This is a genomic window from Jiangella asiatica (assembly GCF_004349065.1).
Taxonomy (GTDB): Bacteria; Actinomycetota; Actinomycetes; order Jiangellales; family Jiangellaceae; genus Jiangella; species Jiangella asiatica.
The window spans coordinates 1-56,585 of record NZ_SMKZ01000022.1; the positions used below are offsets into that span (position 1 = coordinate 1).

Here is a 56,585-nt window from a genome sequence, read left to right on the forward strand (position 1 = left end):
GGCTATGGGCGGGCTGGGTTTGATGGGCGGCCCGCCCGGTCGTGAGACCGAGCGTAGGCGACAACACGTTGCAGCAGCGTTGCGAGCCGCGGCGCCGCTCACCCGGTGGTCGACGCGGTCCCGGTGGATGGTGGCCGCGACGGCGAGGGGTGGCGTCAGACGGTGGCGTCAGCCGACGTGGCCGAGGTTGTCGTCGAGGTCGGCGAGGACGGCGGCCGCCTCCGCCCGGTGCGGCGACGCGGGGGAGAGCCGGTCCAGGACGGCCCGCCAGATCTGCACGTCCTCGCGCCCGGACGCGGTCCGGGCGTAGCGCCGCAGCGCCTCGGCGTCGCCGCTCTGCAGCAGCACATTGCGCAGCCAGCCGTGCAGCCGGTAGCGCATGGTGACCACGCCGGGGGCGATGGATCGCGGCAGCAGGTCGCCCGGGTACAGCTGGACGGCGCCGCAGTGGTCGCCGTCGGCCAGCCGGTCGGTGACGTCGTCGGCGTCGGTGCGCAGCTGCATGCGCAGCCGGTACCGGCCGGCCGGCGACACCAGGTCGGGGACGGCCTTGCGCAGCCGCGACATCTCCGCGCGGACGGTGACCTCGGCCGCGTCGTGCTCGTACAGCTGCCAGGCCAGCTCGCTGGCGGACAGGCCGTCGGGGTTGGCTGACAGCAGGAGCAGCAGCTCGGTGTGGCGCAGGCTCAGCTCGACCGGCTTGCCGCCGAGGACGAGCAGGCCGCGGTCGCGGCCCAGCACCTCCAGCCGGCCGGTCGCCGCCGGCACGGCGCCGGCGGCGGGGCGCACCAGCCGCAGCTCGGACTCCATGACCGCGACCACCGAGCGGACCAGGATGGCCGATTGCGGCTCGACCACCGACGCGCCGCCGGTGATGTCGAGCACGCCGATCAGCGCGCCCGTGTGCGGGTCGCGGATGGGTGAGGCGGTGCAGCTCCACGGCTGGACGGTTCGCGCATAGTGCTCGCTGCCGAACACCTGGACCGTCTCGCCGAGCGTGAGGGCGGTGCCTATGGCGTTGGTGCCGATGTCGTCCTCACGCCAGGCCGAGCCCGCCATCAGGTGCATGCGTTCGGCACGGCGGCGCAGGTCGTCGTCGCCCTCGGCCCACAGGAGGCGCCCTTCGGCGTCGCCGACGATGACCAGCACTCCGGTGTCGGCGGCGTCCTCGACCAGGAGCTTGCGCACCACCGGCATGACGTGGCGCAGCGGGTGTGCGGCGCGGGCCTCGGCGAGCGCGTCGTCGACCAGCGGAACCGGCGATGCGGCCCTGTCGGGGTCGACGTGCAGGGCCGCCGAGCGCCGCCATGACTCGAGGACCAGCGGCCGGACGTCGGTGCCGGCACCGGGTTCGGCGCTGAGGAAGGACTCGTGTGCCCGCGCCGTGACGCGCCAACGGGTGACCGGATCGACGCCGTGCGGGAGTGCAAGCGAGAGTCTGGGCACGTCACTCCTCCGGGGGAAGTGGTCCGCTGACACGCATAGAGTAGGCGCTTCGCACCGCCGGCGAGCGCGAAGGCGGTGATCCCAGCTGTCACCGAATTGTCGTCGCGTGGTCATCGGGGAGTCATTTGAGAGTCATCGGGCGGTCATCACACCGTGAGTTGCGGAGGCTGTCGGAGGGCTTCATTAGGCTGGCGACATGCCTGTTGAGCTCCCTGACCGCCGGCTCGTGCTGGTGCACGCCCATCCCGACGACGAGTCCATCGGGACCGGCGCCATCATGGCCCGGTATGCCGCCGAGGGCGCGCACGTCACGTTGGTCACCTGTACCCAGGGCGAGCAGGGCGAGATCCTGGTCCCTGAGCTGGCGCACCTCGCGCCCGACCGCGACGACACCCTGGGTCTGCACCGCGCCGGCGAGCTGGCCGACGCGATGGCACAGCTCAAGGTGGCCGATCACCGCTTTCTCGGCGGCCCCGGCCGCTACCGCGACTCCGGCATGGTCTGGGGCGACGAGGGGCGGCGGGCGGTGGCCCCGCCGCAGGTCGACCCACGTAGCTTCTGGGCGGCCGACCTGCGCGAAGCCGCCGACCACCTCGTCGAGGTGTTGCGCGAGGTCCGGCCGCAGGTGCTGGTCACCTACGACGACAACGGTGGTTACGGTCATCCGGATCACATCCAGGCGCACCGGGTCGCCACCTACGCCTGGGCGCTGGCGGCAGTGCCGACGTACCGCCGCGACCTCGGGCCGGCCTGGCAGGTGGCGAAGGTCTACTGGATCGCCACGCCGCGCGGCGCGCTGCAACGGGCCATCGACGCCGCCCGGGAGCGCGGCGAAGACCTCTTCGATGGCGTCGCCTCCGCCGACGATCTCGGCTTCGTCGTCGACGACGCCGACATCTCCGCCGTCGTCGACGGGTCGGCGCACCTCGACGCGAAGATGGCGGCTATGCGCGCACACGCCACCCAGATCGACGTGCGGTGGCCGTACTTCGCGCTGTCCGACAACGTCGGCCAGCCGCTGTGGGCGCACGAGCAGTTCCGGCTCGCTTACGGCGAGCAGGGGCCGGTCAACTCGCAGACGGGCTACGAGACCGACCTCTTCGCTGGGCTCGACACCTGAGATGACCGATCGGGGGAGAGTCGGCCGCTCGCGCTGGTGGTCGGTCGCGGGCCTGGCCGGGCTGGCGCCGGTCGCGGTGGCGGTGGCGGTGGGCGGCGCGTTCGTCCATCGCTGGGCCAGTCCGGTGGGGCTGCTGCTCGCGGTGGGCGGCGCCATCGGGCTCGCGGTGCTGGCGAGGGCATGCGCCCGCAGCCGGCTCGGGCTCGCCGTGGTGGCGCTGCTGTGGCTGGCGCCCGTGCTGGTGTTGTCTCAAACACCGCCGGGTGAAGACCGCGTCATCACCGGTGACGAAGCCGGCCTTGTATTCCTCTTCGCCGGGACGACGAGCCTGGCCATCGCCCTGGGGCGGGGCGTCGAGGCCAGATCGACTCGACGAGTCACGTAGGATGCGCTGGGCAAGACCTGACTGTTCACGAATTGCGCATATTCAACCGATAGGTGTCCCAGCGTGACCGACCAGCCATCCAGCCGAGGCCGCGCCCCGGCGGGCTCCGCCGAACCGGGCTCGGGTGTCGGCGTCAGCGGGGAAGACGCTGCGCTCGCCGCAGACTCTACCTCCGCCGCCGACGCGGCCGACGCCGGCCCGACCACTGAGACGAACGACACAGCCACTGCCAAGGACGTGGGCGGCGGTTCCACCAGCGGCGCAGCCCGGGGTTCCGGCACCCGGGATGCCGCCGCCGGAACTGCTGCCTCTGGCGGCGCTGGCGCCGCGAGTGCTGACGGCCGGGGCTCGGGAGCCGGGACTGCTGGCACCGCTGCCGGACAGAACGATGGATCGCCGGAAGACACCGCCACGTTCGTGGCAGCCGTCACGGCCGCCCTCTCCCGGGCCGGCAACGTCGCGGAAGCCGAGTCCGGCTCGGCGTCATCCGCTGGCCGGCCCGCCCGGGCTTCCGGGAGCGACGACGCCAGCGCACCGCCCAGCCGCCAGGACACAGGCTCCGCTCGCGGCCAGGCCGCCACAAGTGGTCAGGCCGCTGCTCGCACTCAGGATGGCGTGGGCAGCCGAGGTGCCACTGGCGGTCAGGCGGCCGCTGCCGGGCAAGCTGCCACAGCCGCGCAGCTGGCCGCTCGCCGTCAGAACGGCCCGGGCGGTCAGGGTGCCGCTGGCGGTACCGGCGAACCGGCTTCCGACGCGCTCAGCGGTGCGGACGCGGGTACCGGCGACTCCACAGCGGCAGCGGACGGTTCGGCCGCGGGCGCGCCGGCCAGGCGCCAGGGCGCGGCCGACCGCCGGCCCGTCAACGGCCGTGGGACGTCCGGTGCCGCCGGGCCGGCGGATGCTGCTGCCGACAACGGAGCACCCGACCCCGATGCTGCCGCTACGACCGCCACAGCCAGTACTGGTGGGTCGACACCTGCCGGTGAGGACGGCGCCAAGGGCGCCCAGCCTGCATCGCCGGCGGACACCGCCGGCGGCGATGCTGCCAGCAGCGCGTCCACTGTCGCACCCGCTGGACGCACCCCGACGAGGAGCACCGCGGCCGGGAGCGCGCCGGCCAGGCGCCAGGGCGCTGCCGACCGCCGGCCAGTCCCTCAGCCCGCCACTGCAGCTGCGGCCAGCGGTGCTGCGGGCGCCGGTTCGGGCGCCGGTTCCAACAGCGCTGCTGCCGATAGCTCTGCCGCATCGGGTGCGGCAGCGGCCCAGACACCCGGCGCTGCGACCGCGCCGGCCACAGCCAAGCCGGCCACAGCCACGCCGGCTGCGGCCGCCAACCCGTACGCGCCTCCGGGCCACCCCACCGATCCGGCCACGGCCGGCGACGACACCGCTCCGATGGGTCGCACCGCGACGCTCGCCGCCGACGGCGCCGCGCCTCAGGTCGCCCAGGAGAGTAGCGACGCGGACGGCCCAGGCGACAGCACCGGCGGCCCTCACGACGACACCAGCGACACAGGCGACGGGAGCGGCGACGGGACGTCCCGCCGTGGCCGCGTCGTGCTCATCGCGCTCGCGGCGGTCGTGGTCGTGCTCGGCATCGCCTACGGCGTGGCGTTCGCCGTCGCCGGTGACTCCTTGGCCCGCGGCGCCACGGTCGCCGGCATCGAGGTGGGCGGCATGACGCCAGAGGAGGCCGAGGCGACGCTCACCGAGCAGCTGCCCGGCGTCGTCGACCAGCCGATCCACCTGACGGTCGGTGAGGGCGAGACCACGTACGAGATCGTTCCGTCCGCAGCCGGGCTGACCGTGGACGTGCCGGCCACCGTGGCCGAGATCCCGGGCGGCAGCGCCAACCCCCTGTCGCTGTTCCAGGCCCTGCTCGGCGCGGGCGAGACCGACCCGGTTGCCTCCGTCGACCGGACCGCGCTGGAAGCGGCACTGGCCGAGGTGGCCGCGCAGGCCGACACCGAACCGGTCAACGGTGCGGTCGCCTTCGACGGCGGTCAGGTGGTCACCAGCGAGCCGCAGGTGGGTCAGGGCGTCAACATCGAGGCCACCAGCGAGCAACTGGAGGCGGCGTTCTTCGGCGACCGGTCCACGCTCCCGATCGGCGACATCCCGCTGGTCATCGACGAGATCCAGCCGGCGATCAGCGCCGAGGAGGTCCAGCGCGCCGTCACCGAGTTCGCCGAGCCCGCCATGGCCGCGCCGGTCACCGTCGTCGCCGGTGAGCAGAGTGTGGAGCTGCCGCCGGAGCTGATCGGCCAGGCGCTCACGCTGACACCCGACGACGCCGGGACGCTGCAGCCCGCACTGGACGGTGCTGCACTCGCCGAGGTCGCCCGCGACCTGCTCGCCGAGGTCGGTCAGGAGGGCCGGGACGCCACTGTCACCATCGAGAACGGCGCACCGGTCGTGGTACCGGCCGAGATGGGCCAGGGCATCGCCCCGGACGCGCTGAGCGCCGCCGTGCTGCCGGTTCTCACCGAGCAGGGCGATGCCCGCCAAGCGGCGGTCGAGCTCGCCGAGGTCGACCCGGAGCTGACGACGGAGGCAGCCGAGCAGCTCGGCGTCACCGAGGTCGTGGCCGAGTTCACGACGCGGTTCCCGCACGCGGACTACCGCAACGTCAACATCGGCACGGCCGCCGAGCGCATCGACAACACACTGATCCTGCCGGGCGACGAGTTCAGCCTGAACGGCATCGTCGGCGAGCGCACCGAGGCCAACGGCTTCACCTCCGGCACCATCATCAACGGTGGCCGGTTGGAGGAGTCGCTGGGTGGCGGGGTCTCCCAGGTCGCGACGACGACGTTCCACGCCGCGTTCCTGGCCGGCCTCGACGACATCGAGCACTGGCCGCACTCGATCTACTTCGACCGCTACCCGATCGGGCAGGAGGCCACGGTCGCCTGGGGCTCGAAGGACATGCGGTTCGGTAACGACACCCCGTACGGCGTCGTCGTCGACACCAGCTTCACCGCGAGCACACCCGGCAACCAGGGGACGCTGACGGTGCGTATCTGGAGCACGGAGCATTACCGGGTCGAGACATCGGTGTCGGAGCGGTCCAACTACACCTCGCCGCAGACCATCTACGACACCTCGGACAACTGCCAGGCGCAGGGCGGCAGCCAGGGGTTCGACATCACGTCGTACCGCCAGGTCTGGGCACCCGACGGCACTCTGGTCAAGGACGAGGCCGACCCGTGGACCTACAACCCCAACCACCGGGTCATCTGCGGCTCCGACCCCGGCCAGGGCAACGGGAACGGCAACGACGACTGACCGCCGCGGCCGGCGCCGTCAGCGCAGTCGGCGGTAGTGGTAGGCGTGGTGTTCCACGAAGCCCAGCCGCCGGTAGGTCATCTGAGCGGCCGTGTTGGGTTCGGTGACCTGGAGGTACGCCTCCTGGGCGCCGAGCCCTGCCGCCCATGCGGCCAACCCGGAGACGATGTGGCTGCCAAGCCCACGCCGCCGTGCCGATGGCGCCACCTCGACGGCGGCTATGCCCAGCCAGCGCCGGCCGCTGGGGGCATCGGTCACCGCACCGCGCGCGATCGCGACCCGGACACCGTCGTCGTCGACCGACGCGAACCCGACCGTCGAGGCGTTGACCAGCACGTCGATCGCGTGGGCCGGCAGCTCGCCGCCGCGGTAGTGGTAGCCGGCGAGCCAGGCGTCGTCGGGGCGATCGTCGACGCGGACCGGCGGCAGCTCGGCGCGGGCCGCGGCCCGCGCGTCGTCGACGGGAGCCGTCATGACCAGTGTCCGGTCCTCCAGCGGCGGCCATCCCCGTGCGTCGAGCACCGGGCTGAGCGTGACGCCGAGCGGCTCGGGGACCTGGAAGGCCGGGACCAGTTCGCGTTCGCGGTACCACCGCTCCACCTGGGCGACGGCGTCCGTCACCGGTAGGCCGGGGTCGTCCAGCGGCATGCACGAGTTGGCGCGCCCGGTGAACCCGCCCGACGCGCGCAGCAGCCAGCCACCAAGCCACGCCGTCTCCAGCGCCCGCCAGCCGTGTACCGCGGCGGCCTCCAGGTCTCGGATGTCGCGCCGGGTCACCGTCCGAGCCGGGATGGCCTTGATGGCGACGACGTCCGACTCGGCGACGTCGACCCGGTCGCCGCCGCGGTCGGGCACGACCCGCAGCAGACCGCCGGACCACGACTCGAGCATCCCCAGCACGTCGGTGGCGCCGAAGTCGCCGTCGTGCAGGCGATACCGGACCACGACACGCCTTCCGACCAGGGCGGACGGGTCGAGTTTGGCGCTGGGCTGTCTCATAGGCTGACCTTGGTGCACGATGGGAGATGACCACCGCGATACTAGGTGGGTGGCCAGCGTGATTGTTCAGCCGGTTCACTAACCGGTTTTCGATAGGAGGACATCGCCGTGACGTACGTCATCGCGCAGCCTTGCGTCGACCTCAAGGACCTCGCGTGCGTCGAGGAGTGCCCGGTCGACTGCATCTACGAGGGCGAGCGGATGCTCTACATCCACCCGGATGAATGCGTCGACTGCGGTGCGTGCGAGCCGGTCTGCCCCGTCGAGGCGATCTTCTACGAAGACGACGTCCCCGGCGAGTGGAAGGACTACTACACCGCGAACGTAGAGTTCTTCGACGACCTCGGCTCGCCCGGCGGCGCAGCCAAACTCGGCCCCATCGCCAAGGACCACGCGCTCATCGCCGCTCTGCCGCCGCAGGAGACAGGGGAGCACTGAGCTCGTGCCGCGGTTGCCCGATTTCCCGTGGGACTCGCTGGTGCCCTTCGGGAATCGGGCCGGCCAGCACCCGGACGGCGTCGTCGACCTCTCCGTCGGCACGCCGGTCGACCCGACGCCGGACGTCGTGCGGCGCGCGCTCGCCGCGGCGTCGGACGCGCCCGGGTACCCGACCACCCTGGGTACGGCCGCGCTGCGGGAAGCCGCCGTGCGCTGGCTCGGCCGCCGGGCCGGCGCGCCGGGCCTCGACCCGGGCGCCGTCATCCCGACCGTCGGCTCGAAGGAGCTCGTGGCGTGGTTGCCGACGCTGCTGGGTCTGGGAGCCGGCGACGTCGTCGTCTTGCCCGAGCTGGCGTACCCGACGTACGACATCGGTGCCCGGCTGGCCGGCGCCGACCCCGTCGCCAGCGACTCCGTCACCGCACTCGGCCCGCGCCGGGTCGGCTTGATCTGGGTCAACTCGCCGGCCAACCCGCACGGCAAGGTGCTGCCGGCCGCGCACTTGGCGAAGGTCGTCGAATGGGCCCGCGAGCGCGGCGCCGTCGTCGCCTCGGACGAGTGCTACCTCGAGCTGGGCTGGGACGCCGCGCCCGTGTCGGTTCTCGACCCCGCGGTCAACGGCGGGTCGCTGGACGGCGTGCTGGCCGTGCACTCGCTGTCCAAACGGTCCAACCTGGCCGGCTACCGCGCCGGCTTCGTCGCCGGCGACCCGGCCCTGGTGTCGCGGGTGCTAGAGGTGCGCAAGCACGCCGGGCTCATGGTGCCCACACCCGTGCAGGCCGCCATGACCGCCGCCCTCGACGACGACACCCACGTCGACGAGCAGCGGGCGCGGTACCGCCGTCGGCGCGAGGTCCTGCGTGCCGCGCTGGTCGAGGCCGGGTTGCGCATCGAGCACTCCCAGGGCGGCCTCTACCTATGGGCGACCCGCGACGAGCCTTGCTGGGACACCGTCGGCTGGCTGGCCGATCGCGGCATCCTGGTCGCGCCCGGTGCCTTCTACGGCGCGGCCGGCGGTTCGCACGTGCGCGTCGCCCTCACCGCTTCGGACGAGCGCATCGACGCCGCCGCCAAGCGCCTCACCGCCGCCTGATGAGCGCCTCCGATGTGACGCGCCGGGCACGAAATGATCACGTTCAGCAGGATCACCCGAGCCTCACCATGCTTGTAGGCGTGGTGCGACACGAGATTACGTGCTGAACGTGATCATTCCGGGCGGCGGCGAAGGTCAGGAGATGGCGGCCGCGGCGGTCTCGGCGTCGGGGCCGATGCCGAGCGCGACTTCGGAGTCCGTGCAGCTCACGACCGCTGACTGTTCGGAGCCGGCGAACACGGCGCTGCCGCCGTCGTCGGTGCGGGTGGCGTCGGGGAAGGCGGCCGCGTAGAAATCCGTCACGGTCTCGCACAGCGGCGTGGCGTCGCCGCGGTCGGCCAGCACCAGGCCCAGCGCTGTCTGCTCGCCCTGGCCCCAGACGGTGACCTCGCCGCCCGCCCAGGCCCCCACCCGCTCGGATGGGTCTGACAAGGCCGCGGCCTCGTCGTCGCCGGGGGCCTCGAGCAGGAACAGCAGGTCCGCGGCGCCGAAGGTGTCGGTGCGGAGCTCGTCCCAGCCGGTGGGGCCGGCGGGGTCGCGGACGTCGACGGCCGCCTCGCTGGCGCGGTAGCGGTCGGGGAACAGGATCTGCGCCGTCGTGGTCGGCAGCGTGGAGTACGTCTCGTCGATGGCGTCCCAGCCGCCCTCGAGGAACACATCGCAGCTGAACGTCATGCCCTCGACGTACGGGAACTCCAGCTGACGGGCGATGAAGTGCGGCAGCTGGTCGAGATCGGCGGTGGTCTGCCCGGACTGCGCCTGAAGCGACATCAGCTCGTCCAGCGGCAGGTGCGACCCGATGAACTGTTGGCTGTACAGCGACGCGTCGCCCTCGATGACGTTCAGCGCGGCATAGGCGGCGTCGGAGCCGGAGTCGGCGGCGATGGCTTCCTGGTCCGGCAGCCCGAGCTCGGCGTCGGCTTGGGCGTGGACCAGCTCGTGCGCGGTGACGAACGTGCCGAGCGCGTCCATCTCCTCCGATCCGATGACCAGCTCCTGTGTCTCGGGGTCGTAGAAGCCGCCGACGCCGGCATCCAGCGCGTCGAGCTGGGACTGCAGCAGGTCGGTGCCGGGCTCGACGGCGCCCAGCGCGGCGAGCAGCCGCGAGTCGACCGCCGCCCGCTCGGGATCGAGCTCCTCCGACGTCAGCTCCACGGCACGACGCTGGACCTCGTCGATGCTCACGAACTCGATGTCCAGAGCCTCGGTGGCCGGCAGCCCGCGCTCCTCGGCGACGATGTCCTGGATCGCGGCCACCTGCGTCTCGACGTCGCCGTCGGGGATGGAGCCCTCGCCGCCGATGCCGAGCCCGCTGCCGCCGAGGCACTGGAAGAGGATCGGGTCGATGTCGCCCATGCCGCCCAGGTCGCCGAGCAGGCCCTCCAGACCGGAGCCGTCGCCGCCGAGGAGATCCTCGAGCCCGCCGAGGTCGCCGCCGAGGAGGTCCTCCAGCGAGCCGTCGGAGCCCGACTCCTCGGCCACGGCCAGCTCCTCGCGGGCGGCGTCGCGCTCGGCGCGCAGGTCGTCGACCCGGTCGTCCATGACCAGGTAGACCACGCCGGCCAGGATGAGGCCCACCGCCAGGGCCAACGCCGTGGCCAGCTTCCACACCACGGTGCCCGTCCCGTCCGCCGAGCCCGACGGCGACGGGGGCGGGGGCGGCGACGACGGGCTGCTCATGATGCCTCTACCGTAGCCGTCCGGTGCGACAGCCGGCAGCAGCCGCAACCGTCACGCGGACGTCACCGCCGTCGTCTCCACCCTGGCGTCGCGTGCCGACAGCCGAGCGCCGTCGTCGTCGACCTTGATGAGAGAGACCGGACCCCACCCGGACTGCGGCCCGTCGACCGGGGTCACCTCGTGACCGAGCCGCCGCAACCCGTCCACGACGCGCGGTGCGACGTCGGGTTCCATGTAGACGTGAGACCCCGCGGGCTGCTCCGACGGCAGGGACACCGTCCACCGGGCCCGCTCCTGTGCGACGTCGGGATCCTGGCCCGCGCCCAGCACCCACGCCGCCATCTGCTCCACCAGCTGCGGCTGGACGTGCCCGCCGCGGGTGCCCAGCAGCAGCGCCAGGTCGCCGTCGCGGGTCCACAGCGTCGGCGACAGCGTGTGCAGCGGCCGCCGTCCCGGCGCCAGCTCGCCAGGGTGGCCCTCGACGAGTGTGAAGCCGCGGCCGCGGTCGTGCAGGAGGAACCCGGCAGACCCGGCACCGACACCGGAGCCGAGGCCAGAGAAGTTGGACTGGATGAGCGAGACGCCCATGCCGCCCGCGTCGAGGACGCACAGGTACGCGGTGCCGCCGGCGGCGAGCGCGGCCGGGTGCCGCTTCCGGGCCGCGGACGGGTCGACGCTCGCCGCGACGGCATCCAGCCGGGCTGGGTCGAGCAGCAGGTCCAGCCCCACCGGCACGTGCGCCGGGTCGACGACGACGACGTCGCGCTCGGCGGCCAGCGCACGATACGCCTCGATCATCAGGTGCCAGTCACCCGGATCGGCCGGGTCAGCGCCCCAGCCCAGCCGCTCCAGCACCGCGCATGCCCCGATGCCCAGGTAGCCCTGCGAGTTCGGCGGGACCGTCCACCCGATGGCGCCCCAGACGTCGACCGACAGCGGTTCGACCCAGTCGGCCTGTTCGCGCCGTAGGTCGTCGGCGGTGATGACGCCGTCGAGAGCGGCGCTGATGGCGGCCCCCGGTGCACCCTCGTAGAACGCCGCGCGGCCGCCGTCGGCGACGGCATGCAGTGTCTCGGCGAGCTGGGGCCGCACCACCGTCGCACCCACTCGGGTGGCGGCGAGCATCGGCGCGGCGGACTCCTGCCCGGCCAGGAGGTCTCGCCCGAGGCGGAAGGACCGCACCAGCTCTTCGCTGGCCGGGAACCCGTCGCCGGCCAGCCGGATGGCCGGGGCGAGCACCGAGGCCAGCGGCAGCCGGCCGAGCCGGGACAGCGCGACGAACCCGTCGACGCAGCCCGGCACCGGGATGGCGCCGGGATGGTTGCGCGGGATCTCCTGGTGGCCGGCGGCCCGCAGCGCGGCCGCGTCGACCCCGGAGCCCGCGCGTCCGGACGCGTTGAGCGCCAGCGGTGCGGCCTCGCCCGGGCGGTGGACCAGCGCGAACAGGTCGCCGCCGACGCCGCAGGTCTCCGGCGCCACCACGCCCTGGACCGCGATGGCCGCAATGGCCGCATCGACGGCGTTGCCACCGGCCTGGAGGATCTCCACGCCGGCGCGCGTGCTCATGGTGTGCGGGGTGGCGACCACCCCGCCGTGACTGCTCGGCATCCCGTCAGGACCCTTCGGCGACGTCGATGTGGACGTGGTCCAGGTGGCGCAACGTCGCGTCCTCGGTGTTGCCGGAGGGGTGCGTGTAGTCGCGCCATCCTTCGTCGGACCGGCGCGCCGACCATATCTTGTCGTCGTAGATGACGGTGGCCACGCCCAGCTCGTCGGCGTACGCCGTCACCCAGTGCGCGAGCACCCAGCCACGCCGGTTGACCTCAGTGTCGTCGTACGGGCGCAACATGACGTCGAGCGCGCGGCCGTCGTAGTGCGCCGAGCCCTCGACGTGGCCGGAGTCGATGCCGCCGGGCTGGAACCCGCCGATGTCGAGCTCGCCGAACGTGGTGACCAGGTGGTCGCGGACGGCGCGGGCGCGGTCAGTCAGCCCGTCATCGCCCTCGGACTGCGCGGCGTGGTCGCCGGGGGAGAACTGGCAGGCGAACGCGGCCTCGGAGTGGCCGGTCAGGGCCGAGGCGAGCACCCGGGCGTCGTCCTCGTGGTCGGCGTAGGCGTCCGGGAAGGCGCTGCGCTGGACCTCCTGTGCCGCGACGGTGATCTCGAGGTCGCGGTAGTCGGGGATCTGCTCCAGCGCGTCGTAGAAGGCGCCGGCGGCATAGACGGGGTCGCGGATCTGCTCCGCCGTGCCCCAGCCCTGCGACGGACGCTGCTGGAACAGTCCCAGCGAGTCGCGGTCGCCGTAGCTGAGGTTGTAGATGTCGGACTCCTGGTACGCGGTGGCCAGGGCGATGGTGACGGCGCGCGCCGGCAGGCCGCGCTTCTCGGCGACGGCGGCGATGGTGGCCGCCTGCCGGGCCTGCTCGGGCGTGAGCGTGACGGTGCGCCCGTCGACGGTGGCCCGGCACTCGGCTCGGGTGCCCAGCGGCCCGTCGCCGCTACTCGCCCACCAGATGAGCAGCGCGGCGATGCATCCGCCGAGGGCGAGGAGGGTCCCGATGGTGGCCATCAGGCGGGCAGCACGGCTCATGAGGTAGTGAGAACGTCTTCGAGTCGGCCGGCGGTTCCGGGGCGGTCCGGATGTCCTGGTGTCAGTTGGCGTGCAGCGCCGCGTTGAGGCCGCCCCAGTCGCCGGATCGGGCCAACGCCTCCACCGCACCGGTGAGACTGTTGCGGCGGAACAGCAGGCCGTCGCGGCCGGACAGCTCCAGGGCCTTGACGACGCGGCCGTCGGGCAGACTGACCTTGGTGCCGGCGGTGATGTAGCAGCCGGCCTCCACGATGCAGCCGTCGCCCAGCGAGATGCCGATGCCGGCGTTCGCGCCGACCAGGCAGTTGCTGCCGATGGTGATGGTCTCCTTGCCGCCGCCGGACAGCGTCCCCATGATCGAGGCGCCGCCGCCCACGTCGGACCCGTCGCCGACGACGACACCGGCGGAGATGCGCCCCTCGACCATGGAGGAACCGAGCGTGCCGGCGTTGTAGTTGACGAAGCCTTCGTGCATGACCGTGGTACCGGGGGCCAGGTGCGCGCCGAGCCGCACCCGGTCGGCGTCGGCGATGCGCACACCGGACGGCACGACGTAGTCGACCATGCGCGGGAACTTGTCGATGCCATGGACCGTCACCGGGCCGCGGCGCATCAGCCGCAGCCGGGTGCGCTCGAACCCGTCGACCAGGCACGGACCGTGGTTGGTCCACACGACGTTGGTGAGCACCCCGAAGACGCCGTCGAGGTTCTGCTCGCGCGGCGCCACCAGCCGGTACGACAGCAGATGCAGGCGAAGATAGGCGTCGAAGGCGTCCTCGGGTGCGGTGTCGAGCTCGATCTCGGTCTCGACGATGGCACGCCGGACCGCGCGGTCGCGGTCCTCGCCCTCGAGCTCGCGCAGCTCCAGCAGAGCGTCGTCAGTGGAGGTCGGCGGTTTGCCGAGGGCCGGAGATGGGTACCAAACGTCCAAGATCGTTCCATCTGCGGCTATTGTTGCCAGCCCGAAGCCCCAGGCCGATCGCACGTCGGTCATGGGCATCAGCCTACGGAACGACGAAGCGGAGAGCGTGACCAGGCACGGCGAATCGCTGCGGAGCGGAGGGAGAGGCTGGATGGCTCGACGGCGGACGATGGCGGCCCTGGTGGGAATGGTGGTCGCATTGGCCGCCACCTCCACCGGAGCCCGAGCTGTTGAATCCGATGCTACGGACCTGACGGTGAGCGCCAGCGGGCCACTGGCGGCGGAGCTGACCGAGGCACTCGAGCAGCTGCCCGGCGGCGTGCAGGTGTCGGACAACGCGATCGCCTGGGACGGCGGCGAGATCATCGCGGTCTGGCCGGATCCGGGCGAGGAAGCCGCACCGGCCGGCCTCGGCGACGGCGTTCGCGAGGACGTGGTGGCTCAGCTCGGCCTGACCGACCTCGCCGACCTGAGCGACCCGGAGGCCGGCGCTGTGCAGCCGCGCGGCAGTGCGAGCTCCTGCCCGTCCGGGTACTACTGCTTCTACACGTCCACGAACTTCGACGGGGCCCGGTACCAGTTCTCCAGCACCTGCTCGGGCTATGCGAGCTCCTACGGCTTCGACAACGCCACGTCCTCGTGGGTCAACCGCACTTCGTCGAGGACGCTCGGCGCGTACGACTCCCAGGGCGGCACCCGGCTCTGGACCATGAGCCCGAACGCCAGCAGCTCCTATGTCGGTTCCGCCGACGACAACCGGATGAGCTACTGGACTTGCTCCTGAACCTGCTCCTGATCGCTCGCGCGGCCGCCGCCGCCCGTTGATCATGGAGTAGGTCTCCTTCCCGCGGTCTCGGAAGCTGCTCTACTCCGTGATCAACCCAGGGGGTGGTTCCGGGAGGGGGTCGGTTGCCTCGCTGGTGATTGTCCGGGCGCGTCGAGGGCGCCTTGAGGGGGCGCTTCGCCGCCTGGGCGAGGTCCCCTGGACTCGCCGGTCGCGGGACTGGCTTGCTGGGTGCGGGCCCGGCGTCGGGCTGGCTGGTGGTCGCGTGCTGGCCTGGCGTCACGCTTGGCGGCCCGATTCGCTCGGTGGTCGAGCGTGACCGGGGGGCCAGATTGTCACCGCTTGATCATCAACGATCCGTGACATCACGAGGCGTTCTCGCGCTCCACCAGGGTTGCAAGCATGGTGGAGCACACACCATCCTCGTGATGTCGGCGTTCGTTGATGATCACGAGGCACCGCGCATCCGACCCCGTGCCCACACTCTCGCCGTCCCTCTGATAGCTGCCCCACAAGGTCGCGTCCGGTGGCGGCTGGACAAAGGGGACGGCGAACCCCAGGATCCGCGACACAACCGCGTTGATCATGGGCGAAGGCACCTTCCGAGCGTGTGGAAGGAGCACTTAGCCCATGATCAACGGGAGGATGGGGGGGTGTCAGTTGACGGGGCCGCCAACGCCGAGGTTCTCCGGGTCTCCCAGGTCGCCCGGCGGGCGGTGCAGGCGGCGGTTGACCAGCCAGGTGATGAACCACAGGACGACGCCGATGGCGAGCAGGACGCCGGCGATGCGGTACTGCTCGTTGTCGCGGCCGGTGAGCGGCGTCGCGAGGTATGCACAGGTGATGGCGCCGATGATCGGGATGATCGTGGGCGCGCGGAAGTGCTTGTGTTCGACAGGGCTGCGCCGAAGGACCAGCACCGCCACGTTGACCACCGAGAACACCGCGAGCAGGAGGAGTGCGGTGGTGCCGCCCAGTGCCGGGACCTCACCGACGAAGGTGATGAGCGCGACCGCGAGCGCCGTGGTGAAGATGATGGCGACCCACGGGGTGCGCCGGCTGGGGTGCACGCGGCCGAGAGGGCCGGGCAGCACGCGCTCGCGACTCATGCCGTAGACCAGCCGGCTGGCCATGAGCATGTTGATGAGCGCGGAGTTGGCGACGGCGAAGATCGTGATGAAGGCGAAGACGCGCAGCGGGAAGCCGGGCGCCCCTGCCTCGACCACTTGGAGCAGTGGCGTATCGCCCTCGCCGAGCTGCGCGACCGGGACGAGCGCGACCGACGAGATGGCCACCAGCACGTAGATGGTGCCGGTGATGATCAGGCCGGCGAGCATGACCTTCGGGAAGATGCGCACCGGCTCCTTGCACTCCTCGGCCATGTTGACCGAGTCCTCGAAGCCGACCATCGCGAAGAACGCCAGTGCTGTCGCGGCCGTGACGGCGCCGAACACGCCCTGGCCCTGGGTGTCGAACTCGGTGACCCGGGACATGTCGGCGTCGCCGCCGCCGATGGCCCACAGGCCGATCATGATGATGATCAGCAGACCGCTCAGCTCGACGCACGTGAGCACGACGTTGGCCTTGACGCTCTCGCCGACGCCGCGGAAGTTCACGATGGCGACCAGCAGGATGAACCCGAGCGCCACCAGCGTGATGCCGACACCGGTGCCGAGGTCGAGCTCGAACGCCGCACCGAGGTTGGAGGCGAACGCCCGCGACGCCGTGGACGCCGACGTGATGCCCGAGCACATGACGGTGAACGCGACGATGAACGTGACGAAGTGGACGCCGAAGGCCTTGTGCGTGTACAGCGCGGCACCCGCGGCCTGCGGATATTTCGTCACCAGCTCCAGGTAGCTGAAGGCGGTCAGGATGGCGACGATGAAGGCGACCAGGAACGGCAGCCACGCCGCGCCGCCGACCTCCGCCGCGACCTGACCGGTCAACGCGTAGACGCCGGTGCCGAGAATGTCGCCGACGACGAACAACAACAGCAGACTCGGGCCCATCACCCTTTTCAGGCTGGGCTGTTGCTCGGGCTCGGGTGGGCGTTCTCCGGTGGCCTGTGCGGGTGCATCGGACATGTACCGCCTCCAATCAGTGGCCTTGGTCTACCGCTTGGAGGGTGTGACGCGCAAGCATGTGCGCAGTCACGAATGTCGGAATCGCTCCCGCACGCGCCTTACTCGCGACCCGTGGAGCGACCAGCCGAGCGGCGCGCCTTTTCGGCCCTGGCCAGCACGTCGAGTACGCCGTCGAGGTCGTCGGTGACGGTGAGCAGGTCGACGTCGAGCGGTGAGATCTTCTTCTCCGCGACCACCGTGTCACGCAGCCAGTCGACGAGACCTTTCCAGTACTCGACACCTATCAGAATGATGGGAAAGGCCGTCACCTTGTGCGTCTGGACCAAAGTCATGGCCTCGAACAGCTCGTCGAGTGTGCCGTACCCGCCGGGAAACACCACGAATCCCTGCGCGTACTTGACGAACATGGTCTTCCGGGCGAAGAAATAGCGGAAGTTCACGCCGAGGTCGACATAGGCGTTGATGCCCTGCTCGAACGGCAGCTCGATGCCCAGGCCGACGGAGACCCCGCCGGCTTCGTGGGCACCCCTGTTGGCGGCCTCCATGATGCCGGGACCTCCGCCGGTGATGACGGCGTAGCCGGCCCTGGCCAGCCGGGCGCCGAGATCGACCGCACGCTCGTAGTGGGGGTCGTCGGAGAGCGTGCGGGCGGAGCCGAACACGCTGACGGCCGGGCCGAGCTCGGCGAGCGCGCCGAACCCCTCGACGAACTCGGACTGGATGCGCAGCACCCGCCACGGGTCGGTGTGTACCCAGTCCGACGGTCCCACCTCGTCGAGCAGCCGCTGGTCGGTGGTGGTCACGTCGTACTGAGCTCCTCGCTTGATGACAGGTCCGCTGTGCTGCTCGCCGGTGCGCACGGGCTGGGCTCGCCCGTCGTCCGGCCACCCCGGCCGTTCGAACTCCTCGTGTCGTGTCACGCGGCCAGGGTAGTTGCGGCCTGGTCAGCCGCGCAGCCAAGCTCGCATGCGCTGCTCGCACAGATCGATCTCGGCGACGTCGACTCGCTCGTCGTCGGCGTGGGCCAGCTGCGGGTCGCCGGGCCCGTAGTTGACCGCCGGCACGCCGAGGGCGTCGAACCGGGCGACGTCGGTCCAGCCGACCTTGGCCTGCGGCTGGCCGCCGACCGTCGTGACGAACGCCGCTGCGACCGGTCGGTCCAGCCCGGGCCGGGCACCGGGCGCGGAGTCGACCAGCCGCACGTCGTAGCCGTCGAACACCTTGGCGACGTGCTCGAACGCCTCCTGCTCGGTGGCGCTGGGCGCGAACCGGTAATTGACCGTGACCACGCAATGGTCCGGGATGATGTTGCCGGCGATGCCGCCGCTGATGGCTACCGCGTTGAGCCCTTCGCGGTAGGCCAGGCCGTCGACGACGACCGTGGCCGGCTCGTACTCCGCCAGCCGCCGCAGCACCGGAGCGGCGGCGTGGATGGCGTTGCTCCCCATCCACCAGCGGGCGCTGTGCGCGGCGGTGCCGGTGAGCTCGACCGCGACCCGCAGGGTGCCGTTGCAGCCGCCCTCGACCGCCGCGGCGGTGGGCTCCATCAGCACCGCGAAGTCGGCGCGCAGGAGCTCGGGGCGGTGCGAGGCGACCCGGCCGAGGCCGTTGCGCTCGGCCTCGACCTCCTCGTTGTCGTAGAAGACGTAGGTGACGTCGCTGGCTGGGTCGGGGACGTGCGCGGCGAGCCGCAGCGCGACCGCCACCCCGCCCTTCATGTCGACCGTGCCGCGGCCCCACAGGGTGCCGCCGTCGAGCCGGGTGGGCAGGTTGCCCGCCGGCGGCACGGTGTCGATGTGCCCGGCGACGACGACGCGTGAGTCGCGGCCCAGAGTGGTGCGGGCGACGACGGCGTCACCGTCACGGTCGACGGTGAGGTGCGGGTACGAGCGCAGCGCGGCCTCGACGGAGTCGGCAAGCGCCTTCTCCTGCCCGCTGGGTGAGGCGAGGTCGCACAGGACGGCGGTCAGCGCGGGCGCGGGCAGGTCGAGATCGAGGTGTGGTGCCACGCCGCAGAGCCTACGGTCCGGCGGTGAAGGCGCAGAACTCGTTGCCCTCGGGGTCGGCCATCACGTGCCAGGAGACGTCGCCGCCCGGCTCGCGCAGTACCCGGGCCCCTCGGGCCGTGAGCAGCGCGACGTCGGCAACGGTGACGTCCCAGTGCACGCGGTTCTTGGTGGTCTTGGGCTCGGGCACCGGGACGAAGCAGAGGTAGTCGAACGGCAGCACGCCGCCGCCCTCCAGCGCGGCGAAGTGCCCCTTGGGCTCCCGCTCGGCGACCAGGCCGAACAGCTGCGCCCACCAGTCGGCCTGGGCGTACGGGTCGGCGCAGTCGACCACCACCTCGTAGAGCCGGCCCGGCAGGGAGGCGCGCGCGGGGCGGACGAAGGCGCAGAACTCGCCGCCCTCGGGGTCGGCCATGACGTACCAGGAGATCTCCTCGTCCGGCTGTCGCAGCACGGTGGCGCCGATGGACAGCAGACCGTCGATGTCGCCGACGTCGACGTCGAGGTGCACGCGGTTCTTCGCCGACTTCGGCTCCGGCACCGCGTCGACCCAGACCTGCTCGGCTTCTGCTTCGCCCACCAGGTGCGTAGGATCGTCAGCGTCTGGCCGGCGGCCGAGAGCCGTCGACCAGAACTCGGCAAGTCGGGACTGGTCGCTCGCGTCAAGGCAGAGTGCGTGCCAGGTGGCGACGGGTGGCTGGCTCATTCCGGCAACGCTAGCCGAGGGCACCGACAAGCCATCCGGACCGCTGCGGCAGGTGGACACGAGACGACCATGAGCACCTTGGACGCACCGCCCGATGACCAATTGTGGTCCCGGGCCCGCCGGGGCGACCCGGCCGCGTTCGGTGAGCTGTTCACCCGTCACTCCACCGTGGTCTACAACTACTGCTTCCGCCTCACCGGAAGCTGGAAGACCGCGGAGGACCTCACGTCCGTGGTGTTCCTCGAGGCATGGCGCCGGCGCGAGGACGTCACCGTCGAGGCCGGCGCGTTCGTGCCGTGGCTGCTCGGCCTCGCCTCGAAGGTGGCCCGCAACAGCACCCGGGCGGTGCGGCGCCACCGACGGCTGCTGGCCAAGCTACCGCCGGCGGTCATCGAGGGCCGGGCCGGCGACGACGACCAGCCGTCCACCGCCCGCGACGGCGCCGGCCCGGACGCGCCGGACCCGGCCGATCCCGATCACCCCGACGGCGTCGACCACGCCCACGGTGTAGGCGAGGCGCCCGACACCGCCGACTCCGAGCGGCGCATGAAGCAGATCCTGCGCGTCTTCCGCCGCCTGCCCAAGCAGGAGCAGGAGGTCCTCGCTCTGTGCGTCTGGGGCGAGCGCACCTACGCCGAGGCCGCTGTCGCCCTGGGCATTCCTGTCGGCACCGTGCGGTCGCGGCTGGCCCGAGCCCGCGCGCACATGGAGCGGATGACCGAGGCCGCCGCCGCGAAGAGCCGCGGCACCCAGACACCACCGGGCACCAGAACCGAAGGGGCGCACCACCGATGAGTCCGATCAGCTCGAACCTCGCGTTCGACGTACCACCGCGGCGCGAGCTCCCACCGCAGCGCCGTGAGGCGATCCGGCGGCTGCTGGAGGAGACCGTCGCGCGCGGTGTGGTCCCGCCCCGCCCGCGCCGCACCCGCCAGCTGGTCTGGCCGGCCGCCGGCATCGCGGCGGCGTCGGCGGTGGCCGCGGCGGTGCTCGTCGTCGCCGACCCTGGCACTCCCGGCAGCGACGTCGTCCACGCCGCGACCCCGCCGGTGCTCGCCGCGGAGCTGAGCGTCGGGCAGCCGGCCGGGCCGCAGCTGCGCGAGCTGGCGGCCGCCGCCTCCGGAACGGAGTCCGATGACGTGGAGCCGGGCGGCGCGGAGCCGGGCGGCGCACCCGCCGACACGACGGTGCGGACGGAGAGCTGGCTGCTGGCCGTCACCGTCGACGGCGGCACGGAGGACGCCGCGGGCCCCGCCGAGGGCGCCGCACCGGACGTCGGCGAGGCCGCGGGCGTCCCGGCCGAGGGCGCGGCCACCCTCGGCTACGGCGCCGAGACAGGCACCGAGGTCGTCACGTCCGCCGTCGTGCCCGTCATCAGTGAGCGGACGTTTCGCGAGGACGGCTCGATCCACCTGCGCGAGGAACACGGCCAGCCCCGGTTCCCGAACGAGGAGTGGGACGAGTCGGACGTCCCTGCCGGTGCTGGCGAGGTGCTCGTCGACCAGACCTTCCCGGTCGGCGAGCTGCCGTCGGCCTATCCGGCGCAGCTGTCGGCCGACCCGGTCGTGCTGCGTGACCAGCTGTTGACGGTCTGGCCGGAGGCCGACGACCCCGCGGCCGCGCTGTTCCAGGCGGTCCGTGAGGTGTACGGCGAGCGAGCGCTCGGGCCCGCGGTGCAGGCGGCGACCCTGGCCATGCTCGCCAGCGAGCCCGGCGTGGTGGCGCTGGGCGAGATGACCGACCGCAGCGGCCGGGACGCGGTCGCGTTCGGCACCGACAGCGACGACTCCGGGCTCGACCGGCGCCACGTCCTGCTCGTCGATCCCGAGTCCGGCCGCATGCTCGGCTACGAAGAGGTGCTCACCGGCGACGTCGGTGCCCTCGACGTCGAGGCACCGGCGGTCGCCGCCTACGACACCTTCCACTGACCGATCACCACATGATCATCAACCGGTGGCGACCTTAAGTACGTCGCCAACCGTTGATGATCACGGGCGGCCGACCCAGGCTCGATGCGCGACGGCGGCCGCCTCGCCACGGCCGGACACGCCCAGCTTGGTCAGGATGTTCGACACGTGCACGCTGGCGGTCTTGGCGCTGATGAACAGCTCCTCGCCGATCTGGCGGTTGCTTCGGCCGGCGGCGACGAGCCGCAGCACCTCGTGTTCGCGTTGGGTCAGCGCCGCGAGCAAGCCGTCGCCGTCGCCGTCCGCCGCGCCGGCGGGTACCAGCCGGGCACGACGGCGAAGGTCGTCGATCCAGCCGCGCACGAGTGCGGCGCCGAGCTCGTCGGCGTCGCCGGCGGCCTGGGTCAGCGTCGTCGCGGCGGCGTCGCGCTCTCCCGTCGCGATCTGTGCCTCACCCAGCCGGTAGCCCGCGTACGGCCGCAGGTAGACCGGGCCGCCCGCGGTCGCGACGGCGTCGAGCACGCGCCGCCAGGCGTCCGGCGCGGGTCCGTGCAGGCCGGCCAGGTGGGCCTCGACGACGGAGCGCCACAGCGGCACCGGCCCCCAGCCCTCGAGCTCGTCCATCCGGCTGCGCAGCCAGGCGACCTCGGTGGCCACATCACCGTCAGAACCGGAGCCGGCGGCTGCGTCGACGTCCCCGGAGCTTCCGGCAGGTTGGCCGCCCCACAGACGCGTCTCCAGCGCCCACGCGGCCGTGGCCAGCAGCGGCTGGTCGTAGCCGGGCTGCGGCCGCGGTGACGCCTCGACGGCGGCCGTGACCTCCGCCCACGCCTGGCCGGGCTCGCCGCGGACGATGGCGACCTCGGCCCAGGTCTTGGCGAGCGCCAGCACGTACTGCGGACCGGGTTGCCGGCCGGCCTCGCGGGTGCGGATGTCGTCGGCCAGTCGCGTCGCGGTCTCGACGTCGCCCTGCCACAGCGAGAGCCAGGCCCTCAGCCGCAGCATCTGCCACGCGTGCCGGCCCGGCGGGTCGAGCTCGATGGCGCGGTCGATCAACTGCCCGGCCGTGCTCCAGTCGCCCAGCGCCAGCAGCGGTTCGGCCGCGTTGCCGGTGAGCATGGAGCCCAGGGTGCGGGCCAGGCCGACCTCGCGGGTGCGGTCGATGCCGTCGCGGGCTACCTCGGCGGCCTCGGCATACCGGCCGAGCAGGTGCAGCGAGTCGGACAGGTTGATGTGATAGCTCATGAGGCGCTCGGGGAGGCCGGCGGCGAGGTCGCGGCAGGCTCGCAGGATGGCGATGCCCTCGTCGGTCCGGCCCAGGCTCACCAGACAGGGGCCGAGCACCACCTCGGCCCGGAACTCCGCCTCGGCCTCGCCGGTGGCCCGGGCCATGGCCGCGGCCTCCTGGGACACCTCGGCGGCCTCGTCGGTGCGGCCCTCCATCATCAGCCGGGAGCCCAGCTTCTGCAGCAGCCGGGCTCGTTGCGGCGTGGGCGGCTGCGCCGGGACGAGGTCGAGTGCCCGCCGGATGAGCTCGATCCCGCCGGGGCGGCCGAGGTCGCCGAGCAGGGTGGCCCGGAACGCCAGCAGCCGGGCCAGCCGTGGTGCGTCCACGTCCGGCCGGGAGGACGCCTCTGACCGGGACTCCGCCTCGGACAGCGCGGCGTCGACGAGCGCCAGCGCGCGGTCGATCTCGCCGGCGTTGGTTGCGGCCGAGCCGGCGCGTGCCAGCAGCTCGACGTGGTCGATGCCAGCCTTCACCTCGGGGTCACGTACCTGGTCCCACAGCTCCAGCGCGCGTTCGAGGTTGCGCTGGGTCTCGGCGTACGCGACGGTGGCCCGTGACTCCGCGGCGGCTGCCAGCGAGGCGACGAACGCCCTCTCCTGTTCGTGCGCGCAAAACCAGTGATGGGCGACCTCGGCCATGACGGCACGGCCGGGCCGGGCGCTCTCGTCGGCCCACTGCTCCAGCGTCGCGGCGTAGCGCGAGTGCAGCCGGCCGTGCTCACCGGGCAGCAGGTCGCCGTGGACGACCTCACGGACCAGCGCGTGCCGGAACGCGTAGCCGTCGCCGTCGACCCGCAGCAGGTTCGCAGAGACGCCCTCGCGCAGGCTCGCGTCCAGCGCGTCGGGGTCGAGATCGCTGACGGCGGCGAGCAGCTCGTGGTCGACGCGGGTGCGGCCGACGGCGAGCAGCCGGATCAGCTGCTGGGCGTCGGGCGACAGCGCCTCGACCCGCACCAGCAGCAGGTCGCGCAGCGACTCCGGCAGTTCGGCGCCGGCCTCCAGCCCGGCGAGCTGCTCGACGAGGAACGGTACACCTTCGCTGCGTGCGTGGATGCGCCGGACGGTGCCGCGGTCCGGTGGCGCCCCGACGAGTGCGGTCAGCTGTTCGCCGACCTCGTTCGCGGTGAGCCGCGGCAGCTCGATGCGGTGCACGGTGCGGACCCGCTCCAGCTCGGCCAGCATCGTCCGCAGCGGATGCTTCCGCCCCATCTCGTCGCTGCGGTAGGTTCCGACCAGCAGCACCCGGGCGGTGGTGAGGGCGCGGACGACGAACTGCAGCAGCTGGCGGGTGGACTGGTCGGCCCAGTGGAGGTCCTCGACGACCAGCACCAGCGGTTGGTCGGCCGCGACCTGCTCCAGCAGGCCGGTGACCGCTTCGAACAGCCGGCCCTGGCTGCCGGGGGCGTCGCCGGCGTCGATGCCGAGTTCGGGCAGGAGGCCGGCCAGCGCGCCCCGTCCGGGCCCGGCGACCTCGAGCAGTCTCGCCGTGCCGACCTGCCCGGCCAGCTCGCGCAACGCGCCCGCCACCGGCGCGTAGGGGCTGGCCGCGCCGATGTCGACGCACTGCCCGACGATGACGCGCGCGCCCCGGCGAACCGCGTCGTCGGCGAACTCCGTGACCAGCCGGGTCTTGCCGACGCCCGCCTCGCCGCCGAGCACCACGGTGACCGTGGCGCCGCCGGCGGCGGAGGCGAGCGCGGCCCGCAGCTCGGCGAGCTGGGCCGCCCGGCCGACCATGACCGGGCTGTGGGCTGCCGATGTCACGGGTCCATCCTGCTACGTCTCGGTCCGTCAGCCCACGTCCGGCGCGCTCCGGTGTCGTCATGAGACGCGGCGAGGGCCCGGCGCCTGTCGGCTGCCGGGCCCTCGGGATGCGTGCTGTCACACCGCGTGGCGGCCTCGCTGGCGCCGCACGGAACCCCGCAGGAGCCCGGTGGAGCGCCGGGTGGCGTCCCGCTGGCCGTCGGCGGCTCGCTTCGTAGCGCGGAGCGCGGTCCGGGCCAGCCGGTCGGCGGCTGCCTCGGCCCGAAGCTGCGTCGCACGCTCGTCGTGGATGATCTGGGCGAGGTACTCGCTGGACATGGCCGGACCTCTTTCGTGGAACCTGCTTCATATGACATAGATGAGTGTGATCCGTAAGGGGTGGTCGCCACATTGGGCGAGTACCGCATCTTCGCTGCTGAGCGGCACCTTAGAAGCGCTGTGCGGGCTGCTCGGATCCGCATAAGGACCCCCTACGGGCACCTCAGGCCGGCACCGACGGCCTCAGAACCCGCGCGGTATGGGTGGTGAATGCAGGCCGCCTCGAGCCCGCTCAGGCCAGGCCGCGCAGCGGCGCGGCGGGCGGCCGGTCGCCGCGGATCGAGGCCACCATGTCCAGCACCTGCCGGGTGGCGGCGACGTCGTGGGCGCGGAACACCCGGGCGCCGTGCCAGGCGGAGACGGCGGTCGCGGCCAGCGTGCCGGCCAGGCGCTCGCTGACTGGCAGGTCCAGCGTCTCGCCGACGAAGTCCTTGCGCGACAGGCTGACGAGCACCGGCCAGCCGGTTGCCACCAGCTCGTCCAGACGCCGGGTCAGCTCCAGCGAGTGGTACGTGTTCTTGCCGAAGTCGTGCGTCGGGTCGATGACGATGCTCTGGCTCGGCACGCCCAGGCCGACCGCCCGCTCGGCCAGCGCGACCGTGGTGGCGAGCACATCGGCGACCACGTCGTCGTAGCTGACACGGTGTGGGAGGGTGCGCGGGCGCATGCCGCCGGTATGGCTGCAGACGAGACCGGCGCCGTGCTCGGCCGCCACCGCCGCGACCTCGGGGTCCGAGCCGGCCCAGGTGTCGTTGATTAGGTCGGCGCCGGCCCGGCACAGCGCGTCCGCGGTGCCGGCCCGGTAGGTGTCGACACTGACGACGACGTGCGGGTAGCGCTCCCGGATCGCGCTGACCAGCCCGGCCGTGCGGTCGATCTCCTCGGCTTGGCTCACCGGTTCGCCGGCGCCGGCCTTGACCCCGCCGACGTCGACGATGTCCGCGCCCTCCGCGACCACCTCCTCGACCCGCCGCCAGGCCCGCTCGAAGGCGAACGTCGCACCCTGGTCGTAGAAGGAGTCCGGCGTGCGGTTGACGATGGCCATGACGGCGAATCGGCCGGCCTCGAACGTCGACCGGCCCAAGTGTAGGGACCCCACGGGTCAAGCCTCGCACGCGCCGGCGTACGGGGTGAGGTGGAGGCGCGGCGCGGGCGTGGCACGATCGGGTGTCATGGTCGTCGTCTTCGTCGTCCTCGCCGCGGTCGTGCTGTTCGCCGCCGTCATGGTGGTGCTCGGGCGAGGCGACCTCCTGGAGCCTGACGTCCCGCTCGGCACCGAGCGGCTGCTGCCCGATGGTGCGGTCGGCGCCGACGACGTCAACGGCGTGCGGTTCGCGGTGGTCCAGCGCGGCTACCGCATGGACCAGGTCGACAGCGTCCTCGACCGGCTCGAGGGCGAGCTGGACTGGCGCGACCGGCGCATCGCGGAGCTGGAGTCGCGGCTGCCGGGCCTCCGGCCGGCGGGTGCCGCTCCGCCGCCGGGGCCGGCCGCCGGGATGCCACTGCCGCGGCGTCGCCCGGTCCCGCCCGGTGCACCTCCTGGTACGTCGCCCGGCGCGTCGTCGGGCGCACCCGGCGCCACCGCCGCGCCGGGCGAATGAGCGGCGGGTGCCGGTGAGCGCCGTCGTCCGGGTCACGCGGACCGTGCCGGCCGCCGCCGACCACGTCTGGCAGGTGCTGACCGACTGGTCGGCCCAAAGCGACTGGATACCGCTGACCCGGGTGCGAACGACAGGCGACGGGCTCGGGCACGAGGTCGGCGGCCGGATCGAGGCATGGACCGGCGTTGGCCGGGTCGGCTTCCTCGACACCATGGTCGTGACGGCATGGGAGCCGCCGCGGCGCTGCGAGGTCATGCACACCGGCCGGCTGGTCCGCGGTCCGGGGCTTTTCGCCGTCACCGCGCTGGGCGAGCGGCATGCCGTCGTGACCTGGGAGGAACGGCTGGACCTGCCGCTGGGCCGGCTCGGGAGGGCGGGGTGGCCGCTGGTCCGGCCGCTGGTGCGTGCCGGGCTCGGGCTGGCGCTGCGCAGGTTCGAGGCGTACGCCGTGCGGCGGTTGCCGGCGGCATGACCAGACCTGCCTCAGCGGGCGACGCAGCCGGCGAGGTGGTCGTTGACCAGGCCGGCCGCCTGCATGGTGGCATACGCCGTCGTCGGGCCGACGAAGACGAACCCGCGCTTCTTGAGTGCCTTGGCCAGCGCCACCGACTCCGGGGTGGTGGCCGGGACGTCGGCCAGCGAGGCCGGCACCGGGCAGGCGGCGGGATCGGGCGCGAAGGACCAGACCAGCCGGTCCAGCGCGCCGTCGCCGTCGGCGTCGCGCAGCGCGACCAGTGCCTTCGCGTTGGTGATGGCGGCGGCGATCTTGGCGCGGTTGCGGACGATACGTGCGTCCTGCATGAGCCGTTCGGCGTCGGCCTCGTCGTAGCCGGCCACGACGTCGGCGTCGAAGCCGGCGAAGGCCGCCCGGAACCCGTCACGCTTGCGCAGGATGGTGATCCACGACAGACCCGACTGGAAGCCCTCGAGCGTCAGCCGCTCGTAGAGCGCGGCGTCGCCGTGCACCGGGCGGCCCCACTCGGTGTCGTGGTAGTCGAGGTAGTCCGGCGTGCTCATGCCCCACGGACAGCGCGGCTCGCCGTCCGGCCCGGCGACGAGGTCAGCGGCCACGGAACACCGGCTCCTGCTTGGCCAGGAACGCCCGGACGGCGTCGAGGTGGTCGGCGGACTCGCCGGTGCGCTGCATCATCCGCGCCTCGTGCTCCAGTGACTCGTCGAGCTCGTGGGTGGCCGAGAACTCCAGCGCCTGGCGCAGCGCCGCATAAGCCAACGTGGGACCGGCCGCCAGCCGCCGGGCCATCTCCAGCGCCCGCGGCAGGACGTCGGCGGCCGGGACGACCTCGGTGGCCAGGCCGAGCCGCTGCGCGTCGGCGGCGGAGACCGTGCCGGGCAGGAACAGCAGCTCGCGTGCCTTGGCCCAGCCGACCAGCCGCGGCAGCGTCCACGACGACCCTGTGTCGGACGACAGCCCGATGGCGGCGAAGGCGAGATTGAAGCCGGCGGTGTCGGCGACGATGCGCAGGTCGCAGGCGAACGCGTACGACGCCCCCGCGCCGGCGGCGACCCCGTTGACCGCTGCGACCACCGGCTTGGGCATGGCGAGCAGCGCACGGACCGTGGGGTTGTAGTGCTCGCGGACGGTGCGGGCGAGCCCGGAGTCGCCGGCCTCGAGCGCCTTCGCGTGCTCCTTGAGGTCCTGCCCGACGCAGAACGCCTTGCCGGCACCGGTGAGCACCACGGCCCGGACCGCGGTGTCGTCGGCGGCGGACACGACGATGTCGCGCAGCGCGTCCTTGGTGGCGGTGTCGAGGCTGTTCATCGCCTCCGGCCGGTTCAGGGTGATGAGGCCGACGCCGTCGTCGACCTCGTAGCGCACCGGGGTCACAGGTCACCTTTCGTGGTCGGGACCGCCGTGGCCTGGCCGCCGGTGGCCAGGCAGGCGTCGACGAAGCGCGCGGCGGCGGGCTGCAGCCGGGCGGCGTGCTGGTCGAAGAACGAGGCGGCGTCGTCGCCTGGCCACGCCGCGGGCAGCAGCTCGCGCGGCAGCCCGGGGTCGGTGAACAGGAACTTGCGCCACTCGTGGACGAGCCGGCTGCGCACCGCGAACGCCTGCTCGTCGCTGGGCTGCTCCGGCACCGACGACAGCAGATTCCGGGCGTCGGACAGCCAGCGCAGGTACGAGCGACCGACGGCGTCGAGGTCCCAGGCGCGGCGCACCAGCTCGGCGTCGTCGCCCTGGTGCCGGGCGCTGAACCGCTCGGCCCGCAGGCCTTCGGCCTCGAGCAGCGAGGCCAGCTCCGGTGAGGGGCGGGCGGCGATCCAGGTGCCGTCGCCGACGGGCGCGTAGCCCAGGTAGGCCAGGCCGTTGCGCAGCCGCTCCCGCGCGGCCCGCTGTGCCGAGCGTTCGGGGACGACGACGTGCCAGCGGCCGTCCCACCTGCCGCGACCGTCGGTGCGGTAGATGCGGCTGGCGGCTTCCTCCAGCCGGTGGTCGGCCCGGTCGGTCAGCGCGTAGCCGGACGCGCCGTCGATGCGGACCGGGCGGAGCCAACCCTGCTTGACCATGCGCGATACGGCGGTACGAACCGCCGGCGCGGCGATGCCCAGCGGCGACAGCAGCAGGACCAGCGCGGCGACCCTGGCCCGGCCGCCGCGTGAGCGCAGGTGATCGCCGTAGAGGTCGAACAGGGCGGATCTGGCGTTCACAACTCCACATCCTGCCAGGCCGGTGCGACAGCCTCCGACGGCGTGCGGTGTCAGGACAAACCGACGGCGGTCTCCCCGCGGCGACCAACATGCGGGATAATGACCTCCATCGTGACGCACACGGTCGTGCCTCCCTGGCAAATCAGGGGGTTCGTGTGCGCGCCTGAAGAAGGAAAGGGGTGCGCGGATGGCGGCGATGAAGCCGCGGACTGGCGATGGGCCGCTCGAGGTCACCAAGGAGGGGCGCGGCATCGTCATGCGTGTCCCGATCGAGGGTGGCGGTCGTCTGGTCGTCGAGCTCACGGCTGACGAGGCCGGCGCGCTGGGTGATGCGTTGAAGGATGTTGTCGGCTGACGTGTCGCTGCCGTGAGCATTGCATAGGTGCCCTCGTCCGGCGCCGCGAGGTGCTGGGCGGGGGCATTACTCTGCCCCGGTGGGTTCTGTTTGACGTGTGACGAGGAGTTCGCGTGTCAGGTGAGAGAACGATCCGGCCGACCGAGGTCGTGACCGATGCCCGGTTGCTGCTGGACGCCGAGTGCGGCGTGGTCGCGCTTGCCGTCTGGCCGGGGTCTGCCGGCGACGACGCCCGCGACGACGTCGACGGCGGCGACGAGCGCGCCGCCGGTGCCGGGCCGTGGATCGGGCCGGGCGGCGCAGAGGTCACCGAGTCGCTGGGCCTGGACCTGTTCGCCGCGCTGGAGCGTGAGCGGGCCACCGGCAAGGCGGGCGAGGTCGTCTCCGTCCCGGTCTTCGGCGCGGGCCGGGGCGCGGCCAGCGTGGACGGCGAGGTCGACGTCACCCTGGTGCTGCTGGTCGGGCTCGGTGACGGCTCGGTCGCGGCACATCGTCGCGCCGGCGCGGCGCTGGCCCGGGCCGCCCGCGGGATCGACCGGCTGGCCAGCACCGTCACGCTGACGTCCGACGATGCCGCGCTGCGCGCGTTCGTCGAGGGCGCGGTGCTCGCCACGTACGCGCTCGGCGGATTCCGCACCAAGCCGGTCGACGACGCCCGGGCGCCGCTGGGCACGCTGGCGCTGGCCGGCGACGGCGCCCGCGACGAGGTCGTGGCCACCGCGGTCACCATCGCGCTGGCCAGCTGGACCGCCCGCGACCTCGCGCAGACGCCGTCCAACGTCAAGGACCCGGAGTGGCTGGCCGGCCGGGCGCGACAGCTCGGCGCCGAGCATCGCCTCGACGTCCGCGTTCGCGACGAGAAGGCACTGGCCGACGAGGGCTTCGGCGGCATCCTCGCGGTCGGCATGGGCTCGGTCCGCCCGCCCCGCCTCATCGCGATGCGTTACGAGCCGCCGAAGGCCGACCGGCGCACGCCGCACGTCGTCCTCGTCGGCAAGGGCATCACGTACGACACCGGCGGGCTGTCGCTCAAGCCGCGCGAGGGCATGGTGCCCATGAAGACCGACATGACCGGCGGCGCCGTCGTCATGGGCGTCCTGGCCGCCGTGCGCGAGCTGGGCGTCGAGGTCCGCGTGACGGGCCTGGTGGCCGCCGCCGAGAACATGCCCGGCGCCGCGGCACAGCGCCCCAGCGACGTCATCACCCAGTACGACGGCACCACGGTCGAGGTGCTGAACACCGACGCCGAGGGCCGGCTGGTGCTGGCCGACGCCATCGCCTACGCGGTCGCGGAGCTGGAGCCCACCGTCGTGGTCGACGTCGCCACCCTCACCGGCGCGGCGACGACGGCGCTGGGTCGCGGCATCGGCGCCCTGTACTCCGCGGACGACGCGCTGGCGGGCGCGCTGCGCGACGCCGGCGAGGCGGCGGGCGAGCGACTGTGGCGGATGCCCCTGGTCGACGACTACCGGTACGCGCTGGACTCCGCCATCGCCGACATCGCACACATCGAGACGACGAAAGTGGGCGGTGGTTCCATCACCGCGGCGCTGTTCCTGCAGCGGTTCGTCCGCGACGTCCCCTGGGCGCACCTCGACATCGCCGGCCCGGCACGCGCGGAGTCCGACAAGAACGAGCTGGTCAAGGGCGGCACCGGGTTCGGCGTGCGCGCCCTGCTGTACTGGCTCGAGGCCGGCGCGCCGGTCACCTGACCACGTCGTCGATGGAGGACACCATGTACGGACTGTCGGTTCGCTGGTCGCTGGCCGAAGCGCCGGCCGACGTGGACGAGGCGCTGCGCGAGTACGTGCACGGCACGTCGCTGGAGCGGTTCGGCGCGATGGAGGGGTTGCGGTTCAAGACCTGGCGGACCCGGCCGGGCGAGTGGTTCGAGGGCACCTACGTCTTCGAGAACGCCGCCGCGCGCGACGAGTTCGCCGCGTCGTTCGCGAGGACCGCCGCCGACTCCCCGGGCTCGAAGATCATCGGGTCCGCACCGGTGCTGCAGGAGACGTTCGACGTGGTCGCGATCGCGGAGGGCAGGGCCGGCTTCACCGCCGGGCCCGGTCCGAGCTGACACTGCGGGGAGGCGCTCACCCGACGGTGTGGGCGACGATCTCGCCGATCGCCAGGTCCCACAGCGGCTCCGGGACGTACTGGTGGCCCATGCCGGGCATCGCCACCAGCCGGGCGCCGGGGATCTCGCGGGCCAGCGCCTCGCCGTGCGGGAAGGGGAGCAACGGATCGTCTGTGCCGTGGAGTACCAGGGCGGGCGCCGTGATCGCGCCCAGCCGGTCGCGCAACGGCCCGGTGCCCTCGAGGATCCAGTGGTTGGTCTGCATGGCCGCCATGTCGGTGGTGCGGTCGTACACTCGGGCCGCGAGGCGCCGGGCCCGCTCGGCGTCGAACGGAACCGAGCCGGCGAAAATCCGCTCGCCCTCGACCATCGCCTCGATCGCGGCGTCGCGGTCGCTCCAGGCCACGCCGGGACTCTCCGATGCGAACAGCTCGGCCAGCCGCGGTTCCATGGGTGGCAGGTCCGGCTGGTCCGGTCCGCCGGGGCCGGCCGGGCTGGTGGACTGCAGCGTCAGGCTCGCGACGCGGTCGGGGTGGTCGACGGCCAGGTGTTGCGCGATGCCGCCGCCGAGTGAGAGACCGACCAGGTGTGCCCCGTACACCCCGAGCCCGTCGAGGACGGCGAGCGCGTCGGTCACCAGGTCCGCGCCGGTATAGCCGGGCTCCCCCGCCGGATAGTTGGTGGATCGGCCGGTGTCGCGCAGGTCGTACCGGATGACGTACCGTCCGGCGGCCGCGATGGGCTCGCAGAACTCGTCCTCCCAGAAGTCCATGGATGCCGCCGCGCCACCGATCAGGAGCACCGCTGGATCGGTGGCCCGGCCGAACGTCTCCGCGCAGATCCGGGCCTCGCCGGACGGTAGGAACGATTCGCCGGAGCGGGTGGGCGAGACCATGGTCGACTCCCAACTATCAAAAACGTAGTAGCTGCTATGGTGAACGTAGCAGAAGGAGGTGTGAGATGGCCAGGACCTATGGCGAGGGATGCCCGATCGCGCTCTCGCTCGACCTCGTGGGCGAGCGGTGGGCTCTGCTCGTCGTGCGCGAGCTGCGGCTCGGGCCGCGCCGCTACCGCGACCTGCAGGATGCCCTGCCCGGCATCACCCCGGCGGTCCTGTCGCGCCGGTTGAAGGAGCTCGAGGGGAGCGGCGTCCTGCGCCGCCACCAGCTACCGCCACCGGCCGCGGCCTGGGTGTACGAGCTCACTGCCTGGGGAGCCGAGCTCGAACCGGTCTTCCAGGCGCTGGCACGCTGGGGCGTCAGGTCACCGGTCGTCCCGCTCGCCGGCGAGGTCAGTGCCGACTCCGTCATGCTCGGCCTGCGCACGTTCTTCGGCTCCAGGTACGACGACGAGCGCGCGGCATGGTCGGCGACGTACGAGATCTGGCTCGACCGCGACCCCTACCGACTACGGGTGGACGACGGCCGCCTGGTCGAGCTGGCCCGGGGCGGCGCGAACGGCGGACCCGACGTCATCGTGCGCACCACCAAAGCGACCTGGCAGGCAGTCCTGGACCGGAGCGAGCCACTCGCCGACGCCGTCGCCGCCGGCCGGTTGGACGTCACCGGCGACCTCGGCCTGCTCCAGCGCCTCATCGACGCACCGCGGCGGGCTCCAAACGGATGATCACCGACTTCGACGCGGGGGTGTTGCTGACCTCCGCGGTGTGGTCGAGCGGCACCAGGACGTTCGTCTCCGGGAAGTAGGCGGCCGCGCACCCCGGCGCCGTCGGGTACGACACCACCCGGAACGACGGTGCGCGCCGGTCGCCGTCGGACCACTCGCTCACCAGATCGACCATCGCGCCGTCCGCGAACCCCATCGCGGCGAGGTCGGCGGGGTTGACGAGCACCACCCGGCGGCCGCCGCGGATGCCGCGGTAACGGTCGTCGAGGCCGTAGATGGTGGTGTTGAACTGGTCGTGCGAGCGGATGGTCTGCAGGATCAGCCGGCCCGGGCCCGGCCGCAGCACCTCGAGCTCGTTGACGCTGAACTGGGCCCGTCCGCTCGCGGTGGGGAACGTGCGCGAGTCGCGCGGCGGGTGCGGCAGGACGAAGCCGCCGGGCACGCTGACGCGGTCCTCGAAGTCGGCGAACCCCGGCACCACCCTCGAGATGCTGGAACGCACCGTCGAGTAGTCGGCCGCGAACGCCTCCCACGGCGAGGGGTCGTCAGCACCGAGCGTCCTGCGGGCCAGCGCGCAGACGATGGACACCTCGCTGCGCAGCTTCGACGACGCCGGACGCAGGGTGCCGCGCGAGGTGTGCACGATGCTCATGGAGTCCTCGACGGTGACGAACTGGTCACCACCGGCCTGGCGGTCGCGCTCGGTGCGGCCCAGGCACGGCAGGATGATCGAGCGGCGGCCGGCCAGCGCGTGCGACCGGTTGAGCTTGGTGGACACGTGCACGGTCAGCGGCACCGATCGCAACGCCTCCGCCACCACCGCGCTGTCCGGCGTCGCTGAGGCGAAGTTGCCGCCCATGGCCATGAACACCCCGACCCGTCGGTCGCGCATCGCGTGGATGGCCTCGACGGTGTCGTGTCCGGGCCGGCGCGGCGCGGTGATGCCGAACTCCGCCTCCAGCGCGTCGAGGAACGCCGCCGGCGGCTTCTCCCAGATGCCCATGGTGCGGTCGCCCTGCACGTTGCTGTGCCCGCGCACCGGGCAGGCGCCGGCGCCGGGCCGGCCGATGTTGCCGCGCAGCAGCAGGAAGTTGACGATCTCGCGGATGGTCGGCACGGCCTTCTTGTGCTGGGTCAGGCCCATCGCCCAGCAGACGATGACGCTGTCGGCGTGGCGCACCTCGTCGACGAAACCGTCCAGCGCCTCGCGGGGCAGGCCGGTGGCGGTGGCGACGTCGTCCCAGTCCAGCTTCTGCCAGGCGGCGACGGCAGCGTCGAAGCCGGTGGTGTGTGTGGCGATGAAGTCGTGGTCGAGCACGTCGCCCTCGTCGGCGTCCGCGTCGACCAGCATCCGGTTGATCGCCTGGAAGAACGCGAGGTCGCCGCCGACGCGCAGCTGCAGGTAGATGTCGGACAGCAGGGTGCCGGAACCGACGACGCCGCGGACGGTCTGCGGGTTCTTGAACGTCTGCAGGCCGGCCTCGGGCAGCGGGTTGATCGAGACGATGCGCGCGCCGCGCCGCTTGGCCTGCTCCAGCGCGGTGAGCATGCGCGGGTGGTTGGTGCCCGGGTTCTGCCCGACGATGACGATGAGCTCGGCGTGGTCGGTGAGGTCGTCGAGCGAGACGCTGCCCTTGCCGACGCCGAGAGTCTCCGACAACGCGGCGCCGGATGACTCGTGGCACATGTTCGAGCAGTCGGGCAGGTTGTTCGTGCCCAGCGCGCGGGCGAACAGCTGGTAGAGGAACGCCGCCTCGTTGCTGGTGCGGCCGGAGGTGTAGAAGACGGCGTCGTCGGGGCTGTCCAGCTCGCGCAGCGAAGTCGCGATGACGTCGAGCGCCTCGTCCCAGCCGATGGGTCGGTAGTGGGTGTCGTCCTTGGAGCGGATCATCGGCTCGGTGAGCCGGCCCTGCTGGCCCAGCCAGTGGTCGGTGCGGTCGGCCAGCTCCGCGATCGGGTGGTCGGCGAAGAAGGCCGCGTCGACCTGCCGGGTGGTGGCCTCCTCGCCGACGGCCTTGGCGCCGTTCTCGCAGAACTCCGCCAGGTGCGGCTTGCCCGGCTCCGGCCAGGCACAGCCCGGGCAGTCGAACCCGCGGTGCTGGTTGACCAGCCGCAGGGAGGTGGTGCCGCGCCGCACACCGGCCTGGTCGAGCACCGACTTCAGCCCATGCACGACGCCGGGAACGCCGGCCGCGGCTGCCTTCGGCGGGCTGACCCGCACGCCGGACTCGTCGTGGTCGTCGCGGGGCGGTGGGGTGGTCATGGTCCGACGGTAGTACTCGCGGCCCTCGCCGGGGAGGCCACCGGCTCGGGCAGCTGGTCGATCGACGGCCCGTTGCCGTACTCGTGGACGCGGACGGCTCGCATCGGCACCAATCTCTTCGTCGATGCTGTGACGGTGTGGACGCACCGTCACAGCGGGAAGGGCCGGCACGTGGACAGTCCTAGTCCGATGGCGATAACCGACAGGCTGCTTGACGGCGACGAAAGGGGGAAGATGGAGACATGGGGCAGATGACGACGCGGCGGCCGGTGCTCCGGCTGCGCCCCGGCAGGGCGGCGCGACGGCCCGACACACTCGCCGTCGAGGAACCGCTCCTGGTGCGCGTCGGCGACCGCGTCCTCACCTCCACCATGCGCACGCCGGGCCACGACTTCGACCTCGTCGCCGGCTGGCTGGTCGGCGAGGGAGCGGTCCGCGAGAAGCCCGAAATCGCCGGCCTGAAGGAATGCATCAACGAGGACAACACCATCGAGGTCACACTGGCCGTCGGCGTGGCGCCGCCGCGGCAGCGGGCGTTCGAGACCACCAGCGCCTGCGGCGTGTGCGGCGCCGACCGCATCGTCGACGTCGCCTCGGCGATGCGGTGGAAGCTGCGCGACGATCCCACCCGTGTCGACGTGGCGGTCCTTTCGGCACTGCCCGATGCGATGCGCGCCGAGCAGCGGGTGTTCGACCGCACCGGCGGCCTGCACGCGGCCGGGCTGTTCACCACCTCCGGCGGCGTCGTCATCGTGCGCGAGGACGTCGGCCGGCACAACGCGGTCGACAAGGTCGTCGGCGCGGCGCTGCTGGCCGGGCGGCTGCCGCTGGCCGGTCACGTCCTGCAGGTCAGCGGCCGGGCGTCGTTCGAACTGGTCCAGAAGGCGGCGGCGGCCGGGGTACCGGTCCTGGCCGCGGTGTCCGCGCCGTCCAGCCTCGCCGTCGACCTCGCCGACGAGTGCGACCTCACCCTGGTCGGCTTCGTCCGCGGCGGCGGCATGAACGTCTACACCCACCCCGAGCGGGTCCGGGTGGCCCGCTGACCGCGCCCCCGTTCCCCCATGATCATCAACGGTTGGCGACGCCATGATGTCGCCAACCGTTGATGATCATGGGATGGAGGTGGCGGGGACCCAGTAGCGCAGCTTGCCGTGGCGCTCGTCCTCGAACTCGCCGCCCGCGCTCTCGATGACCTTGCGGGACGCGATGTTGTCAACGTCGCAGGTGACGAGCGCCGGGTCGATGCCGAGCTTGGCGCACCAGGGCATCGCCTGGCGGAGCATCGTGGTGGCGTGGCCCCGGCGGCGGGCGGTCGGGCGCACGTCGTACCCGATGTGGCCGCCGTAGTCGTGCAGCCACGGGGTGAGGCGGTGCCGGATGGACAGCCGGCCGATGAAGTACGTGCCGTCGATGTACCACAGGTGCGTGGACGGGACCATGCCGCGCGAGCGTGGTGCGTCGTCGTGCTCGTCCTCGAGCTGGCGGCGGACGTAGGCGGCGAAACCGTCGGGACGGACCATGTCGGCGAGCTGGAGGTCGTCGGCCCAGCGCGGCTCGTAGCCGGGCTCGCCGACGGCCTCGAGCCACGACTCGTGGACGTCGACGGTGGGGCGGACGAGTTCGGGCACGAGGTCCATCGTGCCCCGATCAGGCAGGCTCAATCGACGGGATTCCGATTTCCACCCGGACCCCGCCCGCGGCCACCGGGTGGGAAGGGACGTCAGTCCGGACGCTTGACCGCGGCCAGCAGGCCGTCGCCGACCGGGAGCAGCGCCGGCACGAGGTCGTCGTTCTCGCGGACCAGGCGGCCGAGCTCGCGGATGGCGACGGTCTCGGGGTCACGCTGCGCGGAGTCGGCCACGCGATCGTGCCAGAGGGCGTTGTCGAAGGCGAGCGCACCGCCGGGGCGCAGCAGGCGCAGTGCCTGCTGCAAGTAGTCGCCGTACTCGGTCTTGTCGCCGTCACAGAAGACGAGGTCGTATGCGCCGTCGGTGAGACGCGGCAGCACCTCCAGCGCGGCGCCGGCGATCAGCCGGGTGCGGTTGGCCGCGATGCCGGCCTCGGTGAACGCCTCGCGGGCCAGCCGCTGGTGCTCGGACTCGATGTCGACGCTGGTGAGGACGCCGTCAGCGTGCATGCCGGAGAGAAGGTAGAGCCCGGACACGCCGGCGCCGGTGCCGACCTCGACGACCGTGCGCGCGCCGAGCGCGGCGGCCAGCAACCGCAGAGCCGCACCACCGCCCTGGCCGATCGGGGTGGCGCCGACCTCGGCGGCGCGTTGCCGGGCGCGGCCGAGGATGTGGTCCTCGTCGAGGTAGGCCTCCGCAAAGGCCCACGACTCCGGGCTGATCGTCGTGCTGCTGCCCGCGGGCATGACGCCTCCTGCCAGTCCAGCCAATGGTCAGTGCTGAGCTTAGAGCGTCCGGCACCCCGCGCGGTGGACCCGGAACCCCCGGACCGGGTCGAATCGTTCCTGGGTCGAGGGAACGTCAGGAATAGATGGGGGGCTTCCCTGATTGGCCACGAAAGGGGCAATGGGTGACCATGGACGTAGCGCTCGCACCGGCGAGCCGTGTCGAGGGAGGTCCCGAGGTGGCTGACGCTGAGACCTGGACGCCGCCGAGCTGGGACGAAATCGTCCGTGAGCACTCGGCGCGCGTCTACCGGCTCGCCTACCGGCTGACCGGAAACGCCCACGACGCCGAGGACCTCACTCAGGACGTGTTCGTCCGGGTCTTCCGTTCGCTGTCGTCCTACACCCCGGGCACGTTCGAGGGCTGGCTGCACCGCATCACCACCAACCTGTTCCTCGACTCGGTGCGCCGCAAGCAGCGCATCCGGTTCGACGCCCTGGCCGACGATGCCGCCGAACGGTTGCACGGACGCGAGCCCACGCCCGAGCGCGTGGTCGCCGACCGGATGCTCGACGCGGACATCCAGCGAGCTCTCGAGGCACTGCCGCCGGACTTCCGGGCCGCGGTGGTGCTCTGCGACATCGAGGGCCTGTCGTACGAAGAGATCGCGGCGACCCTGGGCATCAAGCTGGGCACCGTCCGCAGCCGCATCCACCGTGGACGGGCACAGTTGCGGGCGGCGCTGGACCACCGCGCGCCTGACGATGCCAGCGCTCTCGAGGCTGAGCAGCCTGGGGCCGACGCGCCGCGCGAACACGGAGATCCGGCATGAAACATCTCGACGAGCGGATCAGCGATCTCGTCGACGACCGCCTCGAACACGATGAACGCGACCGTGCTCTGGTCCACCTGACTGTCTGCGCGCAATGCCGCGAGGCCGTCGAGCTGGAGCGCGACGCGAAGAACGCCCTGCGATCCCTGCCCGACGCGCAGCCGTCGGAGCGGCTGGTCCAGAAGCTCCTGCTCCTGGCCGAGCCCGGCGAGCCGCTGCCGCCGCCGGCCGCAGACTCCCACCCCGCCCCGGTGGCGGCATGGCGCCCACGCGACACCCGCCCCGTCGCCGGTCCGAAGTTCGGCCGCGGCCCGGAACGGTCGCCACGCCGGGTGCGCGTCGTCCGGGTGGCGGCGCTGGGCATGTGTACCACCGGCGCGATGCTGGTCCTGCTCGCCTCGCTCGGCGGCCCGTCCGACTCGCCCGACACGCCCGAGGCGCCGGTCAGCGTGGTCCCGCCGCTGGAGGAGTTCACCGAAGAGCACGCCCGGTCCACCGGCGTCCTGCCGTTCGCCGAGCCGGCGCCCTTCCTCGTCACCCCGAGCGCCACCGTGGGGGACGGCTGGTGAGCTTCGGCCACCGCGCAGGCACCGGTGTGGCAGGCGGACTCGCCGCTCTCGTCGTACCGGTACTCGCCGTGCCCCTGCTGGTCAGCGCGCTGGCCGTGTTCGTCCAGGCCCCGCTGGCCTCGTCGCGCGACACCGGCGACGACCCCCGTGCCGTCGAGCTGCTGCGCCAGTCGGCCAGTTCGGCCGAGCGCGTCTCCTACAGCGGCACCCAGTACGTCTCCACCTGGTCCGCGCTGGCCAAGTCCGCTGCCGCCACCAGCGCCGTCGTCCAGGTGCGGCACGAGGCCGGCGGGTCCACCGAGATCAGCCTGCACGACCGCCAGACCGCCATCCTCGACGGCCGCACCGCCACCCGGTGGCTGGCCGGCGACGGCCCGGCCGACCTCCTGCTCGGCGCCTACACCGTCCGGCTGGCCGGCGAGGACCAGGTGGCCGGGCGGCACACCGACGTCGTCGAGGCGCGCCGGCAGGACGGCTCGGTCGCGGCCAGGCTGTGGATCGACCGCGAGACGGCCCTGCCGCTGCGGCGCGAGGCGTTCGACGATGACGGCTACCCGCTCAGTGCCAGCGCGTTCGTCGAGGTCAACATCGGCACCTCCGGCCACTGCTGCAAGACCGGTGCCGGCACCGCGGTCGACGAGGTCGACACGTTCGACACCGACGAGTCGATGCTGCGCTGGAACGACATCGCCGAGCTGCGCGACGAGGGCTGGCACTGCCCGGGCGAGATCGCCGACGGCATGGTCCTCTACGAGGCACGCCAGGTCGGCGACGCCATCCAGCTCAGCTACTCCGACGGCGTCATGACGGTATCGGTGTTCGAGCAGGTCGGCTGGCTCGACCCGGAGAAGCTTGAGGGCTACCAGACCGCCGACTACGGCGACGGGGTCGTGTACACGCGCCCCGGCCCACCGGCGCGGCTGATGTGGTCCAGCGGCGACCGCGTCATCACCGTCGTCGCCGAGGCTCCGCTCGACGTCGTCGGCGACCTGCTCGACGCGCTGCCGCCGGAGCCGGCCGCCCAGCCGCAGGAGGACAAGGACGGCTTCCTCGACCGCATCGGTCGCGGCGCCGGGCGAGTCGGCTCGTGGCTCAACCCCTTCGACTGACCGCGGTGGGACGAACCGGACCGTGCGTCCGGCCCGATCGACGTGGAGAATGACGGCATGAAGGCAGGGTGGACGAGTCTCGGGCAGCCGGCCTCCCCGGACGGGAGCGGCGGCGTGCCGTGGGCCGGCGGAGCCTGGCGCTACACCGACCGAACCGGCCAGCTGGCACCGCAGCCCGCGCCGGGAGGCCCAGCGCCGGCCGGTGCCGTGCAGCGTCGTGAGGGTGCTGGGAACGGCCTCGTCACTGCGCCACTGGGCGCTCCAGGAGCCGCCGCGCCGGACACCGTCCCCGGTCCGGACGCGGTCCCAGGGCCGCCGGCCGGGCACCGTCGCCAGCCGAAGCGGCGCCGCGGACTGGCCGTCGTCGGCATCCTGCTGCTGACGCTCGTGGCCGGCGGCGTGGGCGGTCTCGTGGCCGAGGCGCTGGACGACGACGACGGCGGCGCCGGCACGGTCACCGTCATCGGCGCCGACCCGACGGGGCTGGTCGAGCGGCCGCCGGAGTCCATCGCCGGGGTGGCCGCCAGTGTGCTGCCGAGCGTCGTCTCCGTCACCGCGGCCGAGGCGAGTGGCTCGGGTTTCATCATCTCCGAGGACGGCTACGTCCTGACCAACAACCACGTCATCGCCTCGGCCGCCGACGGCGGCGCCATCGACCTGGTGCTGTTCGACGGCCGCCGGCTGGAGGCCCAGCTCGTCGGGGCCAGCCCCAGCTACGACGTCGCGGTCCTGGAGATCGACGCCGACGACCTCCAGCCGGTGGTCTTCGGTGACTCCGGCTCGGTGGCCGTCGGCGACCCCGTCGTCGCCATCGGCAGTCCGCTCGGCCTGGACGCCACCGTCACCAGCGGCATCATCTCCGCGCTTGAGCGGCCGGTCACCGCAGGCGGCGAGCCGGACGGCCAGTCCTACATCAACGCTTTGCAGACCGACGCCGCCATCAACCCGGGCAACTCCGGCGGTCCGCTGGTCGACAGCGCCGGCCGGGTCATCGGCGTGAACTCCGCCATCGCCAGCCTGGGCATGAGCGCCGAGACCGGCTCCATCGGCCTTGGGTTCGCCATCCCGATCGAGCAGGTCCAGCGGACCGCCGAGCAGCTCATCCGCGACGGCGAGGCCGTCTACCCGATCATGGGCGTGCTGCTGGACAACAGCTTCACCGGACCGGGCGCCCGGGTGGCGCAGGACGGCGAGAACGGCCCGGGTGTCACCCCCGGCGGCCCCGCCGACGCGGTCGGCATCCGCTCCGGCGACGTGATACTCCAGATCGAGGACTCCGAGATCCGCACGCCCGCGGAACTGATCGTCCGGCTGCGGTCGCACGAGCCCGGCGAAGAGATCACGCTGATCGTCGAGCGGGACGGCGAAACCATGGAAGTGACAATCACTCTCGAGTCGGCGGTGGGTTGACGTGCAACGTACTCTTGGTCGGACGGATGCACGCATGCCACGACGTGGGGGCCGGTAGTGTTCGACATTGGGATCGGCGAGGTGTTCGTCCTGCTCGTCGTGGCCCTGCTGGTCTTCGGTCCGGATCGGCTGCCGGAGATGGCCCGCCAGGCCGCATCGTTCATCCGCGACCTGCGGACCATGGTGGCCAATGCCCGCCGCGATCTCTCCGGCAGCGTCGGTGACCTCGGCATCGACAAGGACGACCTGAAGACGCTGGCCGACCTGCGCAACCCCAAGTCGTTCGTGCGCAGCAAGGTCCTCGACGGCGTCGACCTCGGCCTGGACGACATCGGCCTCGACGACGAGCCGAAGTCGCGCAACGGCGCGGCGAAGAAGACCAGCCAGAGCCGCAAGAGCTCCACCTCGCACGAACAGCCGCCGCCAGACCCGGTGCCGGTTGACACCGACGGCGGCAGCGCGAGCGCCAAGGCCGCTACCGGTACGGCCGGCGCAGACGCCTCGGCGGCATCGACCTCGTCGTCCACCGCATCGGCGTCCTCGTCCGCCGTTGGCTCACCCGAGGCGTCGGCGGACGCGAGCCCCCCAGCCGCTGGCGCGGCCCGCAAGACCACGGCCAGCAAGACCAGCGCGGCCCGCAAGTCCACGGCCAGCAAGACCAGCGCGGCCCGCAAGTCCACGGCCAGCAAGTCCACGGCCAGCAAGTCCACGGCCAGCAAGTCCACGGCCAGCAAGTCCACGGCCAGCAAGTCCACGGCCAGTAAGACCACGGCCAGTAAGACCACGGCCAGCAAGACCAGCGCTGCCCGAAAAACGAGCGCCGCGCGCAAGACAGCTGCTGCCGACAGTGCGGGCGCCGCAGCCAAGACCAGCACTGCCCGCAAGGCCGCCGCGGCCGGCACGGCTCCTGCCGCCGGCACTGCCAATGGCGGTGACGCAGCCGGCGCGGCCGGAGGTACGGACGTGGACGGCGGGATCGTTGCCGGCGTCGCCCCCGGCGGCGAGTCGCCTCCGCGCTTCGACCCCGACGCGACCTGAGCAGGTTCTGTCGCGACGCTCCTCGCGGCACCCGACACCCTTGATCATGTTCCCCCGCGGTCTCCTCGGCGGCTGTCGTCTGAGTCGCCGTTGCCGTTCGTCCAAGCGCAAGATCTGCTGTGCCGCGTGCATGGCTCGCTGACGGTGACCCTGGCTCGCTGAAAGCGACCAGCTGCGCCGGATATGCCCGGTTCGTGGAGCGCTTCAGTGTGCCAGGCGTTCGCGAGCCCGCGGATTCTCCGGTCGGCGCCGCGGTCGCCGGACTTGCGCGCCTGCGTCGTCGGCGACCGCAAAGGAACATGATCAAGGCATCGGCGGTGGAACCACGCCTTCGATCCGCGTCGACCCGCGGCCGGCCCTCTGGCCAGGCAGCGGTGCGAGATGGGTGTGCCAGCAACGTGAGGGCACCGTCGCGCCCGCGACAACGACGCCGCACCGTTGCCGCATCCATCTCACACCCAAGCTTGCTGGCCGCCGCGGAGTGGCGCCTGGACGCCGCCGCCGACGTCGCCCGCGGAGGTGGTTAATGCGGGCACGGTCGATGACGCAACCACCAGGGTGGGGTCGATCGCCGATGATCAAGGGCTGGGGCGTCGGGGTTTGTTGCGATTGGATCACGAGGCCTCGACGCGGAAAATCACCTAGTGATCTAATCAATTCCACGCCGGGCGTCCGTCGACGCTCGCTCCAGGCGCCCGGCGTACATCGATCGCAACGCTCGCAGTCGAGGGGACGCCGGTGAACGTGGGTGACGTGAGCCGCCGCACCCTGGCGGACGAGCTCGCCACCGGCGTGGTCGAACTGATCCGTGAGCAGCGCCTCGAGCCCGGCGGCCAGCTCGACACGGTCCGTACGCTCGCCACCAGGTTCTCCGTCGCCGTCCCGACCATGCGGGAGGCGCTGCGCCGGCTGGAGGCGATGGGGGTCGTCGTGCTGCGGCACGGGTCCGGGGTGTACGTGGGCGAGAACGTGGGCCGCTCGGTGCTGCCGAATCCGCACAGCCCCATCCTCACCGGTGAGCGCCTGATCGACCTGCTCGAGGCGCGGCGGACCATCGAGCCGCCGATCGCCGCGATGGCCGCCACCGTCCGCGATCCCGACGGTGTGGCCCGGCTGACCGAGACGCTCGACGAGGCCGAGCAGTGCTTGCGCCTGCACGACGAGCGGCTCTGGATCGTCAACCTCGAGTTCCACCGCGCCCTGGCGCAGGCCTCCGGCAACACCGTCCTGGCCGAAGTGGTCGACTCGATCGTGCTGGTCCACGCGCAGGAGCAGCGCGAGATCCTGCGGCTGCACGGCGACGAGTCCGAGGACTTCGCCGAGCACCAGCGGATCATCCGGGCCGTGGTCGACGGGAGCGCCGACGAGGCCTTCGGGGCGACGCACGAGCACCTGACGAACGTCATCGACGTGATAAGAGCTCGCAACCTCGGCTCCGAACATTGAGCACTCGTCGGACATACTGACGTGTCACGATCGCGTGCCGATCGGTTATTTCAAAAGTCAAGTATTCACAACAACGAGGTGGTCGAACGTGAGACTCCGTTACAGCGGGGCGGTCGCTGCCCTGGCAGCGTCGGCGCTCGTCCTGGCCGCGTGCGGCGGCGATGGCGACGACGAAGCTGCCGAGGCGCCGGGCACCGTGGCCTTCTACACCGACAAGGCCGCATGGGAACCACAGTTCCTCGAGGTGTCCGACGTGTCCGAGAGCAGCCTGGGTCTGGGCCTGGACTTCACCGGCTACTCCGACGCCGACCAGTACTCGGCCTTCATCCGGCAGGCGTTCCGCACCGACGAGAAGCCCGAGCTGTTCACCTGGCACACCGGCAGCGAGCTGGAGGACCTGGTCGCCGAGGGTCTGGTGGCGCCGACGACGGACATCTGGCAGGCCGCGATCGACAACGGCGATGTCCCTGAGGCAATGCGCGAGTACTTCACCGTCGGCGAAGATCAGTACTGCGTCCCGATGAACGCCGCCTACTGGGTCATGTACTACAACAAGGCGATCTTCGACGAGCACGGTCTGGCCGAGCCGACCAGCTGGGCCGAGCTGATGACCGCCGCCGACACCCTGCTGGCCGCGGGCGTCACGCCGTTCTACGAGACGAACATCCTGTTCTCGTTCGTCTGGTTCCAGACCCTGCTGGCCGGCACCGACCCGGAGCTGTACAACGCGCTGTCCAGCGGCGAGGCCAGCTACACCGACCCCGGCGTCGTCGAGGTGATGAACCAGTGGCGGGGGATGCTCGAGGCCGGCTACTTCGGTGACCCGGGCGACCAGACCACGCCGCAGGACCAGCTGAAGAACGGCACCGTCGCGATGATCAACTTCGGGACGTTCCTCAGCGGCCAGCTGAACAGCGTGGACATGGTGTCCGGCACCGACTACGACTTCTTCATCATCCCGAACGTCAACGCCGAGCTCCCGCAGACGTCGCTGATCTTCGAGACTGGCCCGATGTGCACCGCCGAGGAGGCGGAGAACCGCGACACCGCACTGCAGTATGCCGACTGGTGGATGAGCGAGGAGGCGCAGACGGCGTGGGCCAACGCCCGCGGTGACGTGTCCTTCAACCCGAAGGCACTGGTCAACGACGAGCAACTGGCGGCTCTCAACGAGGAGGCCAGCGCCGAGTCCTACCTGCTGCTGGAGCGGTACTTCGAGGCGACGCCGGTGCCGGTGCTGGCCGCCGCGCTGGACGGCTTCAGTGCGTTCGTCACCAACCCGGGCGACCCGATGCCGATCCTGGAGACCATCCAGGCCGAGGCGGACGCCTACTGGAGCAGCCAGGGCTGATCCGGCACGCGAGGACGAAGCACGGGAGGAGTTGACCGATGTCCGGGCTGGCCGTCGCCGCGCCTGAACAGACACCCGAGCACCCGACGGCGGCGTCGCGCCGGCGCCGTCGCGGGTCGTACCGATGGTCCGCGCGGGCGTTCAGCCTGCCGGCGGTGCTCGTGGTGGCGGTGCTGCTGTATCTGCCGTTCCTGTGGACGACGTGGATCAGCTTCACCGAGTACAACGGTCTCGGCTCACCGTCGTGGGTCGGCCTGGACAACTACCGCGACATGTTCGCGGATCCCAACTTCACCACCTCGCTGCGCAACACCCTGATCTGGGTCGTCGGCACCATCACGGTGCCGGTCAGCCTGGGTCTGCTGATCGCGGTGCTGTCGCACGGGATGCGGTTCGGCAGCTGGTTCCGGCTGCCGTTCCTCATCCCGTACGCGATCTCCGGCGTCGCCGTCGGCGTCGTCTGGCGGTTCGTGCTCCAAAACGGCGGCGGGCTGAGCCAGGCGCTGGACGCTCTCGGCCTGCCCGGTGCCGACTCCCGCTGGCTGCTGGACGCGCCGATGAACACGCTGGTGATGATCGGGGCCGCCGCCTGGCAGCAGACCGGCGTGAACGCGCTGCTGTTCGTCATAGGGCTGCAGTCGATCCCGCGGGAGCCGATCGAGGCGGCCAAGCTCGACGGTGCCTCCGGCTGGCGGATGTTCCGGCACATGCACTGGCCGATGCTGCGCCCCCTGACCACGGTCGTCGTCGGGCTGTCGCTGGTGGCCAGCCTGAAGACGTTCGACATCATCTGGGTGATGACCAAGGGCGGGCCTGGCCGCAACTCCGAGACGCTCGCGGTCACCATGTACGAGGAGACGTTCGTGACCAGCGCCTACGGGGCCGGCTCGGCGGTCGCGGTGTTCCTGACCGTCGTGACGTTCATCGCCGCCATCACCTACCTGCGCCGCCAGCTGTCGACCGAGAGGACGGTGTGACGTCCATGGCCGCTCGCGTGCTGCGCCCCGCCATCCTGCTGATCCTCGGCCTCATCTGGCTGGTGCCGGTGTACCTGCTGGTCGTCAACGCCGCGAAGCCCGCGGCGCGTTACGCCTCGGACCAGGTCTGGCGGCCGGTCGGCGAGTTCGCCCTGTTCGACAACATCCAGGAGGCCTGGGAGCTGGCGGGCCTCGCCGACGCGGTCACGAGCACCCTCATCTACAGCGTCGTCGCACCGGCGCTGGCGGTGCTGATCGGCGCCGCGATCGGCTTCGGCATCGTCGCGCTGCGGCTGCGGCACGGGTTCTTTTGGTTCGTGCTCGTCTTCGGCGGCACGGTGTTCCCGCTGCAGATGATCCTGATGCCGTTGTTCGTGGGCTACGTCGAGGCCGAGATCTACGACAGCCGGCTCGGCATGCTCGCCATCTACACGGCCATCACGCTGCCGTTCTCCGCGCTGGTCATGCGCAACTTCCTCGGCGGCATCGCGCACCAGGTGTTCGAGGCCGCGGTCATGGACGGAGCCACCACCTGGCGGATCTTCTGGCGCATCTACCTGCCGATGTCCACCAGCGCGCTGGTGGCGGTGTTCATCCTGCAGGCCACGTTCGTCTGGAACGACCTGCTGCTTGGGCTGGTGCTGAGCCAGTCCGACGAGGTCCGCCCGCTCATGACGGCGCTGACCAGCCTGCAGAACACCTACGGCGGGTCCCAGCTGGTGACGGTCCTCGCCGGCGGCCTGCTGGTGTCGCTGCCGACGGTCGTGCTGTTCCTGTCCACCCAGCGCATCTTCAGCCGGGGCCTCAACCTCGGCCAGTTCTAGGAGGAAACCCGATGAGGGTTGTCGTGGTCACCGGTGGTGGCGCGGGCATCGGGCGGGCCGCCGTCGAGCGGTTCGCGAACGACGGTGAGCTGGTGGTCGCGTTGGATCGCGACGCCGCGGCACTGGACGATCTGGCCGGCCGGGCCGCCGATGCCGGGTGGACCGTGCGCACGCAGCAGCTCGACGTCGCCGACGACGTAGCGGTCGGGCGGCGCGCCGCGGAGCTGGCCGAGGAGTTCGAGACCATCGACGCCCTGGTCTGCGCTGCCGGCATCCAGCGGTACGGCACCGTCGAGGAGACCAGCATGGAGCTGTTCGACGAGGTCGTCGGCGTCAACCTGCGCGGGGTCTTCGCGACCTGCCATCACCTGATGCCACTGCTGCGGGCCGACGGCGGCGGCAGCGTCGTCGTCGTGTCGTCCATCCAGGCCTACGCGTCGCAGTCCGGAGTGGCCGCCTACGCCGCCACCAAAGGCGCACTGTTGGCGCTGGTCCGGTCGATGGCCGTCGACCACGCGCGCGACGGGGTCCGTGTCAACGCCGTCTGCCCGGGCTCGGTCGACACGCCGATGCTGCGCTGGGCCGCCGAGCTGTTCAGCGACGGCCGCCCGGCCGACGACGTCGTCGCGGAGTGGGGCCGCACGCACCCGCTCGGCCGGGTGGCCCGGCCCGGCGAGGTGGCGGACGCGATCGCGTACCTGGCCGGACCGCAGGCGAGCTTCGTCACCGGCACCGAACTGGTCGTCGACGGTGGCGTCCGGGCGGCGCTGGGGGTAGCGCTGCCGGAATCGACAGGGGGTAACTGAGCAGATGCACATCGTGGACGTACGAGCGACCACCGTCACGGTGCCGCTCGAGGCGCCGCTGCGGCACAGCAACGGCGCGCACTGGGGGCGGTTCGTCCGGACGGTCGTGGAGGTCGAGGCCGACAACGGGCTGATCGGCCTGGGGGAGATGGGCGGCGGCGGGCAGAGCGCGGAGGAGGCCGTGCGCGGCCTGCGCGAGTACCTCGTCGGCCACGACCCCGCCCGCACCGAGGCGCTGCGGTTCATGCTGGCCAACCCGACCGCCAGCCTCTACAACAACCGCACCCAGCTGCTGGCGGCCATCGAGTTCGCCTGCCTGGACCTGCAGGGTCAGCACCTGGGCGTGCCCGTGCACGAGCTGCTCGGCGGCAAGGTGCGCGACCGCGTGCCCTTCGCCAGCTACCTGTTCTTCCGCTACCCGGCGGCCGACGGAACCGGCGAGGTCCGCACCCCGGAGCAGCTGGTCGAGCAGGCCCGCGAGCTCAAGGCCCGCCGAGGTTTCACCGTCCACAAGCTCAAGGGGGGTGTGTTCCCGCCGGAGTACGAGCTCGAGTGCTACCGCGCGCTGGCCGAGGCGTTCCCCGGCGACCGGCTGCGCCACGACCCGAACGGCGCGCTCTCCGTCGAGGACGGCATCCGGTTCGCCAGGGCCATCGAGGACCTCGACAACGACTACCTCGAGGATCCCACGTACGGCATGAACGGCCTGCGCCGGGTCCGCGAGCGTACGACGATCCCGATCGCCACCAACACCGTCGTGGTCAACTTCGAGCAGCTGGCGGCGAACGTCCGCGACCCCGCCGTCGACGTCGTCCTGCTCGACACGACGTTCTGGGGCGGCATTCGCCCGTGCATTCGCGCCGCCGGGGTGTGCGAGACGTTCCAGCTCGGCGTCGCGGTGCACTCGTCTGGCGAGCTGGGCATCCAGCTGGCGACGATGCTCCACCTGGGCGCCGTCGTGCCCAACCTGTCGTTCGCGGCCGACGCCCACTACCACCATCTGACCGGCGACGTCGTCACCGGCGGGCCGCTGGCCTACCGCGACGGGGCCATCGACGTGCCGGCGGCGCCGGGGCTCGGCGTCACGCTAGACCGGGACAAGCTGGCCGAGTACGCCGAGCTGTACCGCGAGTTGGGCAGCTACCCGTACGATCGCGACCCCGGCCGCCCCGGCTGGTACCCGCTGCTCCCCAACGGCAGCTGGGCCGACCCGGCCGCCGCCGGTCCCGTCGACCTCGCCTCGTGAGAAGGGTTCTGATCGATCCATGCGGGTGACACCGACCGTCGACGACTTCACCGCCGACACCGTCACGCAGCGCTACGACGACATGTTCAACCCGCCGGGGCTGACCAACTTCCTCGGCGCCGTCCAGGTCGACCACGACGTGACGGCCGTGCGCAGCGTCAACTTCGCGCCGGTCTCCCACGGTGACACCGTCACCGCGGCGCTGTTCGTCGACGGCCGGCTGTTCCGGTCCTTCGGCTCGCCGGTCTCGGTCCAGTGGCGCCCGGACCGCGTGGTCCGCTCCGCTCAGCTGGGCGACCTGGCCATCACGACGACGACGGCGACACCGCCCGGCCTCAGCGGTGTCGTCGTCGACATCGAGGTCACGAACATCTCCGACGCGCCGCGGACGGTCCGGCTGGGCCTGTCGGTCGCGTCGTCGGTCACGCGGACGACACCGTGGCGCGCGTCGATCCCCCCGTCGGAGCCGAACACGCTGGAGCTCGCGGCCGGCCGGGCGGCACTGCTGGGCCGGGCATCGTCGTCGGCCGCGGTGAGCGTCCAGGGCGTCGACGCCGACGACGCTCGAGTGCGCGGCCGCTCGGTCGAGGTCGACGCGACCATCGATGCCGGAGCCACCTACCGGCTCGGCTACGCGCACGTCATCGCCGTCGCCGAGGAGGAGGCGCTGGCGGCCTACGACGCCGCCGTGGCGGACGTGCCCGGAGGGATCGCCGCGGCCCGCGACTCCTGGAACGCCACGCTGGAGGCCGCGTTCACCCCCGGCAACAACGAGTTCAGCGGGCACGTCCCGACCCTGGAGACGTCGAACGACGCGCTGCGCCGGCTCTACTGGTGGGGTGTGCTGGGCGTCATCTGGTTCCGCCGTGACAACCCGGCCAGCGTTCTCGGCCGGGTCTACGACACCTTGATGCCCCGGAACTGGCAGACCACCACGTTCATCTGGGACTTCAGCCTCAGCTCGATGATCCACGCGCTGCTGGACCCGGAGCCGATGCGCAAGCAGATCGAGCACTGGATCGCGCTGGACATTCACCGGCACTTCGGCACCGAGTGGCAGACCGGCGGGCCGGCCGGCTACTGGTACTCCGTCAACGACTACGCCATGACCCGTCTGGTCCGCGACTACGTGCGCTGGAACGGCCGGCCCGACTTCCTCGAGGTCAAGCTGGCCGCGCACGACGGCCCGGCGCGGCCGGTCGCCGACCACGTCAGCGACTGGGCCACCGCCTGGGAGCGGTTCCGCACGTCGCACGCGCTGGCCGACTACGGCGAGATCGACAACCTCATGGAATGCGTCAGTTCCTACATCCACGAGGTGGCCAGCCTCAACGCCGCCAACGTGTGGTGCATGCGGGCCGCTGCCGATATCGCCTCGCTGCGCGGCGACGACGGCGCGGCCGCGGACCTGCGTGAGCGGGCCGCCGCACTGGTACCGCACGTGCGTGAGCTCTACGTCGAGGGCGAGGGGTTCTGGCACGCCCGGCAGCCCGACGGCCGGATGGTCCCGGTGCGGCACTGCTACGACTTCACCACAGTCGGCATGACCATCGCCGCCGACCTGCCCGAACGGCAGCGCGCGGAGATGGTCGAGTTCTTCGTCCGCGAGCTGCGCACACCGGCGTGGATGCGGGCGCTGTCGCCGTACGACGACGACGCCAGCTTCAGCCTGCGCCCGGACCACCAGTGGAACGGGGCCTACCCAGCCTGGCCCGCCGACGCCGCCCGGTCGCTCATCGAGCTGGGCCGGCCCGACGTCGCCGCGGACTGGCTGCCCGGCCTGGCCCGCACCGCCAACCAGGGCCCGCCCGCGCAGGCACACCTCGTCGAGGAGGCGGGTGATCCGGTCAACGGCGGAGCGGTGAAGGCGCCGCCGCAGATCCCGTACATGATCGACTGGTCTTGCTCGGCCGCGGGCGCGTGGGCGGCGCTGGTCGTCGAGGGATTCTTCGGTGTCCGGCCGGACGTGGACGGGACGGTCTGGGTGGAGTCCCAGCTGGCCGCGGTCGACCCCGGCGCCCGGTTGCGAAATCTGCGGATCGGCGACGCGCTGGTGGACGTCTCAGTAGACGGCGTCATCGGTTGAGCACTTCGTGGGTGTGACCGCGTCGTCGGTGTGACGCACCCGTTGATCGTGGCCGGATCGGGGTTCCGCCAGCCCCGGGACCCCGATCCGCCCATGGTCAACGGGCGGGAGCGCACGATGCACAGCGGGCGCACAGGGCGGGCCGGGCCGGCGCTCAACTTCGGCGGCGAGCCGCGGGACATCGCACCGATCGGGGCGTGTCCACCGCCCTCACCTGGAGGACCGATGTCCGACACGACCACCACACCCACCCGCCAGCGGCTGCAGCGCTGGAGAACGCCGATCGTCACCCGCGGCCGTGACCGGTGGCTTGCTGCTGGGCGACCACGGCTCGGACGACGAGTCCGAGTCCGGTCGGAGGCCGGAACCGCCAGCTGACCGGCGATAACAGGACGTCGCCACCTCCCCCGGGGGTGGCGACGCCCTGCCCGCCGCGCGGCCAACTGGCCGCGGGTCCTACGGCCGCTGGTTCACAGGCCGCTCATAACGTGCCCACAACTTGCGCCCTTACACCTGAAACATGACAGAACCGGCGACGCTGACCCGGGCGGACGGCTCGCCGCCGCGGGTCCTGGTGGTCGACGACGAGCCGAACCTGGCCGAGCTGCTGACCTCCGCGCTGCGCTACGAGGGGTGGGTGACGTCGACGGCGCTGTCCGGCGGGGACGCGATCCGCGCCACGATCGAGCTCGCACCTGACGCCGTCGTGCTCGACATCATGCAGCCCGACGTCGACGGCATCGACGTCATGCGCCGCATCCGGACCCACCAACCCGACGTGCCGGTGCTGTTCCTGACCGCCCGCGACGCCGTGGAGGACCGGGTGGCCGGTCTCACCCCCGGCGGCGACGACTACGTGACCAAGCCGTTCAGCCTGGAGGAGCTGGTGGCCCGGCTGCGCGGCCTGGACGGCGCACCCCGGCTCCGGGTTCCCGCCGGTCAGTCGTTGCAGCGGTCCAGGAGCAGGTACGTGCTGCCGTCGCGAGCGACTCCGGTGACGGTGGCCGTCCCGGCGCCGGCACCGCTGAGCACCACTCGCCGCGTCGCCACGCCGTCCTGCTCGGTCGTGACGTCGCTGTCCGGGGGCGATGCCTTCGCGAACGCCGTCTCGGCCAGGTGGTCCACGTAAGCGTCGACGGCGTCGTCCAGGCCGGCATCGTCGGTGACGCGCACGACGGCGACGAAGCCGCCGGTCGCGCAGGTCGGCATGACCGGCGGCGCGAGCAGCTCGAACCCGTCGAGGAGGCGGTAGTCCTCGCCACCGGGGACGAACGGCTCGCCGAGCGCGTCGCCCGCAGCGGGTAGTGCTGGGAACGGCGGCGGGATGACCGGCGACTCACCCGCCGGTGGCGGCGCCGGCGCCTCCAGATCGGGCAGCGGCGACGACGGGGTGTCGTGGACCTCGGTCAGCCGGATGAACGACAGGTACGGTTCGGCCCGCTCGCTTACGATGAGCTGGACGTCCAACCGGTACCCGCCGGGCCCGAACGCGTGTGCCGCGCACTCCAGCGACAGCTCGTCGTCGGGCACGTCCGGTGACCCCAGCGGCCGGCGTTCGCCCACGGCGTCGGGGTAGGAAACGTCGGCTACCTGGCAGAACGCGGGGTCGGTCTGCTCGTCGGGGTGGTACGTGAGCGCCTCCAGCCCGGCCGCCGTCACCTGCTCGACGAGGTCGGCGAAGGCCTCGACGGGGTCGCCGGTCACCAGCAGCAGGGCCTCGACACCGGCGACGGGCCCGTCCGGCGCGTCGGCATACGCGAACGGGGAACCGAGCAGCAGCGTGCCGGGCGGTGTCGACAGCTTTGCCGTGACTGGGGTGCCCGGCGCAGCGCCTTGGGGCGTCGCCTCGCCACTGTGATGATGGTGCGCGGACGTGCCGCCGCACGTCGTCGTCAGGGCCGCGGCGAGCAGCAGGGCCGGGCCGGCGCGCATGCGCCGGTCAGCCGGCAGGGGACAGGCTCAGCGACATGCCGGCCAGGCCGCGCTGCCGGTGCGACAGCCGGCGGGCGATGTCGCGCATCGCCTGCGCGCCCGGAGCGTCGGCCTCGGTGAGCACCAAGGGCTGCCCGGCGTCGCCGCCCTCGCGCAGCCGGGTGTCCAGTGCGATCTCGCCCAGCAGCGGGACCGCGGTGCCCAGCCGGCGCGACAACCCGTCGGCGACACGTTGCCCGCCACCGCTGCCGAACACCTCGAGGCGGTGCTCGTCGCCGCAGTGCGGGCACGGCAGGTAAGACATGTTCTCGATGACGCCCGCGACCTGCTGGTGGGTCTGGATGGCTATCGACCCGGCCCGCTCGGCGACCTCCGCGGCCGCGAGCTGCGGTGTCGTCACGACGAGGATCTCGGCGTTGGGCAGCAGCTGTGCCAGCGAGATGGCGACGTCGCCGGTGCCGGGCGGCAGGTCGAGCAGCAGGACGTCGAGATCGCCCCAGTACACGTCGGTGAGAAACTGCTGCAGCGCCCGGTGGAGCATGGGCCCGCGCCAGGCGACGGGGGTGTCGCGGTCGGGCTTGAACATCTCGGTGGAGATGACCTTCACCCCGTGCGCCGGCACCGGCATGATCATCTTCTCGACGACGGTCGGCTGTGAGCCCTCGATGCCGAACATCCGTGGGATCGAGTGCCCGTAGATGTCGGCGTCGACCAGGCCGACCGACACGCCGTCGGCGGCCATCGCGGCCGCGAGGTTCGCCGTCACCGACGACTTGCCCACACCACCCTTGCCGGACGCGACGGCGTAGACCCGAGTGAGCGAGCCGGGCTTGACGAACGGGATCTCGCGCTCCGGTGCGCCACCGCGCAACTGCCGGGACAGGTCCGCGCGCTGCTCGGCCGACATCACATCCAGCACGACGTCCACCGATGTGGAGCCGTCCAGCGCCATGACCGCCGCCGAGACGTCGCGGGTGATGGTGTCGCGCAACGGACAGCCGGCGACGGTGAGATACACCTCGACGGTGACCCGGCCGTCCGCCGCCACATCCACCGACTTGACCATGTTCAACTCGGTGATGGGCCGCCTGATCTCCGGGTCTTTGACGTCGGCGAGGGCCGTGGTGACGTCCTCGGCGGTTAGGAGCGCGCTCATACGTCGATGCTACGTCCGCGGCGATCGGCACCGGGCGTGGCGTCCTGTGCTCGGACGCATCTGCGCGCTTCTGCGCGATATGCGGCTGGTCGGCGCTTACTATCTGGACACCATGACGGCCAGCAAGGACACCGACCAGTGGGTCACGCCGGAACAGTTCGAGGTGTGGCGCCAGTTCATCAAGGTGCAGGCGCGGGTGCTGCGGCGCCTCGAGGCTGACCTGCTCGACCGACACAACATGCCGCTGGCCTGGTACGACGTGCTGGTCCGGCTGCTGGAGGCCGACCACCGCCGGCTACGAATGAGCGAGCTGGCCGAGCGCGTCATGCTCTCGCCCAGCGGCCTCACCCGGCTGGTCGACCGGATGGTGGACGAGGGCCTGGTCGCCCGCTCCCCGGCCGAGCGCGACGGTCGCGGCTTCTACGCCGTCCTGACCGATGTCGGCTACGAGCGGCTGCGCGAGGCCAGCGGCACCCACCTGCGCGGCATCCACGAGTACGTCGTCGGCCGGTTCGACGAGGAGGAGCTGGCCACCCTCGCCTCCCTCCTTCGCCGAATCGAGCCCTGACCCCCTCGTCGCGTGACCGCTGATCCAACCCGCCGCAACCACCCTCGCCCGCCCGGGATGATCACGTTCAGCAGGATTGCCTGTGCATCACCAGGCTTGCACGCCTTGTGCGACACGGGATTTCGTGCTGAACGTGATCATTTTGGAGGCCGGGGCGCGGGGTAGGCGGACCACGCCGAGTTCGTCTGCCACTCCGCCCGCACAGACGCCAGATGGGAGCCGGTGCCGACAGGACTGAGATCAGCCGAGGACGGGGTTCCAGGCGCCGGTGACGACGGCGAGGGTGACGGCTGCGGCCGTCAGCGCGACCGAACCGGCGACCAGTGCGGCGTCGGCCCGGGCGAACGCCTGCCGCCGGGCGGAGGTCCGCTGGGCAGTGGAGTCGAAGCCGCGGGCGTCCATCGCCGCCGCCAGCTGGGTGCCGCGCCGTACCGCGCCGACGAGCAGCGCGAACAACCGCCCGGCCAGGACGGACGCGGCGGCGAATGGGTTGCGGTCGCCGCCCAGCCCTCGTGCCCGGCGGGACCGGCCCAGCACCTCCCACTCAGCTGCGGTGAGTGGCGCCAGGCGGAACGCGGCCAGCGACCCGTAGGCGAACCGCGGCGGCACCCGAAGCTGCTGGACGAGGGCGTCGGCGAGGTCGACCGGATCGATGGTGAGCACCGCTAGCACGCCCGGCAGCGCGATCGCCGCCACGCGCAGCCCGGCGACGGCCCCCGCCGCCAGGCTCTCCGTGGTCACCAGCAGCGGTCCGAGGTCCAGCAGTGTCTCGCCGCCCTTGCGGTCGGTGAAGACCGCGTTGCCCAGCGCGACCATCGCGACGGCCAGCCCCAGCGGCCACAGCCGGCGCACCAGCCCGCGCCACCGCAGCCCCCATGCTGGGACGCTGGCCAGCGCCGCCGCCAGCAGCAGCGTCGACGTCACGGGGTCCACGCTGACCAGCAGCGCCAGCAACGGCAGCAGGGCGGCACCGATCTTGGCGACGGGGTTGCGCCTGGCCAGCGGCGCGGCGGGGTCGGCGGAGATGTGGGTCTGCAGCAGGGTCACGCGGCCACCTCCGTCGTGAGCCGGCCGGCCGCGACCTGGACCCGGTGATCGGCCAGCGCGGTCGCGAACGCCTGGTCGTGCGTGACCGCGACGATGGCCGTCCCGTCCGTGCGCAGCTGGACGCACAGGTCGAGCAGCTCGGCCCAGGTCTGCGCGTCCTGGCCGAACGTCGGCTCGTCCATGACCAGCAGGTCCGGTGACGTCGCCAGCACCGCCGCCACCGAGAGGCGGCGCTTCTCGCCGCCGGACAGTGCGAACGGGTTGGCGCCGGCCAGTCGGTCCAGCCGGAGCCGGGCCAGCAGCTCGTCGCAGCGCTCTCTGGCCACGACGGCGTCGAGGCCGACCCGGCGCGGCCCGACCAGGAGTTCGTCGCGCACGGTCCGGGCGACGAACTGGTGCTCAGGGTCCTGGAAGACGGTACCGAC

Annotated in this window: 53 protein-coding genes (1 of these 53 running past the window's edge); 29 read left to right on the forward strand and 24 right to left on the reverse strand. The window is 72.2% G+C overall.

Annotated features, from left to right (window positions below; translation table 11 throughout):
- Positions 1–168: 168 nt before the first annotated feature.
- Positions 169–1,446 carry a sigma-54-dependent transcriptional regulator family protein gene (locus E1269_RS16220; RefSeq protein WP_162606444.1) on the reverse strand — a complete coding sequence of 426 codons (1,278 nt, stop codon included), beginning with the start codon at positions 1,444–1,446 and terminating at the stop codon, positions 169–171.
- Between the two features lie 196 nt (positions 1,447–1,642).
- Between E1269_RS16220 and mshB the strand changes: the two genes are divergently transcribed.
- The 3 genes from mshB to E1269_RS16235 all read left to right on the forward strand — a co-directional run bounded on the left by mshB (position 1,643) and on the right by E1269_RS16235 (position 6,239).
- Positions 1,643–2,566 carry an N-acetyl-1-D-myo-inositol-2-amino-2-deoxy-alpha-D-glucopyranoside deacetylase gene (gene mshB, locus E1269_RS16225; RefSeq protein WP_131896336.1) on the forward strand — a complete coding sequence of 308 codons (924 nt, stop codon included), beginning with the start codon at positions 1,643–1,645 and terminating at the stop codon, positions 2,564–2,566.
- Between the two features lies 1 nt (position 2,567).
- Complete coding sequence (locus tag E1269_RS16230; RefSeq protein WP_131896338.1) at positions 2,568–2,951, forward strand: DUF6113 family protein; 384 nt, start codon at positions 2,568–2,570, stop codon at positions 2,949–2,951.
- Positions 2,952–4,346: 1,395 nt separating this feature from the next.
- Entirely contained in the window at positions 4,347–6,239 is a 1,893-nt protein-coding gene (locus tag E1269_RS16235) for a VanW family protein (RefSeq protein WP_131896340.1), read from the forward strand.
- Between the two features lie 18 nt (positions 6,240–6,257).
- Here E1269_RS16235 and E1269_RS16240 read toward each other — a convergent pair whose 3' ends face one another.
- Positions 6,258–7,238 carry an N-acetylglutamate synthase, CG3035 family gene (locus E1269_RS16240; RefSeq protein WP_203433722.1) on the reverse strand — a complete coding sequence of 327 codons (981 nt, stop codon included), beginning with the start codon at positions 7,236–7,238 and terminating at the stop codon, positions 6,258–6,260.
- A 108-nt stretch (positions 7,239–7,346) separates the two neighbouring features.
- Here E1269_RS16240 and fdxA point away from each other — a divergent pair, with 108 nt between their 5' ends.
- Both fdxA and dapC read left to right on the forward strand, forming a co-directional pair.
- Positions 7,347–7,676, forward strand: a complete 330-nt coding sequence (gene fdxA / locus E1269_RS16245; protein WP_131896342.1) for a ferredoxin — start codon at positions 7,347–7,349, stop codon at positions 7,674–7,676.
- 4 nt (positions 7,677–7,680) lie between these two features.
- Positions 7,681–8,769: a succinyldiaminopimelate transaminase gene (gene dapC, locus E1269_RS16250; protein WP_131896344.1), complete on the forward strand. Its 1,089-nt coding sequence runs from the start codon at positions 7,681–7,683 to the stop codon at positions 8,767–8,769.
- Between the two features lie 135 nt (positions 8,770–8,904).
- Here the strand turns inward: dapC and E1269_RS16255 are convergent, their stop codons facing one another.
- The 4 genes from E1269_RS16255 to dapD all read right to left on the reverse strand — a co-directional run bounded on the left by E1269_RS16255 (position 8,905) and on the right by dapD (position 14,033).
- Positions 8,905–10,449 carry a hypothetical protein gene (locus tag E1269_RS16255; protein ID WP_131896346.1) on the reverse strand — a complete coding sequence of 515 codons (1,545 nt, stop codon included), beginning with the start codon at positions 10,447–10,449 and terminating at the stop codon, positions 8,905–8,907.
- Between the two features lie 51 nt (positions 10,450–10,500).
- Positions 10,501–12,057: a gamma-glutamyltransferase family protein gene (locus E1269_RS16260; RefSeq protein WP_131896348.1), complete on the reverse strand. Its 1,557-nt coding sequence runs from the start codon at positions 12,055–12,057 to the stop codon at positions 10,501–10,503.
- Between the two features lie 4 nt (positions 12,058–12,061).
- On the reverse strand, positions 12,062–13,039 hold the full coding sequence (locus E1269_RS16265; RefSeq protein ID WP_203433724.1) for a VldE C-terminal domain-containing protein: 978 nt from the start codon (positions 13,037–13,039) through the stop codon (positions 12,062–12,064).
- Between the two features lie 61 nt (positions 13,040–13,100).
- Positions 13,101–14,033 (reverse strand): 2,3,4,5-tetrahydropyridine-2,6-dicarboxylate N-succinyltransferase, encoded by a 933-nt coding sequence (gene dapD, locus E1269_RS16270; RefSeq protein WP_275264600.1) that lies wholly within the window; start codon positions 14,031–14,033, stop codon positions 13,101–13,103.
- Positions 14,034–14,112: 79 nt separating this feature from the next.
- On the opposite strand from dapD, the gene E1269_RS16275 reads away from it, so the two are divergent.
- A complete protein-coding gene (locus E1269_RS16275; RefSeq protein ID WP_162606445.1) occupies positions 14,113–14,745 on the forward strand; it encodes a peptidase inhibitor family I36 protein in 633 nt (210 codons plus the stop codon).
- Between the two features lie 365 nt (positions 14,746–15,110).
- Here the strand turns inward: E1269_RS16275 and E1269_RS16280 are convergent, their stop codons facing one another.
- The 5 genes from E1269_RS16280 to E1269_RS16300 all read right to left on the reverse strand — a co-directional run bounded on the left by E1269_RS16280 (position 15,111) and on the right by E1269_RS16300 (position 19,544).
- On the reverse strand, positions 15,111–15,332 hold the full coding sequence (locus E1269_RS16280) for a hypothetical protein (RefSeq protein WP_131896352.1): 222 nt from the start codon (positions 15,330–15,332) through the stop codon (positions 15,111–15,113).
- A 69-nt stretch (positions 15,333–15,401) separates the two neighbouring features.
- Complete coding sequence (locus tag E1269_RS16285) at positions 15,402–16,832, reverse strand: APC family permease (protein ID WP_131896354.1); 1,431 nt, start codon at positions 16,830–16,832, stop codon at positions 15,402–15,404.
- A gap of 98 nt (positions 16,833–16,930) precedes the next feature.
- Complete coding sequence (locus E1269_RS16290; RefSeq protein WP_476702868.1) at positions 16,931–17,692, reverse strand: LOG family protein; 762 nt, start codon at positions 17,690–17,692, stop codon at positions 16,931–16,933.
- 84 nt (positions 17,693–17,776) lie between these two features.
- The gene (dapE, locus tag E1269_RS16295; protein ID WP_131896358.1) at positions 17,777–18,841 is read right to left on the reverse strand and encodes a succinyl-diaminopimelate desuccinylase; all 1,065 of its coding nucleotides are present in this window, start codon (positions 18,839–18,841) and stop codon (positions 17,777–17,779) included.
- A gap of 10 nt (positions 18,842–18,851) precedes the next feature.
- Positions 18,852–19,544, reverse strand: a complete 693-nt coding sequence (locus tag E1269_RS16300) for a VOC family protein (RefSeq protein WP_162606446.1) — start codon at positions 19,542–19,544, stop codon at positions 18,852–18,854.
- Positions 19,545–19,613: 69 nt separating this feature from the next.
- On the opposite strand from E1269_RS16300, the gene E1269_RS16305 reads away from it, so the two are divergent.
- Together E1269_RS16305 and E1269_RS16310 are read left to right on the forward strand one after the other, a co-directional pair.
- A complete protein-coding gene (locus E1269_RS16305) occupies positions 19,614–20,339 on the forward strand; it encodes an RNA polymerase sigma factor (protein ID WP_131896362.1) in 726 nt (241 codons plus the stop codon).
- On the forward strand, positions 20,336–21,472 hold the full coding sequence (locus tag E1269_RS16310; protein ID WP_131896364.1) for a hypothetical protein: 1,137 nt from the start codon (positions 20,336–20,338) through the stop codon (positions 21,470–21,472). Before E1269_RS16305 ends, E1269_RS16310 begins: the two co-directional genes overlap by 4 nt.
- Before the next feature lie 60 nt (positions 21,473–21,532).
- On the opposite strand, the gene E1269_RS33845 is transcribed toward E1269_RS16310, so the two are convergent.
- From E1269_RS33845 to folP, 3 genes are all read right to left on the reverse strand, one after another.
- Entirely contained in the window at positions 21,533–24,502 is a 2,970-nt protein-coding gene (locus E1269_RS33845; RefSeq protein ID WP_131896366.1) for a helix-turn-helix transcriptional regulator, read from the reverse strand.
- A gap of 117 nt (positions 24,503–24,619) precedes the next feature.
- Positions 24,620–24,820: a hypothetical protein gene (locus E1269_RS16320; protein ID WP_131896368.1), complete on the reverse strand. Its 201-nt coding sequence runs from the start codon at positions 24,818–24,820 to the stop codon at positions 24,620–24,622.
- A 232-nt stretch (positions 24,821–25,052) separates the two neighbouring features.
- The gene (gene folP / locus E1269_RS16325; RefSeq protein ID WP_131896370.1) at positions 25,053–25,865 is read right to left on the reverse strand and encodes a dihydropteroate synthase; all 813 of its coding nucleotides are present in this window, start codon (positions 25,863–25,865) and stop codon (positions 25,053–25,055) included.
- 127 nt (positions 25,866–25,992) lie between these two features.
- Here folP and E1269_RS16330 point away from each other — a divergent pair, with 127 nt between their 5' ends.
- Both E1269_RS16330 and E1269_RS32930 read left to right on the forward strand, forming a co-directional pair.
- The gene (locus tag E1269_RS16330) at positions 25,993–26,421 is read left to right on the forward strand and encodes a DivIVA domain-containing protein (protein WP_162606447.1); all 429 of its coding nucleotides are present in this window, start codon (positions 25,993–25,995) and stop codon (positions 26,419–26,421) included.
- A 13-nt stretch (positions 26,422–26,434) separates the two neighbouring features.
- Positions 26,435–26,893, forward strand: a complete 459-nt coding sequence (locus tag E1269_RS32930; protein WP_203433728.1) for an SRPBCC family protein — start codon at positions 26,435–26,437, stop codon at positions 26,891–26,893.
- An 11-nt stretch (positions 26,894–26,904) separates the two neighbouring features.
- Here the strand turns inward: E1269_RS32930 and E1269_RS16340 are convergent, their stop codons facing one another.
- The 3 genes from E1269_RS16340 to E1269_RS16350 are packed head-to-tail and all read right to left on the reverse strand — an operon-like array spanning position 26,905 to position 29,088.
- Positions 26,905–27,438, reverse strand: coding sequence for a DNA-3-methyladenine glycosylase I (locus E1269_RS16340; protein ID WP_131896485.1), 534 nt, complete (start codon positions 27,436–27,438; stop codon positions 26,905–26,907).
- Positions 27,439–27,481: 43 nt separating this feature from the next.
- Positions 27,482–28,267: an enoyl-CoA hydratase-related protein gene (locus tag E1269_RS16345; RefSeq protein WP_239000921.1), complete on the reverse strand. Its 786-nt coding sequence runs from the start codon at positions 28,265–28,267 to the stop codon at positions 27,482–27,484.
- Entirely contained in the window at positions 28,264–29,088 is an 825-nt protein-coding gene (locus E1269_RS16350) for a PaaX family transcriptional regulator (RefSeq protein WP_131896376.1), read from the reverse strand. The genes E1269_RS16345 and E1269_RS16350 overlap by 4 nt, the downstream gene beginning before the upstream one ends.
- 187 nt (positions 29,089–29,275) lie before the next feature.
- Here E1269_RS16350 and E1269_RS16355 point away from each other — a divergent pair, with 187 nt between their 5' ends.
- The 3 genes from E1269_RS16355 to E1269_RS16365 all read left to right on the forward strand — a co-directional run bounded on the left by E1269_RS16355 (position 29,276) and on the right by E1269_RS16365 (position 31,520).
- Positions 29,276–29,443: a DUF3117 domain-containing protein gene (locus E1269_RS16355; RefSeq protein WP_069114398.1), complete on the forward strand. Its 168-nt coding sequence runs from the start codon at positions 29,276–29,278 to the stop codon at positions 29,441–29,443.
- Between the two features lie 113 nt (positions 29,444–29,556).
- On the forward strand, positions 29,557–31,155 hold the full coding sequence (locus E1269_RS16360) for a leucyl aminopeptidase (protein WP_203433730.1): 1,599 nt from the start codon (positions 29,557–29,559) through the stop codon (positions 31,153–31,155).
- Between the two features lie 23 nt (positions 31,156–31,178).
- Positions 31,179–31,520, forward strand: a complete 342-nt coding sequence (locus E1269_RS16365) for a hypothetical protein (protein WP_131896378.1) — start codon at positions 31,179–31,181, stop codon at positions 31,518–31,520.
- Between the two features lie 16 nt (positions 31,521–31,536).
- Here the strand turns inward: E1269_RS16365 and E1269_RS16370 are convergent, their stop codons facing one another.
- Positions 31,537–32,415 (reverse strand): alpha/beta fold hydrolase, encoded by an 879-nt coding sequence (locus E1269_RS16370; RefSeq protein ID WP_131896380.1) that lies wholly within the window; start codon positions 32,413–32,415, stop codon positions 31,537–31,539.
- Between the two features lie 65 nt (positions 32,416–32,480).
- Here E1269_RS16370 and E1269_RS16375 point away from each other — a divergent pair, with 65 nt between their 5' ends.
- Positions 32,481–33,146, forward strand: coding sequence for a winged helix-turn-helix transcriptional regulator (locus E1269_RS16375; protein ID WP_131896382.1), 666 nt, complete (start codon positions 32,481–32,483; stop codon positions 33,144–33,146).
- On the opposite strand, the gene E1269_RS16380 is transcribed toward E1269_RS16375, so the two are convergent.
- A complete protein-coding gene (locus tag E1269_RS16380) occupies positions 33,112–35,409 on the reverse strand; it encodes an FdhF/YdeP family oxidoreductase (protein WP_131896384.1) in 2,298 nt (765 codons plus the stop codon). The genes E1269_RS16375 and E1269_RS16380 overlap by 35 nt on opposite strands.
- A gap of 242 nt (positions 35,410–35,651) precedes the next feature.
- On the opposite strand from E1269_RS16380, the gene fdhD reads away from it, so the two are divergent.
- Positions 35,652–36,452 (forward strand): formate dehydrogenase accessory sulfurtransferase FdhD, encoded by an 801-nt coding sequence (gene fdhD, locus E1269_RS16385; RefSeq protein WP_203433732.1) that lies wholly within the window; start codon positions 35,652–35,654, stop codon positions 36,450–36,452.
- A 66-nt stretch (positions 36,453–36,518) separates the two neighbouring features.
- Here the strand turns inward: fdhD and E1269_RS16390 are convergent, their stop codons facing one another.
- Together E1269_RS16390 and E1269_RS16395 are read right to left on the reverse strand one after the other, a co-directional pair.
- Positions 36,519–37,037 carry a GNAT family N-acetyltransferase gene (locus E1269_RS16390; RefSeq protein ID WP_131896388.1) on the reverse strand — a complete coding sequence of 173 codons (519 nt, stop codon included), beginning with the start codon at positions 37,035–37,037 and terminating at the stop codon, positions 36,519–36,521.
- 92 nt (positions 37,038–37,129) lie between these two features.
- Positions 37,130–37,783 (reverse strand): O-methyltransferase, encoded by a 654-nt coding sequence (locus E1269_RS16395; RefSeq protein WP_131896390.1) that lies wholly within the window; start codon positions 37,781–37,783, stop codon positions 37,130–37,132.
- Positions 37,784–37,953: 170 nt separating this feature from the next.
- On the opposite strand from E1269_RS16395, the gene sigE reads away from it, so the two are divergent.
- The 13 genes from sigE (at position 37,954) to E1269_RS33850 (ending at position 52,586) form a co-directional block, all read left to right on the forward strand.
- Positions 37,954–38,595 carry an RNA polymerase sigma factor SigE gene (gene sigE / locus E1269_RS16400; RefSeq protein WP_131896489.1) on the forward strand — a complete coding sequence of 214 codons (642 nt, stop codon included), beginning with the start codon at positions 37,954–37,956 and terminating at the stop codon, positions 38,593–38,595.
- A complete protein-coding gene (locus E1269_RS32295; protein WP_162606448.1) occupies positions 38,592–39,164 on the forward strand; it encodes an anti-sigma factor family protein in 573 nt (190 codons plus the stop codon). Before sigE ends, E1269_RS32295 begins: the two co-directional genes overlap by 4 nt.
- On the forward strand, positions 39,161–40,273 hold the full coding sequence (locus E1269_RS16405; protein WP_162606449.1) for a sigma-E factor regulatory protein RseB domain-containing protein: 1,113 nt from the start codon (positions 39,161–39,163) through the stop codon (positions 40,271–40,273). The genes E1269_RS32295 and E1269_RS16405 overlap by 4 nt, the downstream gene beginning before the upstream one ends.
- A gap of 57 nt (positions 40,274–40,330) precedes the next feature.
- Positions 40,331–41,683, forward strand: coding sequence for a S1C family serine protease (locus tag E1269_RS16410; RefSeq protein ID WP_131896394.1), 1,353 nt, complete (start codon positions 40,331–40,333; stop codon positions 41,681–41,683).
- A gap of 57 nt (positions 41,684–41,740) precedes the next feature.
- Positions 41,741–42,721, forward strand: a complete 981-nt coding sequence (locus E1269_RS16415) for a twin-arginine translocase TatA/TatE family subunit (RefSeq protein ID WP_131896396.1) — start codon at positions 41,741–41,743, stop codon at positions 42,719–42,721.
- 753 nt (positions 42,722–43,474) lie between these two features.
- Complete coding sequence (locus E1269_RS16420) at positions 43,475–44,167, forward strand: FadR/GntR family transcriptional regulator (RefSeq protein WP_203433734.1); 693 nt, start codon at positions 43,475–43,477, stop codon at positions 44,165–44,167.
- An 88-nt stretch (positions 44,168–44,255) separates the two neighbouring features.
- Complete coding sequence (locus tag E1269_RS16425) at positions 44,256–45,518, forward strand: ABC transporter substrate-binding protein (protein ID WP_131896398.1); 1,263 nt, start codon at positions 44,256–44,258, stop codon at positions 45,516–45,518.
- 38 nt (positions 45,519–45,556) lie between these two features.
- Entirely contained in the window at positions 45,557–46,495 is a 939-nt protein-coding gene (locus E1269_RS16430; RefSeq protein WP_131896400.1) for a carbohydrate ABC transporter permease, read from the forward strand.
- 5 nt (positions 46,496–46,500) lie between these two features.
- On the forward strand, positions 46,501–47,319 hold the full coding sequence (locus E1269_RS16435; RefSeq protein WP_131896402.1) for a carbohydrate ABC transporter permease: 819 nt from the start codon (positions 46,501–46,503) through the stop codon (positions 47,317–47,319).
- 11 nt (positions 47,320–47,330) lie between these two features.
- A complete protein-coding gene (locus E1269_RS16440) occupies positions 47,331–48,125 on the forward strand; it encodes an SDR family NAD(P)-dependent oxidoreductase (RefSeq protein ID WP_131896404.1) in 795 nt (264 codons plus the stop codon).
- Between the two features lie 4 nt (positions 48,126–48,129).
- Entirely contained in the window at positions 48,130–49,371 is a 1,242-nt protein-coding gene (locus tag E1269_RS16445) for an enolase C-terminal domain-like protein (protein WP_131896406.1), read from the forward strand.
- A gap of 19 nt (positions 49,372–49,390) precedes the next feature.
- The gene (locus E1269_RS16450) at positions 49,391–51,457 is read left to right on the forward strand and encodes a glucosidase family protein (protein ID WP_131896408.1); all 2,067 of its coding nucleotides are present in this window, start codon (positions 49,391–49,393) and stop codon (positions 51,455–51,457) included.
- 520 nt (positions 51,458–51,977) lie between these two features.
- Complete coding sequence (locus E1269_RS33850) at positions 51,978–52,586, forward strand: response regulator (protein WP_131896410.1); 609 nt, start codon at positions 51,978–51,980, stop codon at positions 52,584–52,586.
- A gap of 810 nt (positions 52,587–53,396) precedes the next feature.
- Here E1269_RS33850 and E1269_RS16460 read toward each other — a convergent pair.
- Entirely contained in the window at positions 53,397–54,545 is a 1,149-nt protein-coding gene (locus E1269_RS16460; RefSeq protein WP_131896412.1) for an Mrp/NBP35 family ATP-binding protein, read from the reverse strand.
- A 112-nt stretch (positions 54,546–54,657) separates the two neighbouring features.
- On the opposite strand from E1269_RS16460, the gene E1269_RS16465 reads away from it, so the two are divergent.
- Entirely contained in the window at positions 54,658–55,113 is a 456-nt protein-coding gene (locus E1269_RS16465) for a MarR family winged helix-turn-helix transcriptional regulator (protein ID WP_131896414.1), read from the forward strand.
- A gap of 240 nt (positions 55,114–55,353) precedes the next feature.
- Here the strand turns inward: E1269_RS16465 and E1269_RS16470 are convergent, their stop codons facing one another.
- A complete protein-coding gene (locus tag E1269_RS16470; RefSeq protein WP_203433738.1) occupies positions 55,354–56,160 on the reverse strand; it encodes an energy-coupling factor transporter transmembrane component T family protein in 807 nt (268 codons plus the stop codon).
- Positions 56,157–56,585: the 3' end of an ABC transporter ATP-binding protein gene (locus E1269_RS16475; RefSeq protein WP_131896416.1), read on the reverse strand. The gene runs 1,050 nt beyond the window's last position; only the last 429 of its 1,479 coding nucleotides appear in the window; the start codon falls outside the window, past its right edge; its stop codon occupies positions 56,157–56,159. The genes E1269_RS16470 and E1269_RS16475 overlap by 4 nt, the downstream gene beginning before the upstream one ends.

Coding starts and splice junctions, on each gene's coding strand:
- mshB (WP_131896336.1), top strand. CDS start 1,643: ATGCCTGTTGAGCTCCCTGACCGCCGGCTCGTGCTGGTGCACGCCCAT.
- E1269_RS16230 (WP_131896338.1), top strand. CDS start 2,568: ATGACCGATCGGGGGAGAGTCGGCCGCTCGCGCTGGTGGTCGGTCGCG.
- E1269_RS16235 (WP_131896340.1), top strand. CDS start 4,347: ATGGGTCGCACCGCGACGCTCGCCGCCGACGGCGCCGCGCCTCAGGTC.
- E1269_RS16240 (WP_203433722.1), bottom strand. CDS start 7,238: ATGAGACAGCCCAGCGCCAAACTCGACCCGTCCGCCCTGGTCGGAAGG.
- E1269_RS16255 (WP_131896346.1), bottom strand. CDS start 10,449: ATGAGCAGCCCGTCGTCGCCGCCCCCGCCCCCGTCGCCGTCGGGCTCG.
- E1269_RS16260 (WP_131896348.1), bottom strand. CDS start 12,057: ATGCCGAGCAGTCACGGCGGGGTGGTCGCCACCCCGCACACCATGAGC.
- E1269_RS16265 (WP_203433724.1), bottom strand. CDS start 13,039: ATGAGCCGTGCTGCCCGCCTGATGGCCACCATCGGGACCCTCCTCGCC.
- dapD (WP_275264600.1), bottom strand. CDS start 14,033: ATGACCGACGTGCGATCGGCCTGGGGCTTCGGGCTGGCAACAATAGCC.
- E1269_RS16275 (WP_162606445.1), top strand. CDS start 14,113: ATGGCTCGACGGCGGACGATGGCGGCCCTGGTGGGAATGGTGGTCGCA.
- E1269_RS16280 (WP_131896352.1), bottom strand. CDS start 15,332: ATGATCAACGCGGTTGTGTCGCGGATCCTGGGGTTCGCCGTCCCCTTT.
- E1269_RS16285 (WP_131896354.1), bottom strand. CDS start 16,832: ATGTCCGATGCACCCGCACAGGCCACCGGAGAACGCCCACCCGAGCCC.
- E1269_RS16300 (WP_162606446.1), bottom strand. CDS start 19,544: ATGAGCCAGCCACCCGTCGCCACCTGGCACGCACTCTGCCTTGACGCG.
- E1269_RS16305 (WP_131896362.1), top strand. CDS start 19,614: ATGAGCACCTTGGACGCACCGCCCGATGACCAATTGTGGTCCCGGGCC.
- E1269_RS16310 (WP_131896364.1), top strand. CDS start 20,336: ATGAGTCCGATCAGCTCGAACCTCGCGTTCGACGTACCACCGCGGCGC.
- E1269_RS16320 (WP_131896368.1), bottom strand. CDS start 24,820: ATGTCCAGCGAGTACCTCGCCCAGATCATCCACGACGAGCGTGCGACG.
- folP (WP_131896370.1), bottom strand. CDS start 25,865: ATGGCCATCGTCAACCGCACGCCGGACTCCTTCTACGACCAGGGTGCG.
- E1269_RS16330 (WP_162606447.1), top strand. CDS start 25,993: ATGGTCGTCGTCTTCGTCGTCCTCGCCGCGGTCGTGCTGTTCGCCGCC.
- E1269_RS16340 (WP_131896485.1), bottom strand. CDS start 27,438: ATGAGCACGCCGGACTACCTCGACTACCACGACACCGAGTGGGGCCGC.
- E1269_RS16355 (WP_069114398.1), top strand. CDS start 29,276: ATGGCGGCGATGAAGCCGCGGACTGGCGATGGGCCGCTCGAGGTCACC.
- E1269_RS16365 (WP_131896378.1), top strand. CDS start 31,179: ATGTACGGACTGTCGGTTCGCTGGTCGCTGGCCGAAGCGCCGGCCGAC.
- E1269_RS16370 (WP_131896380.1), bottom strand. CDS start 32,415: ATGGTCTCGCCCACCCGCTCCGGCGAATCGTTCCTACCGTCCGGCGAG.
- E1269_RS16375 (WP_131896382.1), top strand. CDS start 32,481: ATGGCCAGGACCTATGGCGAGGGATGCCCGATCGCGCTCTCGCTCGAC.
- E1269_RS16380 (WP_131896384.1), bottom strand. CDS start 35,409: ATGACCACCCCACCGCCCCGCGACGACCACGACGAGTCCGGCGTGCGG.
- fdhD (WP_203433732.1), top strand. CDS start 35,652: ATGGGGCAGATGACGACGCGGCGGCCGGTGCTCCGGCTGCGCCCCGGC.
- E1269_RS16395 (WP_131896390.1), bottom strand. CDS start 37,783: ATGCCCGCGGGCAGCAGCACGACGATCAGCCCGGAGTCGTGGGCCTTT.
- sigE (WP_131896489.1), top strand. CDS start 37,954: ATGGACGTAGCGCTCGCACCGGCGAGCCGTGTCGAGGGAGGTCCCGAG.
- E1269_RS32295 (WP_162606448.1), top strand. CDS start 38,592: ATGAAACATCTCGACGAGCGGATCAGCGATCTCGTCGACGACCGCCTC.
- E1269_RS16410 (WP_131896394.1), top strand. CDS start 40,331: ATGAAGGCAGGGTGGACGAGTCTCGGGCAGCCGGCCTCCCCGGACGGG.
- E1269_RS16430 (WP_131896400.1), top strand. CDS start 45,557: ATGTCCGGGCTGGCCGTCGCCGCGCCTGAACAGACACCCGAGCACCCG.
- E1269_RS16435 (WP_131896402.1), top strand. CDS start 46,501: ATGGCCGCTCGCGTGCTGCGCCCCGCCATCCTGCTGATCCTCGGCCTC.
- E1269_RS16440 (WP_131896404.1), top strand. CDS start 47,331: ATGAGGGTTGTCGTGGTCACCGGTGGTGGCGCGGGCATCGGGCGGGCC.
- E1269_RS16445 (WP_131896406.1), top strand. CDS start 48,130: ATGCACATCGTGGACGTACGAGCGACCACCGTCACGGTGCCGCTCGAG.
- E1269_RS16450 (WP_131896408.1), top strand. CDS start 49,391: ATGCGGGTGACACCGACCGTCGACGACTTCACCGCCGACACCGTCACG.
- E1269_RS33850 (WP_131896410.1), top strand. CDS start 51,978: ATGACAGAACCGGCGACGCTGACCCGGGCGGACGGCTCGCCGCCGCGG.
- E1269_RS16460 (WP_131896412.1), bottom strand. CDS start 54,545: ATGAGCGCGCTCCTAACCGCCGAGGACGTCACCACGGCCCTCGCCGAC.
- E1269_RS16465 (WP_131896414.1), top strand. CDS start 54,658: ATGACGGCCAGCAAGGACACCGACCAGTGGGTCACGCCGGAACAGTTC.